The sequence below is a fragment of the Vibrio sp. 1159 genome, from assembly GCF_033340395.1.
GTDB classification, from domain to species: domain Bacteria; phylum Pseudomonadota; class Gammaproteobacteria; order Enterobacterales; family Vibrionaceae; genus Vibrio; species Vibrio alginolyticus.
The window spans coordinates 302,411-360,081 of record NZ_JAWOWL010000001.1 but is presented as its reverse complement, the minus strand read 5'-3'; the positions used below and the strand labels follow the sequence as shown (position 1 = coordinate 360,081).

The following is a 57,671-nucleotide window of genomic DNA, read 5'->3' as shown; positions in this document are numbered from 1 at the left end:
TTTCTAGGAACACTTTGGTTGCTTCAATCGCGTAAGTACATGGTTCTGGGTCACCTGGGCCGTTCGATAAGAATACGCCATCTGGATTTAGTGCCAGAACTTCTTCCGCTGACGTTTCTGCAGGTACAACCGTTAAGCGGCAGCCGCGGTCAACCAACATTCGTAAGATGTTGCGTTTTGCGCCAAAGTCGTAAGCGACAACGTGGTATGGCAGCTCGCTGTCATCTTTCGCCTCTGGAAGTCCACCTTCAAGCGTCCACGAACCTTGCTTCCATTGATACGCTTCTTTTGTTGTAACTTCTTTCGCAAGGTCCATTCCTTTTAAGCCTGGGAATTCTTTTGCTTTCGCTAGTGCCAAAGCTTCGTCTAGGTTGTTGCCCGCAACAATACAGCCGTTTTGAGCACCTTTTTCACGCAGGATACGAGTGAGCTTACGAGTATCGATATCAGCGATGCCAACGATATTTTGAGACTTAAGATAATCAGAGAGGGATTGTTCGTTACGGAAGTTAGAAGCGATTAGAGGAAGATCGCGAATCACAAGGCCTTGTGCATGAATGGAAGAGGATTCTTCATCTTCGGAAGTGGTTCCGGTATTGCCAATATGAGGATAAGTGAGAGTGACGATTTGCTGAGAATAGGAAGGATCAGTGAGGATTTCTTGATACCCCGTCATCGAGGTATTAAAAACGACTTCACCAACGGAAAGACCATCTGCCCCTATGGACACTCCGCGGAACACTGTCCCATCTTCTAGGACCAACAGTGCTAATTTACCCAAGACAACCTCCAGAATAAAAATGCAAAAAAAATAAATCAAACTGCAAACATGCCTTCCTTTACCTATAAAATCTACATAAATAGGTATTTCAGACAAATTGGCGGTATTCTAAAGTTGGACTCGAAACCTGTCAACCTACAATCAAAAATAAATGATTAATTTCTAGCGAGTAAGGTCATTTTGAATCAGTAAGGCCCAAAAAGATAACTTTTACATGCTATTACATAGAGAGGCATAGAGGTTTAATGAATTTTACAAATTTGAACTTTTTAGAGATCACAAAAAAGTATGAGTTTTTCACGCAAACGTTCACTCGACAAAAAAGACATTAGTTTTTAGACATCAAAACCCAAAACACCCACAAAACAACCAAAACAACAACAAAAGTAAGCACCAAAATACTTTCTGTTAGAATCATTTCATTTACAAATAATTCTATAGATATAAAAAAGCCGGCTACCGCCGGCGAATAATTATGTATTTAGAGTTCATTCAATCCCAAAACATCTGTCATGGTATAAAAGCCCGCTGGTTTGGCACTCAACCAAACAGCGGCCTTGACGGCGCCATTAGCAAACGTCATACGATCGGTCGCTTTGTGCGTTATCTCCACTCGTTCCCCGATATCAGCAAACATGGCTGTGTGCTCACCGACGATATCGCCAGCGCGAATTGTAGCAAAGCCGATCTCATCTTTAGTACGTTCACCTGTGATACCTTCTCGCGCATAGACAGCTACATCATTCAGCTTGTTGCCCATCGCACCAGCAATGGCTTCGCCCATCCCGATAGCGGTACCAGAAGGAGCATCAACTTTATGACGATGATGTGCTTCGACAATCTCAACATCGCAGTAGTCGCCCATCACTTTGGCTGCTTTCTCAAGAAGCTTAAATACTAGGTTCACACCAACAGAGTAGTTAGGAGCCATGACAACAGGCACTTGCTTAGCGGCTTCGTCAATCAGTTCACGCTCTGCATCACTGAAACCAGTCGTCCCAATCACAATACTCTTTCCATGCTTCTTACACAGTTCAAGATTCGCCAACGTACTTACTGGGGCAGTAAAATCGATGATTACATCAAAATTATCGACGTCTTTAGCAAGATCATCCGTTAAGAACACATCGAATTTGCCTTCACCACAAAGTTCACCGATATCGACACCGACAAGTGAGGACTCAGGTCGTTCTGATCCCGCGCTCACTGTCGCCTCTGGGTTAAGGTGTGAAGCTTTAACCAAATTACGGCCCATTCGGCCTGCTGCTCCTGCGATTGCAATACGAACCATTGCGCTTTCTCTCCTTCTCTGGATAACGAGGTTTGCTCTCGTTCTCTCGTTTCGCTTAATCTGTTTAAACTAACAACATACCGTGGTTACCACAAGCAAGTTCATCAGGCTTAAGCGAACTCTTTTACGACACGCTCCAAGATAGGCACGTTCGCTTCAGGAAAGGCATAGTTACCCAATTCTCTTATCTCAACCCAGCGACCTTCTTGACCTTCTCGGCCGTAAGGCTCATTACTGAACTTAGATACCGTAACAAAATCAAACTTAAGTGATTTGTCTGGATAGTCATATTCCAAATGCTCGAAAAGGGCTTGCTCAGTAACTTCAATTCCTACTTCTTCTTCAAGTTCTCTTGCTAGAGCATGTTCAATACTTTCTCCTGACTCGACTTTCCCGCCGGGAAACTCCCAAAACCCGCCTTTATGCTTGTCGTCTGGACGCTTTGTAATAAAAATTTTTGATTTGTCTTGGTTAAAAATAATAGCCGCGACTATGTGAATTCTTTTCATAGGGGTTCCTAACTCTCAAGCCGTTACACTTCAACGGTCTTTGAATCTCTATAACTATCCGATGCTATCAAAACTTATGAAATTCGACAGCCACAGAATTTGCTTAAAAAAAGAGCCGCCTAGGCGACTCTTTAAAAAATAATCTGACTAATACGTTAGTCGATTTTGCCGTGGCACTGTTTATACTTCTTACCACTACCACAAGGGCAAGGCTCATTGCGACCTACTTTACGTTCATCACGTACCATTGGCTGACTTGAACCTTCTTCAGATTCATCACCTTCAGAAAGAGGGTTTTGTGCTGCTGCGTGTTGCGCTTGAGCACGACGAGCGGCCTCTTCAGCTTGCGCACGACGTTGCTCTTCCATACGTTCAACTTCTTCTTGTTGCTGAACTCGAACGCGAGATAGAACAGTAATCACATCAGTTTTCAGCGCTTCTAGTAGACCTTCAAACAGTTCAAACGATTCACGCTTGTATTCCTGTTTCGGGTTCTTCTGCGCATAGCCGCGTAAGTGAATACCCTGACGCAAGTGATCCATTGCTGCCAAGTGCTCTTTCCAAAGCGTATCCAGAGTTTGAAGCATAACCGATTTCTCGAAGTTACGAAGCACTTGGGCACCCACCACTTCCTCTTTCTCTTTGTACACTTCAACGGCTAGATTGATGATCTTCTCGCGTAGCGCCTCTTCGTAAAGCTTATCGTCTTCTTCAAGCCATTGCTTCACTGGTGCATCAAGATCGAAGTCTGCTTTCAAGCGCTCTTGCAGACCTTCAACGTCCCACATATCTTCTAGTGATTGTGGCGGGATGTACTCATCAATAACCGCTGTTAGCACATCTTCACGGTTTTGCTCGATCATACCGCTGATGTCTTCAACGTTCATCAATTCGTCGCGCAGCTCGTAGACAACCTTACGCTGATCGTTCGCCACATCATCGTATTCTAGTAGCTGCTTACGGATATCAAAGTTACGACCTTCCACTTTGCGCTGTGCTTTTTCAATTGAGCGAGAAAGCATTTTCGATTCAATAGCTTCACCTTCTTCCATACCACTTTGAATAAGGCTCGCCATACGATCAGAAGTGAAAATACGTAACAAAGAGTCTTCCATAGATAGGTAGAAGCGCGATGAACCCGCATCACCTTGACGACCAGAACGACCACGTAGCTGGTTATCAATACGGCGAGATTCGTGGCGCTCAGTACCAATGATGTGTAGACCACCAGCATCTAATACTTGATCATGTACAACTTTCCACTCTGCTTTAATCGCATCGATTTGTTCTTGAGTTGGGTTCTCCAAAGCTTCCACTTTTGATTGCCAACTACCGCCAAGCACAATATCCGTACCACGACCGGCCATGTTGGTCGCGATAGTTACCGCACCAGGCATACCCGCTTCAGCGACAATTTCCGCTTCCTTCTCATGGAATTTTGCATTCAATACGTTGTGTTTGATCTTAGCCTTCTTCAATGCGTTAGAAAGAAGTTCTGATTTTTCAATCGATACGGTACCAACCAATGTTGGCTGACCTTTCGCAACGCGCTCTTTGATATCTTCAATGATTGCAGCAAACTTCTCAGCTTCGGTACGGTACACCACATCCGGCATATCGTTACGAATCATAGGTTTGTTGGTTGGGATAACCACCGTTTCCAAGCCATAAATAGATTGGAACTCAAACGCTTCAGTATCCGCAGTACCTGTCATACCAGACAGTTTTTCGTATAAGCGGAAGTAGTTCTGGAAGGTAATCGAAGCCAAAGTTTGGTTTTCGTTTTGAATCTTAACGCCTTCTTTCGCTTCTACTGCTTGGTGAAGACCTTCAGACCAACGACGACCTGGCATTGTACGACCAGTATGTTCATCAACAATTACTACTTCACCTTCGTCAGTAACGATGTAATCAACGTTGCGCTCAAACAACACATGAGCACGCAAAGCGGCATTCACGTGATGTAACATGCTGATGTTAGTCGGAGAGTAAAGTGTGTCACCCTCTTCCATAAGACCATTTTTCACCAACAGTTCTTCAACGTACTCTTGGCCCGTTTCTGTGAGGTATACTTGCTTTGATTTCTCATCAACAGTGTAGTGACCATCACCACGATATTCTTCAGAGTCTTCTTTGTCTTGCTTTTTAAGATGCGGGATCAAAAGGTTGATTCGGGTGTATAGCTCAGAGCTATCTTCAGCAGGACCAGAAATGATTAAAGGGGTACGAGCTTCATCAATTAGGATTGAGTCCACCTCATCGACAACTGCAAAGAAGCGTTCACGTTGTACGCGATCTTCGCTACGGAAAGCCATATTGTCACGAAGGTAGTCAAAACCAAATTCATTGTTCGTTCCGTACAAGATGTCAGCTTGGTACGCTTCTTTTTTCTCTTGAGGAGGCATGTTTGGCACGTTTACGCCAACAGTCATACCTAAAAATTCAAATAGAGGGCGGTTTGTCTCTGCATCACGTTTAGCTAGATAATCGTTCACTGTTACAATGTGAACGCCTTTACCAGCCAGGGCATTTAGGTAAGCAGGAAGCGTTGCCGTCAGCGTTTTACCTTCACCCGTACGCATTTCAGCGATTTGACCCGCATTTAGAACCATACCACCGATAAGCTGGACGTCGAAGTGGCGCATACCGTAGACACGCTTAGATGCTTCACGAACCGTAGCAAAAGCTTCTGGAAGTAGTTTATCAAGAGTTTCACCCTTCTCTAGGCGCTCACGGAATTCAACCGTCTTTGCTTTTAACTCTTCGTCACTTAGAGCTTCGAATGTTGGCTCAAAGTTATTAATTTCTTTTACAATTTTTCTAAGGCGGCGCAGTGTTCGGTCGTTGCGACTGCCAATCACTTTTGTCAGTAGCTTAGTTATCATTTTTCGTGAATCTCTCTTTATTCAGACCGTTCCCGATCTACTCATAATGCCTTCAGTCTCTGCCAGTTTGGAACTAAGAATACTGAGATAAATCATTTATCAAAGATATTGAGTTCAAACATCCATATTTCAAGGCTAAGTTTTGAAACAATGTGGCTTAGTGTAAGGATTTTTAATCGATACAACCATAAATAGACGTATTTGTTTGAAGCACTCTGAAGTTTTTACTTAAAGTGGTGACTGATTAGCCGATATTGCATACCGCAATATGTGTAATCCATCCAGAGCAAACTTTGCTTTTTACCTTGCTACATTGTAAAACTGAAGCTAAAGACGTTAATGTAAACTATACCTTGATAGAAAGCTGCTCTAGAATAGCTATATCTCAACAAAATTAGATTTTACCTATGCGTGATCACCGTCCAACCTCGACTGAAGATGTTATTGCTGAGTCACAGTTCAAGCAGATTCAAGAACATGCTGGAGAAATCTTACAGCTTAACCAAGCTTTGCAAGAGATCTTACCCATGGGGACGGCCGATCATTGCCGAGTAGCGAATGTTCGTAACGGCCATCTATTGATCGATGTCTCTAGTGCCGCAATCAAAATGAAGATCGATTACGATCGCCTCATGATCCTAAATAAACTTCGTACTCAAGGCTTTGCCAAGCTGATGAGCGTTGAAGTGAGGATCAATCCTTCACTATATAGAAACCGCTTTCAACAAGACGACAGACCTAAGCGTCCACCACTAACAGAATCTGCAGCAAAGTCATTAATGACGATTGCCGACATGGCGCCACCTAAAATTCAAGAGCGTTTAAAACGATTAGCCGATATGGCAGAAAAGGAAGATCGTAAGTGAACGTTATTTCAATATGCTGAAAGCTTGAATGTTATTGATAAGTAGAAGATTAAAGCCAAATAGCAAAAAACCAGGCATAAGCCTGGTTTTTTATTAATTCTAATGCCAAGTATTTACGCAAGCACCATATTTGGTTCTGCGAATGCTACTGGTGAGCCGACTTCTTCTTCGAATGTAGTCCACTCCCACGCTTCCTGATCTGCAAGAACAGCACGTAACAGTTGGTTATTTAAACCGTGGCCAGATTTAAAGGCACGGAATTCACCAATGATTGGGTGGCCACACATGTAAAGGTCACCAATCGCATCCAACACTTTGTGAGTCACAAACTCATTTTCAAAGCGTAGACCTTCTTCATTAAGAATACGGTAATCATCCAAAACGATAGCATTGTCAAAACTACCACCCAAAACTAGGTTTTGAGATTGTAGATATTCGATATCACGCATAAAGCCAAACGTACGTGCTCGAGAAATCTCACGAACAAAGCCTTTTGACGAGAAATCAAACAGCAAACGTTGCTCGTCTGATTCAATCGCTGGGTGATTAAACTCAATTTCGAAGTCCATACGGAAGCCGTTAAATGGTACAAATTCTGCCCATTTATCACCATCTTCAAAACGAACTGGCTTTTTGATACGGATGAAGCGTTTTGGCGCATTTTGCGTTTCGATACCTGCTTGTTGTAGCAAGTATACAAATGGGCTTGCACTACCATCCATGATCGGAATTTCAGGTGCGTCTACTTCGACAACAATGTTATCGATGCCCATACCAGCAAGTGCCGCATTCAAGTGCTCAACAGTTGAAATACGCACACCTTCATCGTTTACCAATGCAGTACAAAGCATGGTGTCACGAACTGAAGCTGGATCAGCTGGAAAATCTACAGGTGGATTTACATCTGTACGACGGTAAATGATACCTGTATTTGCAGCAGCCGGGCGCAGAGTAAGTGTGACTTTACGACCAGAGTGGAGACCCACACCAGTTGTTTTCACTATTTCTTTCAGAGTACGTTGTCTGATCATCTGCTTGCCTCTCAAAAATTTGCTACAAAACACGGCCGTCTGTAACGTCGACCGTGAATGCTACCATAATTTTGAGCCATGTCAAATTTATGGGTTAAAGATTAATCAGCCTGACGACGCAAAAATGCCGGTATATCTAAATAACCACTTTCCTTTTCTTGCTTTGGAGCCGCAGAACTTTGGCTCGACGAAGCTGGAGAAGAAGGAGCAGTGTTTGTCGGCTGAGGAGTTACCTGTGGCTTCTCTTGCACTTGATTATTTTGCAAGGTCTGTGCCGGTTTTTCTTCAGCTTGCGTTGCCGCTGCTTGTTGCTGTGGTTGAGCTTGCGGCGTCGGTGCCACTTTCGCTTTACCACCCGCAACTAGCGTGATATCTGGCTTTTTCTCATTACCAATACCTGTCGCTACAACTGTTACGCGGATTTCGTCAGTCATATCAGGGTCTAGAGAAGTACCGATAACAACAGTCGCATTGTCAGAAGCGAATGCCTTCACTGTATTACCAACCGTCTCAAACTCGTCAAGACGCATATCCAGACCAGCAGTAATATTGACAAGAACACCACGAGCGCCCGCTAGATCGATGTCTTCCAGAAGTGGGCTAGAAATTGCCATTTCAGCCGCTTCTTCAGCACGGTCTTCACCTTTGGCGATGCCGCTACCCATCATTGCGTGACCCATTTCAGACATTACAGTTCTTACGTCCGCAAAGTCGACATTGATCATGCCAGGGCGAGTAATTAGCTCAGCAATACCTTGAACGGCATTCTTAAGAACATCGTTAGCGCTTGCAAAAGCTTCCAGTAGTGTTACACCACGACCAAGTACTTTAAGTAGCTTTTCGTTTGGAATCGTGATCAAAGAGTCAACATGCTTAGAGAGCTCATCGATACCTTGCTCAGCAAATGCCAAACGCTTTTTACCTTCAAAACTAAACGGTTTAGTTACTACCGCTACTGTTAGAATGCCAAGCTCTTTAGCCACTTCAGCAATAACAGGCGCTGCACCAGTACCGGTACCGCCACCCATACCAGCTGCGATAAACACCATATCGGCGCCAGTCAGGGAATCTTTAATTCGATCTCTGTCTTCGAGAGCTGCGTCACGGCCAACCTGTGGATTAGCACCTGCACCCAGACCTTTAGTGATATCACCACCGATCTGAATAACATTGCCAACGCTTGTCTTACGAAGTGCTTGCGCATCAGTGTTGACGCTGATGAATTCCACACCTTCGATGGATTCACGCACCATGTGTTCAACGGCGTTACCACCGCCGCCACCAACCCCAACGACCTTGATTACTGCATCGTCAGACATTTCCATCATCGGTTCAAACATGTGTTGTCTCCGTTTATCCTGCAACTCAGGTTAAAACTCTTTTTGTATCCAGTTACGCAATTTATCGAAAAAGCCAGTTACAGATGAGCGTTTAGGTTCATTATAATCGCTATCGTCGCTAGACTGCATGTCTCTTGCGTAATGAAGTAATCCAACTGCCGTAGAATGGTACGGCTCTTTTACATAGTCAGTTAATCCGCTGACTTCGAGCGGTTTGCCGACCCTTACTTGATTGCGGAATACGCGTTCCGCACATTCTACCACTCCGTCCATTTGCGCAGCACCGCCAGTGAGTACAACTCCCGCGGCGAGATGGTGCTTGATACCCTCTTCGCGCAATTTTGCTTGTACAGAGTCGATAGTTTGGTTAACCAGTCCCATAAGCTCAGAGTAGCGTGGCTCAATCACTTCTGACAACGTTTGACGTTGCAGGCTACGTGATGGTCGTCCACCTACGCTTGGTACATTAACCGTGTCATCCTTACTGACCAGTTCACTCAAAGCACAGCCATATTTGACTTTTATTTCTTCAGCATCGCTCACTGGCGTACCAAAAGCAAAAGCAATATCACTGGTTACAGCATTTCCTGCGTACGAAAATACTTCTGTGTGACGTAACGCACCGCCAGTCCAGATGGCCACATCCATCGTGCCGGCGCCAATATCAACCACACAAACTCCAAGCTCTCTTTCATCCTCGGTGATTACTGCATTACTAGCAGCAAGCCCAGAAAATACGAGTTGTTCTACTTTAAGGCCGCAGCGTTCTACCGCCTTAATAATGTTGCGTGCCATGTCATTATGGCATGAGATAAGGTGGACACTCACTTCCATTCTTACCCCAGATAAACCAAGCGGATTTTTGATTCCCTCTTGGTAATCAATGGTGAACTCTTGCGGGATCACATGAAGAATTCGCTGTTCATCACCGATTTTAATCGATTTTGCGGTATGGATAGCGCGATCCATGTCTTCTTGAGACACCTCTTCATCAGAAATAGTGCCCATACCTTTTTCAATTCGGCTTGCGATATGCTTACCAGACAACGAAATGAAGACTCGGCTGATCTGGCACTCTGCCATTAATTCAGCTTGATCAATTGCACGTTGTACTGATTTTACAACCGACTCCAAATCATTCACGCCACCTTTATCCATTCCGCGTGAGGGGCTACTACCTGCGCCAATAATATTAATTTGACCGTCTGGTAAAACCTCACCCACTAGAGCCGATACGGTTGCAGTGCCTATATCAAGACCAACAATAATGTTGTCATCAGCGGCCTTAGTCATCTGTACTCTCTTCTAACTCTTGTTCAGGGAACCAACCAACTGCGGCCCCTGTATCGTACCTAAGATCGATATAACTGATTCTTTGCGTGTCACTGCCAAGCTTGTTATAGAGCTTAAAAAAGCGCTCTATACGCTCAAGAAGAGACTCTTTACCGAGCTCTAATCGAATACCGTTATCAAGGATGATTTGCCAAGCTCGTCGCTCGTTTAATACCAGAGACGATATCGCTAAACCCAATTGCTGAAACTTAGGACTCAAATCACGGTAAGTCTGTAAGACTTCCGGTCCGCTATCTTTGGGTCCGTACAGCTTCACTTTTTCTTCTTGCAACAGAGCAACATCTCCATCAAAAACGAACCCGTTTTTATCTAACAGTTCGTTGCCATTCCAAATGGCTTCTGGTTGATGCTCCGTCAAAAAAACTTTTACTGTATCCGGCCACTGCTTTCGGATTGCGGCATGCGCTACCCATGGCAGAGCTTCGACACTTTGCTGTAATACATCAATATCCTGGGACATAAATGTACCGATGTGATCAATTCGACTAAATGCAGCCTGCACATCGTCAGCTTGGACATACTCCAGTTTCCCCTGAAGTACTATTTTGGAGAGAGGTAACCTTTGGTCATCCCACATCCAACTGATCGCCGCGTACAAAACAGAACTAATTAAAGTCACAACCACAACGAAAAATAACGCACCCAAGATTTTTTCTTGGCGACCACGGTTGTTACCCGTGTTTGGTCGCTCGTCATTCAGTGCAATATTCAACAACGTCTTCGTTTCCTGACTTTTGTCGTGTACTTTTTACCCATATAATTACGCAGAGGTAAAAGTCTTGACTTTAACCTTGGGATTATACTGAGCTCTTGTAAACTATCAAACACTGATAGCAATAAATCACAATGATATTGACGCAAAATCGAGATCTGAGTCTTTATCTGTCCTTCGCGTCAACAATATGTGTCAGCCAAGCATCTTGTTTATATTCAATTTAAGACCTGCCAGCTGTTTCGCCACTTTACCAATATCACCCGCACCTTGCGTTAAGATTAGGTCGCCGTCTTGTATAACGTTAGCTAAAACTGAAGGTAATTGCTCGATTTCTGGAACAAAAATCGGATCTACCTTGCCTCGGCTGCGAATTGTGCGACATAAAGCGCGCCCATCAGCCCCTGCAATCGGCTTTTCACCCGCTGCGTAAACATCCAGCATGATCAATACATCTACCTGTTCAAGCACATTCGCGAAATCATCGTATAAATCACGAGTACGGCTATAACGGTGCGGTTGGAAAATCATCACCAAACGCTTGTCTTGCCAACCACTGCGTGCTGCATTAATGGTTACATCCACTTCTGTGGGATGATGGCCGTAATCATCAACAAGCATTGCATGGCCGTTGCCAGTATCAAACTCGCCAAGGTGATCAAAACGTCTTCCCGTACCTTGCGTACCAGCCATTGCCTTTAGGATCGCATCGTCTTCAATGTCATCTTCAGTAGCAACCGCAATCGCAGCAGACGCATTCAATGCATTGTGACGACCTGGAATATTCAGCGTGATATCTAAGTTAGCTCGCCCTTTACGTACTACCGTAAATTTGCCTTGCTGCCCCTCTTGACGATAATCTTCAATACGTACGTCGGCATCTTCAGAAAAACCGTAAGTTATCACTTGACGACTAATACGTGGGATTAACTCTCGAACCACAGGATCGTCAATGCAAACAATTGCTTGGCCGTAAAACGGTAGATTATGAAGGAAATCGATGAAGGTTTGCTTTAAGGTTTCAAAGTCACCACCATAGGTATCCATATGATCGGCTTCGATATTGGTAACAATGCTCACCATTGGTTGCAAGTGCAGGAATGACGCGTCACTTTCATCTGCCTCTGCAATTAGAATACGACTCGAGCCTAGACGCGCATTTGTACCTGCGCTTTTCACCAAACCGCCATTCACAAACGTTGGATCAAGACCGGCTTCAGAATAGATTTGAGTAACAAGAGCGGTCGTCGTGGTTTTACCGTGTGTACCCGCAACGGCAATACCGTGACGGAATCGCATCAATTCAGCCAACATCTCTGCGCGGCGTACAATAGGGATGCGTAATTCACGTGCCGCCATCACTTCTGGGTTTTCTTCGTTGATCGCCGTTGACACAACAACCACACTGGCTTTTTCTACATTACTGGCTTGATGACCAATAAATACCGTCGCACCTTTTGATACCAAACGCTCTGTCACAGCGTTCTCTGATAGATCAGAACCTGTGATTTGGTAGCCTTCGTTCAACAGCACTTCTGCAATGCCGCTCATGCCCGCACCACCAATACCGATGAAGTGGATGGATTTCACGCGGCGCATCTCTGGCACCATTGCGCGAATCTGAGCTAAGTCTTGTGTATGTTGGATTGTCATCAATTCTATTCTCAATAATTCGGTTAACGCTTTTCGGTCAAAGCGACAATGGCTTGTGCGACAACTCGGTCAGCATTCAATTTTGCAGCGCCACGCGCTTGCTCAGCCATTGTAAGTAAAGCTTGGCGATCCAATTGTTGGATCTGCAGAGTCAGAGACTCAACGGTTAAATCTGGTTGTTCAATCATTTTCGCCGCGCCGCAATCCACCAAGTGGTCTGCATTAAGTGCTTGCTGGCGGTCTTTGTGCATGAATGGAACAAAAATAGCGCCTACACCTGCCGCCGAGACTTCAGATACGGTTAACGCTCCAGAGCGACAAACTAAAAGGTCAGCCCATGCGTAAGCTTCTGCAACGTCATCAATGAATTCCATTACTTCTGCATTTACCACACCATTAGCTTGGTATGCTGCATTCACTTCTTCGGCGGAACCTTTACCCGCTTGATGACGAATACAGTAATCTTCGCCCAATTTCGACATCACTTCTGGCAGAGTTTGGTTAAGAATACGTGCGCCTTGGCTGCCACCCATCACCAAAATGCGAATTGGACCTTGGCGCTCTTGCATGCGCTCAGTTGGCGCTGCTAATTGAGTCACGTCTTCACGAACTGGGTTCCCAACCACTTCGGTATTTGGAAAAGCGCCTGGGAAAGCCTGAAAAACCTTCTTAGCGATTTTCGATAACCATTGGTTCGTTAAACCTGCTACTGCATTTTGTTCATGCAGAACAACAGGAATACCACTCATCCAAGCGGCAATACCACCCGGGCCGCTAACATAACCGCCCATACCAAGCACTGCGTCTGGCTGCCAGCGTTTCATGTGAGCACGAGCCTGCATAATGGCATTGATAATTTGAAATGGTGCTGCAAGAAGACGTTTAACGCCTTGACCTCGTAACCCTTTCACTTTGATAAAGTCGATTTCAATGCCATGTTTTGGCACCAAATCCGCTTCCATTCGATCCGCCGTACCTAACCAACGGATCTCCCAACCTTGTTCTTGAAGCTGTTTTGCTACCGCCAAACCTGGGAATACGTGACCGCCAGTACCACCAGCCATCACCATCAAACGTTTATTTTGTTTCATTAGCTTGTTGTTCTGATTGTTGTTGCTCGCGTTTCAAGCGGCATTCGTAATCGATACGCAGTAGTATGGACACTGCGACGGACATAATTATTAGACTAGAACCACCATAACTGATGAGTGGAAGTGTTAAACCTTTAGTTGGAACAATACCGGCGGCAGCTCCAACATTAACCAAGGTTTGAAACGCAAACCAAATACCAATTCCGAAAGCCAGATAACCTCCGAACATTTCGCCTTCTTCAAATGCACGCTTGCCGATGTAAACCGCTTTTAGCACCAAGCTAAAAATCAGCATTAAGACCAGCACTACGCCTACGAAACCAAGCTCTTCAGCAAGTACGGCAAACACAAAGTCGGTATGCGCTTCCGGTAGATATTCCAGTTTTTGAATTGAATTACCGAGACCTTGTCCGAACCATTCACCACGACCAAACGCCATCAAAGACTGAGTCAACTGATAGCCACTGCCAAATGGATCTTCCCACGGGTCAAGGAAGGAGGTTACTCGTCGCATACGGTATGGCTCGACGAGAATCAAACCTACCACAGCGCCGATACCTGCCACCATCAAGGCGAGAAACTGGGTTAGTTTTGCACCTGCGATAAAAAGCATGCCAAACAGCGTGACCAGCATCACGACGACCGTCCCCAAGTCTGGCTGACCAAGTAGTAATACTGCAAAGAAGGCAAACACCATGATTGGCTTCATAAAGCCACCAAAGAACGTTTGTCGTACTTCGTCTTGCTTTCGAACTAAGTAACCAGACATGAAGATAAACAGCGATAGCTTCGCGACCTCCGCTGGCTGAAGGTTAAACAGCCCGAGGGGAATCCAACGAGACGCACCATTAACCGACTTACCCGCCAAGAGCACGATGATCAACAGTGCGAAAGAAGCCCAAAGTAAGTAATGGCTCTTCTTAAACCACTCTTGCAAAGGCACTTGCAAAATAACAGCGGAGGTCCCTAACGCCAGCACGAGAAACGTCGCATGACGAAACATAAAGTGGAACGGCTGTTCCGTTAATCGAGAGCTGATTGGAAATGATGCAGAGGTTACCATGACCAAACCAGTCAACATCAAACCCAGTGCAATCCACACTAACTGACGATCAAACATCGCCTCTGGGGCTGGATGCTTGAGCCAATTGCCAATACTGCGTTTAACGTTACCTAAACCCACGAAGTGTGTAACCTTTAATTATGCATATTTCTGAGCAAGAGCAGCGAAAGCATCACCTCTTGCCATAAAGTTGTCGAATTGATCAAAGCTAGCACATGCAGGAGACAGCATCACCATATCACCTGGTTTTAACTGCGAAGATACTTGTTGAATCACATCTTCCATAGTGTCGAAACGTATTGCAGATTCATGCAGTGGCATAAATTCATCGCCATCAGCGCCAAAGCAACACAGTTGCAAGTTAAGCGTCGCGAAGATCGGTTTTAATGGCGAGAAGTCAGCACCTTTGCCAACACCACCAACGAGTAAGTAGAGCTTGCCTGTCGATTCCAAACCAGATAGCGCAGCCATAGTGCTGGCAATATTAGTTGCTTTAGAGTCATTCACCCATTTGACGCCTTGATTATCCGAAACCACCTGGCATCGGTGTGTCAGTCCCGTGTAATTTTTAAGTGCATTCAATGCTTTGTGATAGTTTACGTCCGCAGCTTTTAATAGCGCTAAAGCAACCAGAGCGTTAGATAAGTTGTGCTTACCAACCAACTTAAGCTCATCACTTGCGACAACTCGTTGACCGTGATCGAGCAGCCAAGTACGGTTGCCACCCACCTCGAGACCAAAGTCCTGATTGTCGCTGCCAAATGTCACCAATGGCATCTCTGCGTCTGGGAAGGTTTCTTGATCATCACGGTTCACGACTGCAAGAGCAGCATGGTTAAAAATACGCAACTTAGCTTGTCGATAGTCAGACATGCCTTGATAACGATCCATATGATCTTCAGAAAGATTCAGAAACGCAGCGGCTTTGAGCTTTAAGCTTGACGTCGTTTCTAACTGGAAGCTCGAGAGTTCGAGTACATATAGGTCTGCGTCTTGTTCTAACAAATCCAGTGCAGGCACACCGATGTTACCACCAACGCCAACATCCAAACCTGCAGCCTTAGCCATCACACCTGTGAGGTCGGTTACTGTGCTCTTACCGTTTGAGCCCGTAATCGCAATTACGGGCTTCTGCACCGCCCAAGCGAATAACTCGATATCACCAACTACTGCCGTACCTTTTGCTAAGACGGCTTGGATCTCTGGTGTCGCTAGCGCAATACCAGGGTTGGTCACGATAAGATCCGCGTCAGAAAGCCAGTCCGTATTCCAACCACCACTATGCAGTTGAACACTTTCCGGCAAGCGCTCTGCACCTGGAGGGTTTACACGAGTATCAATGACTTTGACCACAAGTTGTGGCTGATTTTTTCTTAGGTGTTTAACGACAGAGAGCCCGGTAATACCGAGCCCTACGACGACAACACTATGTATGTTTTGCCAACGTTCCATATTTGATCACACTGTAAATCTTGTTCTTGGAAAGCGCGATTAACGCACTTTCAATGTCGCAAGACCAATCAGAACAAGAACCATAGAAATAATCCAGAAGCGCACGATTACGCGAGGTTCTGGCCAACCTTTCAATTCGTAGTGGTGGTGAATTGGTGCCATACGGAAAATGCGCTGACCACGTAATTTGTAAGAACCTACCTGCAGGATGACTGATAGCGTTTCCATTACAAATACGCCACCCATGATCACCAACACCAACTCTTGACGAACTAGAACAGCAATGGTGCCCAATGCACCGCCAAGCGCTAGTGAACCTACATCGCCCATGAACACTTGTGCTGGGTAAGTGTTAAACCACAAGAAACCAAGGCCTGCACCTACGATTGCTGTACATACGACAACTAACTCAGAAGCATGTGGCAAGTATGGTATATGAAGGTATTCAGAGAAGTTAACGTTACCGGTCGCCCATGCAATAACCGCGAAGCCTGCTGCAACAAGAACCGTTGGCATGATTGCCAAACCGTCTAGACCATCAGTCAGGTTAACCGCGTTACTTGTACCTACAATGACAAAGTAAGTCAGAATGATATACATCAAACCAAGCTGCGGCATGATGTCTTTAAAGAATGGCACCACTAGCTGAGTTGCTGCTGTGTCTTTACCGTAAGCATACAATGCGAAAGCGACGACAAACGCGATCAACGACTGCCAGAAGTACTTCCAACGCGCGATCAAACCATCGGTATTTTTTCGCACCACTTTACGATAATCATCAACAAATCCGACTGCACCGTAGCCAAGCAAGACCGTCAATACCGCCCATACATATGGGTTGGATAAGTCTGTCCATAGCAAAATCGTGATTGAGATGGCCGCTAAGATCATGATACCGCCCATAGTTGGAGTACCACGCTTACTAAAGTGAGATTCAGGACCTTCGTTACGTACTACCTGACCAATTTGCAGCATTTGCAAACGCTTGATCATGATTGGTCCCATCCATAATGACAGACCTAGAGCGGTTAATACGCTTAGGATTGCTCGAAAAGACAAGTATTCAAACAATCGGAAAAAAGACAGGTATGGCTGTAGCAGCTCGGCAAGCCAAATAATCATTAATAATACTCCTTCAAAGCAGCAGCGACTTCAAACATACGTGCACCGTTCGCTCCTTTCACCAATATCGTATGGTTTTCAGGAACGGCTTGGTCTAGATGCTGCTTGATGTATTCAATCATCTCTTGGTGCGTCTCAAAATGAATGCCTTGGCAAAGATCACTGATCACCTTGGCGTCTGCACCATATGTGAGAACATGTTCAAATTTTTGTGGGGCAGCATGTTCCCCGACTTGACGATGAAGTGCAAGACTTTCCTCGCCCAATTCCGCCATATTACCTAAAATCAGCCAGCGTTGACCTGGGAAAGCGGCCAATAAATCAACTGCCGCTTTCATGGCTGGCACGCTCGCGTTGTAGCTGTCGTCAATCAATTTTATCTTTTCGCTCAGCGCTTCAACCTCGACGCGACCTTTCACTTTGTTCAAATGTTTAAGGCCAGCACGAACCTCTTCTAATGTGGCGCCCATTTGTAACGCAATAATAGAAGCAGCGATCGCATTCGCAACGTTGTGTTGACCTATAATACCCAGAGACAGTTCAATTTCTTGTGAGCTTGCTGCGATATGTAAGTCAAAGCTTGCTTCACCTGCGGCGTTCAATACGATGTTAGAAGCGAAGAAGTCTGCATCAGTATTACTTTGTGAAAAAGTAATGACTTTCTTATCTGCTAACACTTCATCCCACTTGGCTTCACCATTGCTGTCTAGGTTAACAATCGCAATACCACCAGCTGAAAGGCCTTGGTAGATTTCACCTTTGGCTTGTTTCACGCCATCGATAGAACCAAAGCCTTCAAGGTGAGCGGCTGCTACATTGTTCACTAACGCGATATCTGGTTTTACTAACTGAGTAGTGTAAGCAATTTCACCTATATGATTAGCACCAAGCTCAATCACGGCATAATCATCATCCTGCTGTGAGCGCAATAATGTCAACGGAACACCAATATCATTATTGAAGTTACCCGCCGTGAATAACACTTTGCCTTTCAATTGCAGGATACTCGCAACCATTTCTTTTACGGTCGTTTTACCGCAACTTCCGGTGATGGCAACGGTAGGTGTTTTGCATGCTTGATGCACCCAAGAAGCAAACTCACCCAATGCAAGTTTGGTATCCGACACCACAATTTGCGGCACATTCACATCTAAGCGTTTTTCTACGAGTAAAGCACCGGCACCTGCATCTACCGCTTGTTGGCAAAAGTTGTGCGCATCAAAGCGCTCCCCTACTAACGCCACAAATAGAGCCCCACGATCAATCGTTCGTGTATCAGTAGAAACCGCGTCGATAAGTAGATCGTCGCCGAATCGCTCGCCACGTGTGATGTCTGCAATTTGAGATAACGTTACTTTGATCATGAGGTCAATCCTAAAAGTTGCATTGCGGACTCGCGGTCGGAGTAATGAATCGTTTCGCCATTACGAATCTGATAATCTTCATGACCCTTCCCAGCTAACAAGATAATGTCGTTTGGCGAAGCATTTTCAATGGCATAAGACAGTGCTTTGAAGCGGTCATGCTGAACAATCGCTTCAGCAGGTTTTGACAGCCCAGCTAACATGTCTTTCACAATCTGAACCGGGTCTTCGCTGCGTGGGTTATCGTCAGTCAACACCACTCTGTCGCCTAGACGCTCTGCAATTTCCGCCATCATTGGGCGCTTACCTGCATCGCGATCGCCACCGCAGCCAAAAATAGCCCACAGCTGGCCTTCACAATGAACTCGTAAAGCTTGCAGCGCTTTTTCTAAAGCATCAGGAGTATGGGCATAATCAACCACGACTTTGGCACGATCCTCAGTTTGGAATAACTCCATTCGGCCGAGTACAGGTTGCAGTTGACCTGCGGTTTCGAGTAACGCTTGTTTCTCTTTACCTAAGCTTAATAAGGTCGCAAAAGCGAGCATTAAGTTGGTTGCATTAAACTCACCAATCAAAGGCGCGTGCAATTCACCTGAGCCAAATTTACCATCGAACTTAATAGTAATCCCTGACTCTGCGTAACTGACTTCCGTCGCCCAAATTGCGCTTTCAAATTCAGTGTTCGGCTTGAGCGAGACAGCGATCGCATTACTTAACTGCGACGCCCATTGATGACCGACTTCATCATCAACATTGATAATGGCACGTTCACATTGGTGTTGCGTGAACAACCCAAGCTTTGCATTGGCATACTCTTCCATCGTGCCATGATAATCTAAGTGGTCACGACTTAAGTTAGTAAACACGCCCGCCGCAAATGATAATGCTTTGACACGACCTTGCGTAAGGCCATGAGAAGATACTTCTAGCGCGGTGTATGTGGCTTGTTGATTTGCGAGAGAGGAGAGCGTTTTCTGAATTTCAACGGCATTCCCCGTTGTATTCGCAGCTTGTTGCAAGTTATTGAGGAAGCCATTTCCTGTTGTTCCCATTACCGCCGCTTTATGGTCAAGCAGTTCTAGCCATTGCGCTATTAACTGGGTAATGGTGGTTTTGCCGTTGGTGCCGGTGACACCAATCAAATCCATATTAGGGTAAGCATAGAGCTTTCCAGCAATTGCGGATAAACGTTGGTCCAACCTATCGATGTAAATGACGGGAACATCATCAATGATTTCCACCGTACCATGTGTTTTGACATCGCAGGCTTGCGCCAGGGCTGCATTTGCACCTTGCTCAATTGCAGAGGCAATGAATTTACGCCCATCCACAACATGGCCAATCACTGCTACAAACGTGGTTCCAGGTTGAACTCTTCGGCTGTCGAGCTCCAATTCAGAAACAAGAACGGACGATAAGCTAGGGCAATCCACCCAAGGGGAAAGCAGCACGTCCATACTGATGGCTTTAGTCATATTTGTTCTCCGAGCTTTGGCTCAGGTTTTCTTAATTTTGTTTGCTCAGTAAACCACAGAGCTTACTGTTGGAATTTGTTTTCGTCAGGTGCAACATTGAGTATTTGTAGCGCGCCTTTCATGATTTCAGAGAAAACAGGAGACGCTACCGAACCACCATAGTAGTCATCGCCTTGAGGCTCATTTACGATCACTACTAAAGCAATTCGCGGATCGCTAACCGGAGCAAGCCCAGCCGTGTAGGTGATGTACTCGTCGCTGTACCCACCAGCAGAAGCTTTACGTGATGTACCCGTTTTCGCTCCCACTCGATAACCAGGAACTGCCGCTCTGCGAGCCGAGCCCCCTTTTTGAGTTACGGTTTCCAACATGTCTAATACTTGACGCGCATACTTCGCACTCACCACTTGACGTGACATGTCATGATCATTGCTTTCGATAATATGAATAGGCTCGTATTTGCCAAGGTTTCCAAGCGTCGCATAAGCATGGGCTAGCTGGATTGGTGTAATTGATAGACCATAACCAAACGCAATCGTGGCGCGCTCAATTGGCGACCAACGAGTTCGTGTAGGAAAAATACCCGTCACTTCCCCAACTAGGTTTAGGCCAGAAAGCTCACCAAAACCCACTGAACTGTACAGCCCAAGAAGCGCCTCTACCGGCATTTGCATTGCTAGCTTCGTCACACCGATATTACTCGACTTTTTAAGGATCGTGGTCAAGCTCGCTTTGCCTACGCGAGAGACATCTCTGACTCGACTACCACCTAAGCGTAGGACACCATTACCGGTATCTACGATGGTATCTTTATCGGCTATCCCATTTTCTAAGGCGGCTAAAATAACGAAAGGCTTAATGGTCGAACCGGGCTCCATTGAGTCCGTGATCACTCGGTTACGCATTTGATAGCTTTGCCAATCGCTACGATTGTTAGGGTTGTAAGAAGGAGCATTAACCATGGCCAATACGGCGCCCGTTTTTACATCCAACATGACAACAGAACCTGAAGTGGCGCGGTGGTCCGCAACGGCTTGCTTAATCGCACGATACGCAATCGCCTGTAGGCGCTGATCGATGGTTAACTGAAGTGATTTACCTTCTTGCTTGTCTTGCCAAGCAATGTTTTCCACAACACGACCATAACGGTCTTTACGAATAGTTTTCTTACCCGCCGCGCCAGTGAGCCACTCATCGTAGCTACGCTCCACACCTTCTAGGCCATGCCCGTCAATGCCTGTCACACCGACTAAGTGAGCACTAACCTCACCTGCAGGATAATAACGACGAGATTCCGACTTAAGGCCAACACCTGGCAGCTTTAGCTCACGAATATAGTTCGCCATGGCCGGACTGACCTGGCGCTGCAAGTAGATAAAGCGGCGTTTTTCATTGCGCTTGATTTTGTCTATTAACCCTTGTCGGTCAATACCAAGAACATCCGCTAATGCATGCCAACTTTTGGTCTGGCTTAACGCGTTTTCTTTAAAAATCGTGGCAGGATCTGCCCAAACAGCCTCAACCGGTACACTGACAGCAAGCGGCTCACCATTTCGATCCGAAATAATACCGCGAGCAGAAGGAATGGATTTAACACGAACCGAACGTAGGTCACCTTGTTTAATCAGGTTATCTGGCTCAATGATTTGGATGTAGGCTACGCGTGCCACCAAAAGGGCAAATGCACAAAAAACAAAAAACAGTAATAGATGGAAGCGCCAACGAATCAAGAAAGATTCTTCGACCGCCACTTTCACTGCTTTGTTATCGTTTTTCTTATCCCCCGTAGCCGCTTTCTCTTTTGCTACAGGTTTACGCTTATTGGCTTGTTTCGTGTTGGATTTTTTTCTAATCATTTGAGCGTGACAACCACTTCTTTATCGCCATCAGGTCGTTTCATTTCAAGTTCTTTTTTGGCAAGGTCTTGAACACGACTGTGTTCCGCGAGGGCAGTTTCTTCCAACATTAAGTTACGCCATTCGCTATCTAATCGTTCTCGTTCAACCAACGTATGGTCTTTCTCGGTAATCGCTTGACGCGCATGGTGGGTAGCAAATACCACTCCCATTGCCGATGCCACGATCAATAGCAACAACAGTAATGGCCAGCGACCAACGGTGAGGAGATCCGTCGCAATCAACTTAGCAAGATTAGGAGTGGGTTTCGTCATAATAATTAAAGCTTTTCCGCAATTCTTAACACAGAGCTGCGCGAGCGAGGGTTCATTTCAATTTCTTGTTTGCTTGGCTTAATCGCTTTGCTCACCGCTTTCATATTCGCACTACCAAGAGCACGAATTTGCTCTTCCGTCATTGGAATACCGTGTGGCACTTCAGGCCCTTTGCTCTCTTTACGGATAAAACGTTTGACCATACGGTCTTCCAGAGAGTGGAAGCTAATCACAGATAAACGGCCTTCAGGAGCCAGAATGCTCGCCGCGCCTTTAAGTGCCGTATCAATTTCTTCTAACTCACTGTTGATGTAAATACGAAAAGCCTGGAAAGCACGAGTCGCAGGGTGTTTTTTCTCTTTAAAACTTTTCGGTGCGGCATCTGAAATCAATTTTGCCAGCTGACCAGTGCGAACCATTGGCTCATTTTCTTCGTCTTCACGGTAGGCAACAATCGCTTTTGCAATACGGCGCGCATGTTTATCTTCCCCAAACTCGCGAATGACCCAAGTGATATCATCGAGGTCTGCTTCCATCAACCATTGAGATACTGGAACACCTGATGTCGGGTCCATACGCATATCTAGCGGACCGTCTTTCATAAAGCTAAAGCCACGCTCTGCGTCGTCTAACTGAGGAGAAGAAACGCCTAAATCCAGCAGAACACCATCCACTTTTCCAACTAGCCCATACTCTTCAGCATACTCAGCAATACCAGAAAATGGACCATGAATAATGGTGAAGCGAGGGTCATTGATTTTGCCTGCCTCAGCGATCGCTTGAGGGTCACGGTCGATACTGTACAGTCGGCCATTTTCACCGAGTTTAGATAGAATTGTCCGGCTGTGACCGCCACGGCCAAATGTTCCATCAATATAGACGCCGTCTGGTTTGATAGCTAAGCCATCAATGGATTCATTTAATAACACGGAAATATGTTGGAAGGTTTCGGTCATAGCTTTCTCGTTGAATGATCTTGAAGCGATTCTTTAGTGTACTGATTTCCTACATCATCGCCACCACAAGTCTAAAGTTAGACGTGATTTACGCCAAGTTTATTGGTAATGACATAGTTTGCGTCAATTAAATGCAAAAAACCCATCACTACCGAAGTAGAGATGGGTCTCGAATAGGTGGAGCCGACACATAAGCCGGGTTCTGTTCCGCTTGCGCGGCGGTAGCCATTCGTCTAGGCCAGCAATCACTCACTGGCTCGAGCAACCTACCCGCCTCCTTACGCGAGCAACGCAATGTGGAGGCCTATTTGGTCTTGCTTCAGGTGGAGTTTACCCTGCTACGAACTATTGCTAGTCGTCCGGTGCGCTCTTACCGCACCCTTTCACCCTTACCTGTGCCCTAAGGCCATCGGCGGTCTTCTCTCTGCTGCACTTGTCGTAGGCTTGCGCCCCCCAGGCGTTACCTGGCACCTTGCTCTATGAAGCCCGGACTTTCCTCCCCTTTGTCAGTCTCCCGAAGGACGTCAACGTCAGTCTCCCAAAGGGACTTCGACGTCAGTCTCCCGAAGGACATCAACAAAGCAGCGACTACCCAGTCAGCTCCGAGGGCGGATTGTATAGAGTTCTCACTTCAGAGTCTAGTTAGATCACAGATATGATGAAATGAATGCACTAAGTGATGACTTTTTAGTCAAGGTGCCAAAAATAGATAATAAAAAGGCCGATGCCTAAACATCAGCCCTCATTGACCATTTATCTCGCTAGCGGCACTTAGTCTAAGTTTTCTAAGCCCCATTTATATAACGCATTCTTCTTCAAGTTATGTATTTCTGCCACCAAAGCAGCTGCTTTTTTCAAAGGCAGCTCTTTGGTCAAAATGCCTAACGTGCGTAAAGCATCTTCAGGTAGTGAGTCGTCTGTTGTTTCACGATGGCCATGTACCAACAATACCATTTCACCACGCTGTTGGTTATCGTCACTTTTCACCCATTCAATCAGCTCACCTAACGGCATGCCTTGAATGGTTTCAAAGGTTTTTGTTAGCTCTCTTGCCAACACAACTTCTCTATCTGGGCCAAGAACGTCTAACATGTCTTGTAGAGAGTCTAAAATACGGTGCGGTGACTCGTAAAAAATACACGTACGCTCTACCGAAGCAATCTCTAGGAATTTATCCTTACGACCTTTGCTTTTCGGTGGTAAAAAACCTTCGAAGCTAAAGCGATCCGATGGCAAGCCAGAGGCACTTAACGCCGTAATGACCGCACAAGCACCTGGAAGAGGCACAACTCTAACGCCCTCTTGACGACATTTTGTCACCAAATGGTATCCTGGGTCGCTGATAAGTGGCGTACCAGCGTCAGAAACTAATGCGATAGACTGACCGGAAAGCAGCTTTTCTACCAAAACTTGTGCTTTTTGCTGCTCATTGTGGTCGTGTAGAGCAAAAGTTTTGGTTTGAATATTGAAGTGAGACAGTAATTTGCCCGTATGTCGAGTATCCTCAGCGGCAATGATGTCCACAGTCGACAGAATTTCGATAGCACGTTGGGTGATATCCGCTAAATTTCCGATTGGAGTCGGTACGATATAGAGAGTTGGCCCCTCATTCGGCAACTTATTTTTATCTGTCATTTGTTTACCATCACTTCAACGATTAATATAGAGACAATTTTGTACAAAATTATAGAGAACTCACGGCAATGATTAACCATAAGAGACTCAGTGTACCACGCATACTTACTCCTGTTGCACTAGCAATTACGCTCGCCGCCTGTTCTTCAGGTCCAAGACAGCCTGATGGCGTTGATGTAACACTTGAGCCTACTCAGTCTGTTCAGAACTATATGATCCAAGCTGATAGCACGGAAGGCAGCTTACAAAATGACTGGTTGATCATGGCAACCAAAGCCGCGATTCAAGCAAACCAGTTTGATCAAGCAGAAATGTTGATCAAGCGCCTGGCTCGTCAACAGTTAACCGAAGTTCAGCAAGCAGAGTGGCAACTAGCGCGTGCGACCATACAGCAAAAACAGGGTAATTACTCTCAGTTGCTGCAATTGTTGAATTTTAAACCTTGGTGGAAGTTGCCAAATGAGCAATGGAAAGACTATTACTTGATGCGTGCCGACGCTTATCAAGGTCTTAACCAAGCGTTTGAGGCAAACCGCCAACTGGTTGCATTTGGCCAATATGCATCGTCCGCGGAGCAGAGAGAGATTTCTAGCCGTATTTGGATGAACTTTGGCAGCTATTCCGAGTACGAACTGACCTCATTAGAAACAGAGCCAAATGAAGATGTTTTGGATGGTTGGCTACAACTCGCTATTTATGCGAAAACGTTGTCGGGCAACTTATCTCAACTAAAAAATACCCTAGAACGCTGGTTAAACGAGAACCCATCGCACCCAGCCGCTATCTACACACCAGAAGAGATTCAAAACATTCTCTCTCTAGACATCGTTAAACCAAACAACACCGCTTTGTTACTGCCGCTTACTGGTAAATTCTCGCCACAAGCGCAATTAATTCGTGATGGTTTTGTGTTTGCGATGATGAATGATCGTAACCGTGATCCAAGCGCTACCCTCACGGTAATAGACACTAATGCGTATAACGCCGACCAAATTAAACAACGTTTGATCAATGAAAACATCGACTTTGTTGTTGGTCCCCTAGAAAAAGAAAACGTTGAGCTATTGCACACAACCATGGATGGCTCAGAAAATGGTCCTACGATTCCAGCCCTTGCGCTAAATATTCCCGAAGATGTGCAACCAGATAGCAATATTTGCTACTTGGCATTATCACCAGAACAAGAAGCCGCACAAGCAGCGAAACACTTGTTCAGCGAAGGCTATAACTTCCCTCTGATCCTGGCACCAAAGGGCAGCTTTGGTGAGCGCGTAACTGAAGCGTTCAACAAAGAATGGCGCAAGTACAGCTCTAATAAAGTCGCAGCAAGTTATTTTGGCGACAAGCGCCAACTTCAAAAAGACATCAATGAAGTATTTGGTCTGCAAGAAAGCAAACAACGTATTGCTCAGATGCAATCACTAATGCGTATCAAGCTTGAAACACAGCCACGTAGCCGTCGTGATGTCGATGCGGTTTATATTGTTGCTAGAAGCACGGAACTGACTTTGATCAAGCCATTTATTGAGGTAGCGATTAACCCAGACGCCAAAGCTCCTCAAATTTTCTCTAGCTCGCGTAGCAACAGTGGCGGCGCGACTTACGAAGATCTAACAGGCATCATCTACAGCGATATCCCATTACTGATTGACCCAGACCCTAGCGTGACCGCTGAAATGAACGAGCTGTGGTCAGAGCAATCTAACATGGAAAAACGTTTGAAAGCACTGGGTATGGATGCGTATAAATTGATTGGGGAGCTGCCACAAATGAAGGTCGTTCCGGGCTACTCAGTTGGCGGCCAAACCGGTATTTTAAGTATCGACAATAATTGTGTTGTACAGCGTGAGCTAAGCTGGGCTGAGCGTGGGGCTCTTTAGTAAGCGCCAAATCGGAAATCAATATGAAGCTCTGGCGAAGCAGTATTTACAACGCCAGGGCTTAAACTTTATTGAACAAAATTTTCTGACTAAGGTCGGTGAGATTGATTTAATCTTCCAACAAGGTGAAACTATTGTGTTTGTTGAAGTCAAATACCGTAAGAACAATCACTTTGGCTCGGCAGCAGAAATGGTGACGCACGCTAAAATGCGCAAGCTAGTCAAAACCGCACAAGTTTGGCTTAGCCAACAAAAGCGCTTAAAACACAATATCGATTATCGATTTGATGTCATCGCCATTCATGATAATGGGCGAGATATCAACTGGATAGAAAACGCAATCTCTGAAGGATAAGCGATGCTAGACAGCATTAAAGACAGCTTTACAGAAAGTATTCAAATTCAAATCGCAGCAGCAGAGGCGCTGCCTGATGCCATTACTCATGCAGCTCAAGCGATGGTGTCGAGCCTGCTTAATGGCAATAAAATTTTATGTTGTGGTAATGGCGGCAGTGCTTCAAACGCTCAACAATTTGTTTCTTGTCTTTTAAACCGTTTTGAAACTGAGCGCCCTAGCCTACCAGCAATGGCCTTAACCGCCGATAATACCACCCTAACCGCAGTGGCCAACGATTACCACTACCAGGAAATCTTCTCAAAACAGGTACGAGCGTTTGGTCAACCAGGCGACATTTTGCTTGCCATGTCGACTAGCGGTAACAGTAAAAATATTATCAAAGCGATGGAAGCAGCCGTAACTCGAGACATGACGATTATCGCGCTAACAGGAAAAGATGGCGGAGAGATGGCAGGACTGCTCGGTGAGAACGACGTCGAAATTCGTATTCCATCACACCGCACTGCACGTATTCACGAAGTACATATGGTAACACTCCATTGTCTTTGTGATCTTATTGACCAGGTGCTTTTCCCTGCTCACGAAGAGTAACCAAGACTGAGAGTCAGAATTATGATACGTAGCCTTGTTATCTTATTAACAGCATTGAGTTTAAGTGGTTGCGCAGGTTTGTTTATCGCAGGTGCAGCAACCACAGCGAATATTGTCACGGACACACGCACGACAAAACAAATCTGGCAGGACAATAACATTGAATTCGAAGTTGCGGCGATCGGCAATAAAGCACCGTTTAAAGGTGAAGTTCGTGTCGTTGCCAGTTCATATAATGGGACTGTAGTCCTTATGGGACAAGCTCCGACACAAGACCTTATCCTTGCTTTAGAGCGAAGGGCTCGAGAAGTTAGTGGTGTAAAAGTCATACACAATCAAATCAAACAAAAAGAGCCACTCACTGTTACCCAGATTAGCAATGACAGCTGGATCACAACCAAAGTAAAGTCAGCTTTGCTTACTGATTCTGAGCTTAATGGTGTTAAGGTTAAAGTGATCACCGAAGATGGCGACGTTTTTCTGTTTGGTTATGTCACGCCAGAGCAAGGCGATCGAGCGACAGAAATCGCACGTAATATCTCAGGCGTAAAACAAGTCATTAAAGGGTTCCAATACGGCGAAATGGAGCCTGTTGAAGTGGACTTACCGAGTGACGGTGTACAAACAATAGAAAGTGAGGCAAGCACAGAAAATGAAGAGAACGTCGAAGTCTTTACGATTAGTGAGTAATTTCCAAAGCTTGGCTTGAAATCACCTTCAACAAAAGTTAAAAAGAAAAAAGCAGCGTTACGCTGCTTTTTTATTATTTAATCACTCTTAAGCTTGGTTTGCCTTTTGGTCGAGGAGCATCGTCCTCTTCGGCATCTGAATCAGAAACTAACTCAGAAGGCTCATCGCTAACCGTTGTGAACGATGGGGATGATTCTTCCTCGGTCATCGCTTCTTCTTCGATGTGAGTGTACGCTTCTTCTGGTTCAAACATAGTACCAGCACCATTCTCACGTGCATAAATAGCTTGAACAGCATACACAGGCACAATCACTGAGTGCGGACGACCGCTAAAGCGAGCATGGAAGGTAATCGCATCATTACCTAACTCAAGATTACCCACTGCACGTGGCGCAATATTCAAAATAATTTGACCATCTTGAATAAATTCAACCGGGACACGCACCCCTGGCATTGTTGCATCCACAACCAAGTGAGGAGTCAAGTCATTGTCTACTAACCAGTCGTAAAATGCGCGAAGCATATACGGGCGGCGAGCAGTCATTTTTGCAATATCCATAACGTGTTTTAAATCGCTTAACGAACTAGGCGCATTTCACGTTCAGCTTCAGTCAAAGAAGCAAGGAACGAATCACGTTCAAATACGCGGTTCATGTATACCTTGATTTCTTTTGAACCAGGGCCAACAAGATCGATACCAAGTTGAGGCAAACGCCACAATAGTGGAGCTAGGTAACAATCGATCAAGCTGAATTCTTCGCTCATGAAGTACTCATATTCAGCAAAAATTGGCGCTAACGTCAGAAGATCATTACGCAGCTTTGTGCGTGCTTTTTCTGATTCTTCCGTATTACCTTTCATCACTTTTTCAGCGAGTGAATACCAGTTGCGTTCGATACGGTACATCATCAAGCGGCTGTTGCCACGAGCAACAGGGTAAACCGGCATTAGAGGTGGATGAGGGAAACGCTCGTCCAAGTACTCCATGATGATTTTTGAATCGTAAAGAGCTAGCTCACGGTCAACAAGAGTTGGCACTGATTTATATGGGTTTAGCTCAACAAGCTCAGCAGGAAGGTTTGCTTCGTCAACAAGCTCAACTTCAACACTTACGCCTTTTTCAGCTAGTACAATGCGAACCTGATGGCTATACAAATCTGATGCACTTGAGAAAAGAGTCATCACAGAACGTTTATTGGCAGCTACAGCCATGGAGCCCTCCAGTACACTTACAAATAAAAACAATGGAGGCTAAGCCTCCATTGTACATCAATTAAAATTGGGAATTAGCACGGCATTTTAGCACAATTAATGCACATCGCGCCAATACTCTTTCTTGAGCATCACAACAACGATGGTTAGAAGCACTAAGAAGCCCATTACCCACCAGCCTAGAGCATGACGCTCAAGCTGCACTGGGTCACCTGAATAAACTAAGAAGTTAACGAGATCGCCAACCGCTTTGTCATATTCGCCTTCACTCAGCTCACCCGTGCCATCGGTTTCAGTACCAACAACAACTTGTACTTCTTCGCCATCTACGATTTTCGTATCGTAAATCGGCGTCGGGATGCCCTGTAGCTCTTCAAGTACATGCGGCATACCAACACTCGGGAATACGATGTTGTTCACGCCGAATGGACGAGATGGATCAACATAGAAAGAGCGTAAGTAAGTGTATAACCAATCAGCACCACGAACTCGTGCAACCAACGTAAGATCTGGTGGTGGAGCACCAAACCAGTTTGCCGCTTGCTTCGGTGGCATAGCATTGACCATTAGATCACCGATTTTCGCTTCAGGATTGAAAATCAGGTTTTCTTTCATTAAGTCTGTTGGAATTTCCAAGTCTGTTGCTACACGCTCGTAACGCTGGTATTGCGTAGAGTGACAAGCAAAACAGTAGTTCATGAACAACTTCGCGCCGTTTTGTAGCGAAGCTTTATCCGTAAGGTCAACATTCGCTTTATCCAGCGGAACATTGGCCCCAGCTGCCATCGCTAGTGATGGCAACATAGCAAATAGAATTACAATCCACTTCTTCATTTGAATGTCACCCTCTCTGGTAATGGTTTGGTTGCTTCATTTTTGCTGTAGAAGAACAGCAACACAAAGAACATGAAGTAACACAAGCTAAAGATCTGAGATAGTAGTGTGTACGTTGGTGTAGCAGGTAACGCACCTAAAATACCTAGAGCGATAAAGGCGATAGTGAACTGTACAATATTCAACAGATGAAGTTTGCTACGGTAACGGTATGAACGAACTTTACAACGATCCAACCAAGGTAGAACAAACAGCACTGCAATTGACGCGCCCATTAGGATAACACCTAATAGTTTGTCTGGAACCGCACGTAAGATTGCGTAGAACGGCGTGAAGTACCATACCGGAGCAATATGCTCTGGTGTCTTCAGTGGGTTTGCAGCTTCAAAGTTAGGCGGCTCAAGGAAGTACCCACCCATTTCTGGGTTAAAGAACAGCACGTAACAGAAGAAGAACAAGAAACCAGCGACACCGACCAAGTCCTTAACCGTGCCGTACGGATGGAAAGGAATAGAATCAATGATGTCATATTTCTTCGTGTAGTAATCATGGAACTTGAATTGCGTTTTGTAATCGTCGCCCATTGAGCCTTTTGGCAGCTTAGTTTCGATACCATCCGGGTTGTTTGAGCCTACTTCGTGCAGCGCCAATACGTGCAGAACAACAAGAAGAAGCAAAACGATAGGCAGTGCAATAACGTGTAGTGCGAAGAAACGGTTTAGCGTTGCACCAGAGATGATGTAGTCACCACGAATCCAAAGCGTTAGGTCATCACCGATAACAGGAATAGCACCAAACAGGGAAATGATTACCTGCGCACCCCAGTATGACATCTGACCCCATGGAAGTAGGTAACCCATGAACGCTTCAGCCATGAGAACAAGGAAGATCAACATACCGAAGATCCACAATAGTTCACGAGGTTTTTGGTATGAACCGTAGATCAAACCACGGAACATGTGAAGATACACAACAACGAAAAACGCTGACGCGCCAGTGGAATGCATGTAACGCAGAAGCCAACCGTACTCTACATCACGCATAATGTATTCGATAGACGCAAATGCACCGTCACCTGAAGGAACATAGTTCATCGTTAGCCAAATACCCGTTAGGATTTGGTTAACAAGAACCAGCATCGCCAGAGAACCGAAAAGGTACCAAAAGTTGAAGTTCTTAGGCATTGGGTATTCAGACAAATGCTTTTTATAAGCATTCATTGCAGGAATACGCTTTTCAACCCAATCTAACATTGCTTGCATTATGCATCTCCCTCATCAACACCCACAATGAGCTTGGTATCGCTCAAATACATGTGCTTAGGAACGACAAGGTTCAACGGAGCAGGTACTCCTTGGAACACTCGACCAGCCATGTCGAACTTAGAACCATGACAAGGACAGAAGAAGCCAGATCTTACTCCCTGCACCTGCTCTGAGAAAGAGTCAGGTAGATAGGTTGGTGAACAACCTAAGTGGGTACAGAAACCAACTGCGACGAAAAACTCTTCCTTAATCGAACGAAACTCATTCTGAGCGTACTCAGGCTGCTGCTCCATTTCAGATTGTGGATCGCGAAGCTTATCACCGATCGATTTTAAGTTATCCAGAACGCTTTGAGTGCGGCGAACAATCCATACAGGTTTTCCCTGCCACTCAACACGAACCAGCTGACCTGGTTCAATTTTACTTATATCCACTTCCACCGGTGCGCCCGCCGCTTTGGCTTTAGCACTCGGATTCCATGATTTGATAAAAGGCACGGCGACGGCGACTGCCCCTAACCCACCAACAACTGCCGTTGTAGCGGTTAGAAAACGCCTGCGACCGTTATTTAAAGGCGCGTTGCTCATCCAAACATTCTCCCATTTGCTCCCTTTGGATCGTTATTATTCCGCTTATAAGAGCATGGCTAACAAATAATGAATTTAGTTCTATTTATTGGAGGGAAATGATAAAGAAAACCCTACTTTTTGACAAGATAAAGCTACCTTTTTGTAACATTTGTGAGGCAAATCGCTCGCGTCGTCACAAAAGCGGCAGAATTATAAAAAATTGATGTGATTTGTAACAAGAAAGCACCACATAGAAGCCCCGCTGAAAGCGGATAAAACCTTTTATCTTGGTAGTTTTCAGTTAATTACACAGAGAAATATTTCGTATTACGCGTTCAGCTTGCTGTGTTTATATTTTCAATTTTGTAGCACGCAGAATACTCAAAAAGGAGCGTAAGTCATTTTAAAACATGTTACAGGGAGAATAAGATACAAAGACATTCTTGCTGATGAATACATCTATGCTGCATCGCAAGAGAAAGCGTGGTGAGTCGCGATTAAATAAGGCACACATATAAAACGGCACTGGCAACCTTTCGACGAAGAGGACGAATAAGAAGGCCTACTCGGAATGTGATGATAAATGAAGACTGTTCGTTGCTTGAAGACAAGTATGATGTCTTTAAATACAAAAAAGCCCGGCATAGAGCCGAGCTTTTGGTACACAGTTTCCAGAGTAACTCTGAAAAGCATAATTCCCGATAAGAGGAAATTAACGCTTAGAGAACTGTGGACGACGACGTGCTTTACGTAGACCAACTTTCTTACGTTCAACGCAACGAGCGTCACGAGTAACGTAGCCAGCTGCGCGTAGAGCAGGACGTAGAGACTCATCGTATTCCATAAGCGCGCGAGTGATACCGTGACGGATAGCACCAGCTTGACCAGAAATACCGCCGCCTTTAACTGTTACGTAAAGGTCTAGCTTTTCAGTTAGTTCAACTAGCTCTAGAGGTTGTTGTACAACCATACGTGCTGTTGGACGACCGAAGTATTCGTCAAGGTTACGCTTGTTTACTACAATGTTACCGCTGCCTGGTTTAATGAAAACACGTGCAGCTGAGCTTTTGCGACGGCCAGTGCCGTAGTATTGATTCTCTGCCATTTTCGAAATCCCCAATTAGATGTCTAGTACTTGTGGTTGTTGAGCAACATGGTTGTGCTCAGCGCCCGCGTAAACTTTTAGCTTACGGTACATAGCACGGCCTAGAGGACCACGTGGAAGCATGCCTTTAACTGCAAGCTCAAGAGCCATCTCAGGTTTACGATCGATCAACTTTTCAAAAGTGATAGATTTTAGACCACCTGGGAATTCAGAGTGACGGTAGTACACTTTGTTCTTAGCTTTGTTACCAGTTACAGCAACTTTCTCAGCGTTGATAACGATGATGTAATCACCAGTGTCAACGTGAGGAGTGTATTCAGCTTTATGTTTGCCACGTAGGCGAGATGCAATTTCACTTGCTAGACGGCCAAGAGTTTTACCTTCAGCGTCTACAACGTACCAGTCGCGTTTTACAGTTTCTGGTTTAGCAACGAAAGTTTTCATGCTAACAATAACCCGTTAATTAAATTTTAAACTTTAAAGGAACACCCAATAGTGCTCCCACACTGTCTAAGAGCCCAGTCATCACCCCTTCGAGTCGTTGGTACTCTCGACCTTCAATTTCGAAATAACTTCGATAATCAGGTCTGCAGTAACGGTGGGTCGCAGGATTATAGAGAAGAGCGAAGAAAAAATCACCTTTTTTTGCGCCAAATCACTAATTTTTTCTTCACTTTTTTAAGAATCCTTTGGATCTAGGCCAAATGTTCACGCGCGAGATACTCATGACTTTGCATCTCAGTAAGCCGAGACAAACAGCGCTTAAATTCGAACTCTAACTGCCCATCAGTATATAAGTCGGACATTGGCACTTCAGCAGAAATAATCAACTTAACATTGCGCTCGTAAAACTCATCGACTAGCGCGATAAAGCGTCTCGCCGCATCATCTATTTTTCGGTTCATTTGTTGAACATCTGCCAGTAATACAGTGTGGTAAATACGAGACAATTCAATGTAGTCATTTTGACTGCGAGCAGTTTGACACAACTGAGCAAACGACGCATGCAGCACCCCGTCGCTTGCTTCAATCACCGCTAGTTGACGGTGGTTAACTTCGATTTGATGAGCAACAAACTGACGCTCTCCAGTCAGCTGCTGATAATATTTGTTAAGGTTTATGCTAGCCTGCTCATCAAGCGGGTAATGGTATATTTCAGCCTGTTCTAACGTTCTTAAGCGATAATCAACGCCACTATCGACATTCAACACTTCACAACGTGCCAAAATCATATCGATCGCGGGCAAAAAGCGCGCTCTTTGCAAACCGTTACGATATAAGTTCTGCGGCTCAATGTTTGAAGTCGCGACTAGGATCATCTGCCGCTTGAACATTTCTTGAAGTAGCGTTGCAAGGATCATCGCATCAGTAATGTCGGAAACAAAAAATTCATCAAAGCAAACCACATCGGCTTCTTCTTTAAATTTATCCGCCACTTTTGATAGCGGATTTTCGACATCACCTAACAGCTTCAACTCATCATGTACTCGATACATAAATCGATGGAAGTGGACGCGCATTTTTCTTTGGGTCGGTAAAGCATCAAAAAATGCATCCATAAGGTAGGTTTTACCGCGACCTACCCCACCCCAAAAGTAAAGACCTTTTGGTGGTTCAGGCTTGTCGATTTTTTTCCCCATTAGCTTTTGCCATTTGGAAAGCTGAGGAACAGGCGCAGACTGAAATTCAACGATAGCATGGTAAAGCTTGTCTAATGCAACGACCGCTTGATACTGAGCTTCATCACGCTGAAACCCGTGTTCTGCTATGTCTTTTTGATATTGTTGTAGTGGTGTCATCGTATTAAGTCGTATAGAGGTATAGAGAAAAGGGTTACCTCGGGGTCAACTTTGAGAATAGAGAGAAGTAGTTATCAGTCCCCGAAGACATACTGCTATTTTTCTTTATCGGCTGTTCAAGCCATAGTAACATGGACGAGCACCGCGTGTAACTAAGTAGTAAAAGACTTGTTAAAACAACTATAAGGAGCAGTTATGCCTTGGATTTATGCCATTGTGGGTTTGCTGGTCGGTACAATCGTAGGCGTAGTCATTAGTAGACTAACCACCCCTGAATACAAGAAACAAAAGTCTGTGCAGAAAGAACTTGAAGCGGCCAAGTTTGAATTAGAGCAACAACGTCAAGAGCTCGTCGATCACTTTGCACAAACCGCAGAAATGTTGGACACCCTAGGTAAAGATTACACCAAGCTATACCAACATATGGCCAAGACCTCTTCTGAGCTTTTGCCAAACTTACCAGAACAAGACAACCCGTTTGATAAGAAAACGGCAATGTCGTCTGAAACCATTGCAGAAGATCAACCAGAGTTTAACGAACAACCAAAAGACTACGCTAATGGCGCCACCGGTCTTTTGAAGGATCAAGAGAAAGAAATCATTAATGCTCCCGAAGCGGTAACCGCAAAAGCATCATAATCCTCTCTTACTTCTATCTAGGGCCGATACATTTGTATCGGCCCTTTTTTGAACTTTTTCCCCTCACCTTCGCTCTAACTTGGGTGTGCACTGCCTCCCCTTTTGATTGTCCGAACTAGACCCTATATTAGTTATTAACAAAGTGAACTAACCGTTCGGATATTTCTTTTTGGCAGACATGTTTCAAGAGGAGTTATTGGATGAAAAAACCACTGCTTGCGCTCACCGTTCTATCTCTGAGTTTGGGTTCGATTATTGCCCCAGTTCAAGCCACTGCCGCATTACCTTTGAATGTGGATGGCCAACAGTTACCTAGCTTGGCACCAATGCTTGAGAAGGTGACCCCAGCTGTTGTGAGTATTGCTGTAGAAGGTAAACAAGTACAAACCAGCCGCATTCCCGAGCAATTTCAATTTTTCTTTGGCCCAGATTTTCCTATGGAACAAAGGCGAGAGCGCCCGTTCAGAGGTTTAGGGTCTGGTGTCATTATTGATGCGAAGAAAGGCCATATTGTCACTAACTACCATGTGATCAAGGGCGCAGATGAGATTCGAGTTCGCCTCTTTGACGGGCGCGAGTATGACGCTACGCTCGTTGGCGGTGATGAAATGGCCGATGTTGCGTTACTTAAATTAGAGAAAGCGAAAAACTTAACGCAGATTAAAGTCGCGGATTCCGACAAACTGCGTGTCGGTGACTTTACGGTTGCGATTGGTAACCCATTTGGGCTCGGTCAAACCGTAACTTCGGGTATTGTTTCAGCCCTTGGCCGCAGTGGCTTAAACGTTGAAAACTTCGAAAACTTCATCCAAACCGATGCCGCAATTAACAGCGGTAACTCTGGTGGTGCATTGGTCAACCTTAATGGTGAGCTGATCGGTATTAATACTGCGATTTTAGGCCCTAACGGCGGTAATGTGGGTATTGGCTTTGCGATTCCATCAAACATGATGAAAAACCTCACTGATCAAATTCTAGAGTTTGGTGAAGTCAAACGCGGCATGTTGGGTGTGCAAGGTGGCGAAGTAACCTCTGAGCTAGCTGATGCATTGGGTTACGAGTCGAGTAAAGGGGCCTTTATTGGTCAAGTCGTACCGGACAGCGCAGCCGATAAAGCAGGGTTAAAAGCCGGTGACGTAATTGTATCGGTGAACGGCAAAGCGATTAATACTTTCTCAGAGCTCCGCGCAAAAGTGGCAACACTGGGCGCAGGTAAAGAAATCACATTAGGTGTGGTTCGAGATGGTAAGAATAAAACCTTTGATGTAACGCTTGGCGAATCTACGAATATGAAAGCTAAAGCGGAGACATTACATGAGGGACTCAAAGGTGCGGAGTTAAGCAATACAACACCAAGTGATGTAATTCAAGGTGTTAAAGTATCGAACGTTGCAGATAACTCTCCAGCAGCTCAATATCAATTACAACAAGGTGACATTATTATCGGTGTGAACCGTCAACGAGTGAAAAACCTTGCCGAGCTTCGTACAATCGTAGAGAAACACAAAGGTGTACTGGCTCTTAATATTCAACGTGGTGAACGTACTATTTATCTTGTCATTCGTTAACCACTTTCAAAGTGATAGAAAATAAGGTTTTCGATGCATAATGCTGAGTGATAAGGCTCGATCACTTTTCCTTATCGCTCAATAACTAATGAAAAGGGCAGCGCGATGACGTGCTGCCCTTTTGTTATTTTTCAATGTAATGCTATTCTTCATCTTCGATGCCATTTTGGCGCTCACGCATGGAGAGGATATGCTCAGCTTTTTATTACGTTCTGTCTTTTTAGGCTTGGCTACTGCCGCAGTGGTATTACTGGCGGTTCCATCTTTGCGCAACAACGTAATTCCTGCCGCGCTTGATCCTCAACCTGTTAATATCGCATCAGTCGAGTTGACGTTTAATCAAGCGGTCCGAAGAGCAGCGCCTGCAGTGGTAAACATCTACAGTCGTAAGTATGTTGAGAATGATCGCAGTAAACTCTCGACTCAAGGCCTGGGGTCAGGTGTCATTGTTAGTGAGAAAGGCTACATCATTACTAACTATCATGTGGTTGCTCAAGCTGATCAAATTGTTGTGGCATTACAAGACGGCAGAGCCGCAGCGGCTCAGCTCGTAGGGACAGACAAACGTACTGATATAGCCGTGCTGCGTGTCGAAGGTTCGAATTTGCCCGTAATCCCTCTGAACTCTAATTACAAACCACAAGTGGGCGACGTAGTACTAGCCATCGGTAACCCATACAACCTTGGACAAACCACAACGTTCGGCATTATTTCTGCCACAGGTCGTTCATCTATTAGCGACGGTCGTCAAGCATTCATTCAAACCGATGCCGCCATCAATGAAGGTAACTCTGGTGGAGCCCTAGTGAACACACAAGGCGAGCTCGTCGGCATTAACACCGCCTCTTTTCAGCAAGCGACAGACTTAGAAACTTACGGTATTTCTTTTGCGATCCCTGCGCCGCTAGCGAGTAAGATCATGCAGAAAATCATCGCTGATGGCCGCGTGATTCGTGGTTATATTGGAATCGACGGCCAAGACATTAATGCGGTCACTGCTCGCCTACTTGGAAATGAACACATAGGTGGTATTGTCGTACTTGGTATTGATCCAAATGGTCCAGCCAATGCGGCAGGCTTCCAAAAGCAGGACATCATTATCAGCATTGATGGCAATAAAGTGCAAGGGCGTCAGAGCGTTATGGATATCGTCACCGATTTACGTCCTGGCACCACCGTGGACGTCGGTATCATTCGCAAAGGAAAAGAGATGACCTTGAAAGTCACCATTGCCGAAGACAAGCAAGAAGCATAAAAAATCCCAGCCATTGGCTGGGATTTTTATTTGTGCGTTACTCGCTATCGCTCGGTGTTTCCGTCGTATCGGAATCATCTAGCTCAACTTCAATGCGAGTGACTCGCTGCAAACCTCTCGGTAATAACCCACCTCGGCGACCACGTTCGCCACGGAAGTTATCAAGATCAGACGGTTTAAGACCCAACTTTCGCTTACCCGCGTACAGCGTTAACGATGCACCTTTTGGTAAAGACATTAAGTGAGATAGTACTTCTTCTCGCTCTTTTGCTTTAGCAGCAGGAATGTTGATGATCTTATTCCCTTTACCTTTCGCCAGTTGTGGCAAGTCTTTGATTGGGAACAGCAGCATGCGACCTTGGTTAGTGATTGCTAAGATTTCATCAGAGTCTAAATCTTCAATCTCTTTTGGCGTCATTATCTCAGAGTTGGCAGGTAAAGTGACCAGCGCTTTACCACTGCGGTTTTTAGACAGCAAGTCCGCGCCTTTACATACAAAGCCGTAACCTGCATCTGAGCCCACCAGCCACAGCTGATCTTCTTCACTCATGATGACTTGGCGAATACTGCTACCAGCCGTAATATTCAAGCGCCCGGTAATCGGCTCACCTTGACTACGAGCAGAAGGCAGTGAGTGCGATTCCAGAGAGTAACTTCGACCGTCACTACCTAGGAATACCGCAGGCTGATTACTCTTACCTCGAGCATGCGCTAAATACTTATCACCCGACTTATAGTTTAAGCCTTCGGCATCCACGTCATGGCCTTTCGCGTGACGAATCCAACCTTTCTCAGAAAGCACAACCGTGATTGGCTCACTTGGTACGAGGTCACGTTCAGTCAGCGCTTTTGCTTCTGCACGCTCAACCATTGGAGAGCGACGGTCATCACCGTATTTCTCTGCGTCTGCTTTGATTTCTTTTTTCAGTAGTGTGTTCAGACGACGCTCAGAACCGAGTAGCTGTTCTAGCTTCTCACGCTCTTTCTCTAGCTCGTCTTGCTCACCACGGATCTTCATCTCTTCTAGTTTTGCTAGATGACGAAGTTTGGTATCTAAAATTGCATCCGCTTGGATATCGGTAATACCAAAGCGTTCCATCAGCACCGCTTTTGGATCGTCTTCAGTACGGATGATCTCAATCACTTCATCTAGGTTGAGGTAAGCAACCAACAAACCTTCCAAGATGTGTAGACGAGCCATTACTTTGTCTAGGCGGTGTTGTAGACGACGACGCACAGTCGTACGACGGAACTCGATCCACTCAGACAGAATTTGCACCAGACCTTTAACTTGAGGACGGTTATCCAAACCAATCATGTTCAAGTTAACGCGGTAACTGCGCTCAAGATCCGTTGATGCGAACAAGTGGTTCATCAACAAATCACAATCGACGCGGTTTGACTTAGGCACCACAACGATACGCGTTGGGTTCTCGTGATCCGATTCGTCACGAAGATCGTCAACCATTGGCAGCTTCTTCGCACGCATCTGGTTAGCGATTTGCTCAAGCAGTTTGGCACCCGATACTTGGTGAGGCAAAGAAGTGATAACAATATCAGAACCTTCTTTATGCCAAACCGCGCGCATTTTGATGCTGCCACGACCGTTGCGGTAAATCTTCTCGATATCCGCTTGCGGCGAGATAATTTCTGCTTCTGTTGGGTAATCTGGACCTTTGACATACTGCATCACGTCCGGCAGTTCTGCTTTCGGGTTGTCGATCAAATGAATAGTCGCATCTGCGATTTCACGAACGTTGTGCGGTGGGATGTCTGTTGCCATACCAACGGCAATGCCGGTTACACCGTTAAGCAGGATATGAGGCAGACGTGCTGGCAACATTTGTGGCTCTTTCATTGTGCCATCAAAGTTAGGTTGCCATTCAACCGTGCCCTGGCCAAGTTCGCCAAGCAATACTTCAGCAAACTTAGACAGTTTTGCTTCGGTATAACGCATTGCCGCAAATGATTTCGGATCATCTGGCGCACCCCAGTTACCTTGACCATCCACTAATGGATAGCGGTAAGAGAATGGCTGAGCCATCAATACCATCGCTTCGTAACACGCTGAATCACCGTGCGGATGGTATTTACCTAGCACGTCACCAACGGTACGTGCAGATTTTTTGTATTTTGCTGATGCAGAGAGACCAAGCTCTGACATCGCATAAATGATGCGTCGTTGAACCGGCTTTAAGCCATCACCAATGTATGGCAAGGCGCGGTCCATGATTACGTACATCGAGTAGTTCAGATAAGCGTCTTCAGTGAACTTGCGCATTGGCAATTGTTCGACGCCATCGTAGGTAATTTCTGTAGACATCCGTTACACCTCTGCCAAGTCGCCGTTGTTTTGTAGCCAAGAACGACGGTCATCTGCACGCTTTTTACCTAGCAGCATGTCCATCATTTCCATGGTCGCCGTAGAGTCGTCAATGGTTAACTGCACTAAGCGACGCGTGTTCGGATCCATGGTGGTTTCACGCAACTGAAGTGGGTTCATCTCACCCAGACCTTTGAATCGTTGCACGTTGATTTTGGCTTTCTTCTTCGACAAGCGCTCTAAAATGCCATCTTTTTCATCGTCATCGAGGGCGTAGAACACTTCTTTCCCGCAGTCGATTCGATACAGAGGCGGCATCGCCACATAGATATGACCCGCTTCCACTAGTGCGCGGAAGTGACGAGTAAATAGAGCACAAAGCAGCGTTGCGATGTGAAGACCATCCGAGTCCGCATCGGCAAGGATACAGATCTTACCGTAACGAAGACTCTCGAGGTTGTCGCTATCTGGGTCAATACCCAAAGCAACAGAGATATCGTGTACTTCTTGAGACGCAAGAACTTGATCGGCAGAGACTTCCCACGTGTTCAAGATCTTACCACGCAGTGGCATCACAGCTTGGAATTCACGGTCACGTGCCTGTTTTGCCGAGCCACCCGCAGAGTCACCCTCCACAAAGAAGATTTCCGTGCGACTTAAGTCCTGTGCAGAACAGTCGGTCAACTTACCTGGCAGTGCCGGGCCGGACGCTACTTTCTTACGTACGACTTTTTTCGCCGCTCTCATACGACGGTGCGCGTTAGCGATACAGACTTCTGCCAATTGCTCTGCGAGCTGAGGCTTTTCGTTCAACCAAAGACTGAACGCATCTTTTACAACGCCAGAGACAAATGCCGCGGTTTGACGAGAAGACAGACGTTCTTTGGTCTGGCCTGCAAATTGCGGGTCTTGAATCTTAACCGACAGCACGTAAGAACAGCGGTCGAAAACGTCATCACCCGTTAGCTTCACGCCACGAGGTAATAGATTACGGAACTCACAGAATTCGCGCATCGCTTCCAACAAGCCTTGGCGTAAACCATTAACGTGCGTACCACCTTGAGCGGTTGGGATCAGGTTAACGTAGCTTTCGGTGATCATCTCACCGCCTTCTGGCTGCCAAATTACCGCCCAGTTTGCCGCTTCAGTATCCGCCAAGAACTCACCAGTAAATGGTTCTTCAGGAATAACTGGGTAGCCTTTTACGCCTTCCGCAAGATAGTCTTTAAGACCGTCTTCGTAGTACCACTTATAGTCTTTGCCATTAACTTTGTCGGTTAATGTGATTTCTAAGCCCGGACACAAAACCGCTTTTGCGCGCAGGTTGTTGACTAAGCGCGTCACAGAGAAGTTAGCCGAATCGAAGTACTTCGCATCAGGCCAGAAATGCACGCTGGTACCGCGATTGCGACGACCACATGTGCCAGTTACGGTCAGATCAGACACTTTCTCGCCGTGTTCAAATGCAATTTCATACACTTGACCATCACGACGAACTGTTACTTCAACGCGTTTTGACAACGCGTTTACTACAGATATACCTACCCCGTGCAAACCACCAGAGAATTGGTAGTTTTTGTTAGAGAACTTACCACCCGCATGTAGCTTACATAGAATTAGCTCTACGCCTGATACTTTCTCTTCTGGGTGGATATCAACAGGCATGCCTCGACCATCATCGATCACTTCGAGTGATTGGTCAGCATGTAGGATGACTTGTACTTTTGAGGCATGTCCGGCTAGCGCTTCATCGACACTGTTGTCGATAACTTCTTGGCCCAAATGGTTTGGGCGCGCTGTATCCGTATACATCCCTGGTCGGCGACGTACTGGCTCTAAGCCATTCAGTACTTCAATGGCACCAGCATTATATTGTTCAGTCATAATACGGAATTATTCTCAAAGTTTACTTGTTGCCTGAGTATCACCAATGGGCGTACCCATACTCAGGAAACGAAAAAGCCACCCTGTTCACATCACTAAGAGTTTGTAAACATGATGCATAACAAAGTAGCCAGGGTCCTCGACCCTTAAGATCTTTTGGCAAAACATAGTCGGAAAGCATACCGCCCATGTCAAGAAACGGTTGGATATATCAATAAAAACTATGAGCCTTTTCCAATCGCTTTCGAATTACAGTTCTAGAAATTCGATAATCTGTGCAGGATAACGCTCAAAGCCTACAAAACTGTGATCACCGCCTTGTTCTACTGTTTGCTTAGCGTCTGCAAACTTATCTACCGCTTGTCGATAGTCTAAAACCTCATCTTCTGTTTGTTGCAATAACCAAAAAGAATGTGGCGACGCGATGCTTTGTACATCAAGAGCTTTTAACTCGTCAATATGACAAGCTTCAAGTGTATAGGTTTCATGCGTATATGGGTTAGTTTGCTTACCTAAATAATCTACTAGCAACTCATAAGGCTTGACTGCGGGGTTGACCACTACCGCTTTAAACCCAAACTTGTCATTTAGCCACGTTGACATAAAACCGCCTAATGAGCTGCCCACTAGACCAATTTTATAGTCGTCTTTATATTGCTCGATAATATCCAACAACATTTTCGCCGCTTGCTGAGGATAACAAGGTAACTGGGGAACAATCACCTTGATATCAGACCTATGTTGCTCGCAGTAGGCTCTCATCACATTCGCTTTCATGGAGAGTGGAGAGCTATTAAAGCCATGGATATAGAGAAGAAGTGAAGGTTTACTCATAGATATCTCGCACAAAAAAGCGAGCCCGAACAGAGAGCTCGGGCGCGTTAGTAGCCGTTAGAAGAGAAGTCTGGTTGGAACTGGCCATCAGGAAGCCGACCTACTTGGGTCGTAATATCGCCACAAGCGTGTAGTTGCAGCTCCCGCCAACCAGGCGAAGTGGTATCAAGGGCAAAATCATCCGAGTTAGGCTTAAACTGAACACAAGTTGATGGTGTTGCCATCACTCGAATGCCCTTGTGAAGCACATTCATATCTTGATGAACATGGCCACAGAGAATGCCTTTCACGTTATCAAAACGCTCGACAACCTGCCAAAACGCTTCGGCATCTTTTAAAGTATGTTGATCAAGCCACGCGCTTCCCACCAGTAACGGGTGATGATGCAACAAAACAAGTGTGTGTCTTTCTGGGTGTTCGGCTAGCTTTTCTTCGAGTAGCGTTAATTGCTGATCACTCAAGCGCCCATGAGGAACGCCAACCACTTGCGAGTCTAAAAGAATTAACTGCCAATACTCGCCAAGCAATACATGCTCTGCGGCTTTGATTTGTGGCGAAGGCAAAACACTGCCCATATTAGGCTTGTAATCATGATTACCAGGTAGCCAAAAACAGTCTTTCTCTAGCGGTTCAATGCCGTTGGCAAAGCGCTGATAAGATTCTGCACTATGGTCTTGGGAAATATCCCCCGTCGCCAAGATGTAATCAAACGCCACGTTGCGGCGTAAAACATCAGCAACAACAGCATTGAAGCTATCGACTGTTTTTACGCTTAGCAAACTTCCCTCATCGGCAGCAAACAGATGAGTATCCGTAATTTGTAAAAGTTTGATGCTGTCACTAGATGATTGCAAAATGAAAACCTGATTCGTCCACTATATCGTTATTTGTTATTTTCCTTTAGTGACGTGACGATCAATTGAAGGCAAGTGGTGTTCTACTGATACCACTTCGTAAACAAAACGTCAGCCATTCACCGAGGAATGTGTTTAATTGATGCTTTTCATCTTTCTGCATCAGTTGGTCATTGGGATAATCATACTTAGCTTTTATGCGAGAGAACTCTCCGCTTGAGCATACTTCGGCTACTCTCGCATCATGATAAAGCCTGACAGACATCGTCGGTAAAGGAAACACTGGCGTTTCATCACTCTGACATATCTCAACAACTGTGGTGTATTTTGTGATTTCATTCACGGTCAATTGGTAAACCATGTTCGCCGCTTGGTAGCAACGTACATCCCCAACTTCGGCAGAAGCAGGCAATAAGGCGTTCAACTTAGCGTAGTTGGTCTCATACGTTCTCATAAGACCAGCTAAATCAACATGATATTGTTGTTTTTCAGCCAATTGTGCCATTACTCACTCTCCACCGTTTGGGATAGTCCCCATTCTGACTTTAACTCTTGATGGTGTAATTGCAGCCATTGCAACGCAATAATCGACGCACCATTTTCAAATTTTCCGTCCTTCACCCATTGATACGCCGTTTCACGACTCATGACATGAACGCGGATATCTTCATTCTCATAGTCTAAACCATGAATGCCGTGCGCTTTAGACGCATCCACTTCACCAACAAAGACGTCTAGCTTTTCCGAGCAACCACCAGCCGAAGGATAATAGGAAGTAACAGGTACAACGCGCCCCACCTGAATCCCCGCTTCTTCGACAGCCTCTCGACGAATTACGGCTTCAGCAGATTCATCGCGGTCAATCATACCGGCGACAATTTCTAGCTGCCAAGGGTGTTCATGTTCCAACGCGCCAATACGAATCTGTTCAATGATTACGACCTGGTCCGTCTTTGGATCATAAGGAAGCATCGCTGCTGCGTGACCACGCTCGAACATTTCTCGTTCGACAACTCCACTCCAACCACCAGCAAATAGCCTATGCTGAAAGCGGTATTTCACCATTTTGAAAAAACCTTCAAATAAGGTTTCTTTCGAGATGACTTTTACATCTCGCGAAGTAAAATCTTGTTGTTGTTTGTCACGCTGTTGCATTCAACACCTCTCTGAGTGAATCCTGTAGTTTACTCATTGTTATTCGCTTGCTCAAAGGACTTGGCTCAACTTTTTGTATAATAGTTACAAATTAATTTAAGTCTTTGCTAAAAATTTATTGCACAAGTGGATAATTACGTGTAAAAAAGTGCAAACTTTAGAGTAAATATCGTGCAAATTGAGTTAAACTACTGAGAATTAACCAATCTATGGACCGCGGGAATAGAAAATGAAAAAATTGCTTCCACTATTTATCAGTGCAGCGCTAGGTAGCATGAGTACGTCTGCGTTCGCAGACTCTTTGGCTGAAATCTACGACTTGGCAAAACAAAATGATCCACAATTGCTCAGTGTAGCAGCACAACGTGACCAAGCTTTCGAAGCAATCACCTCAAGCCGTAGTGCTCTATTACCACAAATTAACCTTACTGCGGGTTACAATTTAACTCGTGGTGATACTGAATACGATTCAAATCTAATTAGCGACGTATCAAACGATGGCAACGCACTAACCGCTGGCGTTAGCTTTTCACAAGCACTTTACAACCGCGCATCTTGGATCTCTCTAGATACTGCTGAGAAAAGTGCTCGCCAAGCAGACGCAACTTACGCAGCGACGCAACAGGCACTGATTCTTCGCGTGTCACAAGCGTATTTTGAAGTTCTACGCGCACAAGATAATCTTGTTTTCGTACGTGCAGAAAAAGCCGCGGTTGGCCGTCAACTTGAGCAAACTAAACAGCGTTTTGAAGTAGGTTTGTCTGCAATCACTGACGTGCATGACGCACAAGCTCAGTACGACCAAGTGCTAGCGGACGAAGTGTTGGCAGAAAACGCGCTCACTAATAGCTACGAGTCACTGCGTGAAATTACAGGCCAAGAGCACAAAGATCTCAACATTTTGGACACTGGCCGCTTCACTGCTAGCCCATCGACCGTACCTGCTGAATCGCTCATTGATGAAGCAAAAACCAAAAACCTGACCTTGCTATCTTCACGTATTCTTCAAGACATTGCGCGTGACAATATTTCACTAGCAAGCTCTGGCCACCTACCAACGCTCTCTCTAGACGGTGGTTACAACTACGGTGATACTTCTCATAGCTCTCGTGACAACACGACAGACAACTTCAATATTGGTGTGAACCTTGCAGTACCGCTATACACAGGTGGTAACGTAACCTCTCAAACCAAACAAGCTGAATACGCATACGTGGCAGCAAGCGAAGATCTTGAAGCACAGTACCGTAGCGTAGTCAAAGATGTTCGCGCACAAAACAACAACATTAACGCCTCTATCGGCGCATTACGTGCGTATGAGCAAGCGGTTATTTCTGCACGCTCTGCACTAGAAGCAACAGAAGCTGGCTTTGATGTAGGTACTCGTACTATCGTTGATGTACTGGACGCGACTCGTCGTCTATACGATGCGAACAAAAACCTATCGAACGCTCGTTACGACTACATTTTAAGTGTTCTTCAGCTACGCCAAGCAGTTGGTACGCTAAGCGAACAAGACATCTTGGACGTTGATGCAGGTTTGAAAGCGGCAAAATAACCGCTAACTGAATACTTCAGGTCTTAATAAATAAAAACGCCAGTTGAGTTATCAGCTGGCGTTTTTTATTACTTGTAGTTCAGAGCCTAAAAGTGTCTCTGAGCATCAAGTATCAAAAAGGCCGCACTTAGCGACCTTTATGAGCAAATAGCATTTCAATGCTAACAAACAGCAGGCTTAGCCCTTACCGCCTTTGATTGCATTAATGATCTCACTGGTCGAGCAGCCATCTTCAAAGTTCAATACACGAACTTCACCACCCGCCGCAATGACTTCTTTACCACCAGCAATCTCTTCTGGTTTGTAGTCACCGCCTTTTACTAGCAAGCTTGGTAGAACTTCTGAGATCAAACGCTGCGGCGTATCTTCACTAAATGGTACAACCCAATCCACAGCGCCCAAACCTGCCAACACCGCCATGCGGCGATCGGTTGGGTTTACCGGACGACCAGGGCCTTTAAGGCGTTTTACTGACTCATCGGTATTTACCGCAACGATTAGGCGATCGCCCAGTTCAGCAGCATGGTTTAAGTAAGACACATGCCCAGCGTGCAGAATATCAAAGCAGCCATTTGTCATAACGACTTTCTCGCCACGAGCTCGTGCTTTTTTCACCGCTTCGATCAGTGCTTTTTCTGAAATCACACCGTAATCCGTGTCTTGGCTGCCATGTACCGCTTCTGCTAATTCAATCTCAGAAAGCGTTGACGTGCCTAGTTTACCAACCACAACACCTGCCGCTGCGTTTGCTAATGCACACGCTTCTTCAAATGATTTGCCTGCGGCAACAGACGCTGCCAATACAGAGATAACCGTGTCGCCCGCACCTGTCACGTCGTACACTTCTTTCGCTTGAGTTGGAAGGTGGAACGGTTCCTGGCCACGACGAATCAAGGTCATTCCGTTTTCGCTGCGTGTCACTAAAAGCGCTTCAAATTCAAACTCTTCAACCAAAGCCAGTGCTTTCTCTACTAGCTCTTGGTCAGATTTCACTTTACCTACAACGTCTTCGAACTCTTTCATGTTTGGCGTAAGAAGTGTTGCGCCACGGTAGCGTTCAAAATCAGCACCTTTCGGGTCAATGAAAACCGGAATATTTGCTGCGCGCGCTTTTTGAATGTATGCCTGAACATGCTCTAACGAACCTTTTGCGTAGTCAGACATAATCACGGCTTTAACGTTTGGCAGTGCAGCATCCATACGCGATAGCACAGGCGCAGAATCTGTGTTTTCAAACTTGTCTTCGAAGTCGAGACGAATAAGCTGTTGTCCACGGCTCATTACGCGAAGCTTCGTAATCGTTGGGTAATCAGGCAGTGCAACGAAATCGCACTTCACATTGAGTGAGCTCAGCGTCTCCGTCAGCACTTTTGCAGGCTCATCTTCCCCAGTTAGACCAACAATGTGAGCATGGCCACCTAGTGATGCGATGTTCATCGCAACGTTCGCAGCACCACCAGGACGCTCTTCATTGTTTTCTACTTTTACAACAGGAACCGGCGCTTCAGGAGAAATGCGTCCGGTTGGGCCATACCAGTAACGATCTAGCATGACATCACCGATGATGAGCACACCAGCGCTGTTGTAATCAGGTAGAATTGGTTTCATTGTTGGTCTCCAAAAATTAAATCGAAGTGAGTTTATCACAGCCCTTATCGAGGCTAAATATATGGTCTTAACTGAACCACTGATTCCAAGCCTGTTTTACCCACTCCCTTTCGGCAACAAACTTATCTTCCACCACATCAGCGTCTAAATTAAGTAGATTTCGGCGGTGTATTTCGTTTCGCATTGTCGTGTAAGCACGTATCAACTGCATTGCTTGGTCTTCGTCCATAACATCTTGCGCAATGAGCGTTTCAAAGATGCGCACATTATCACACCAACGCGTCAATTTCGGCTTATCGTGACTATAGTTGAGCACTAGGTACTGAGCGAGAAATTCGATATCGGTAATCCCACCTACATCTTGCTTGAGCATAAAGCGGCCTGGCTTTTTCCCCCCAAGATGACCGCGCATTTTTTCTCTCATTTCGACAACGTCTTTTTTCAGTTCAGCTTGATCGCGTGCTTTGCACAACACATCATGCCGCGTATTGTGAAATGCAATTGCCAGTGGTTCATCACCATAAATCATGCGCGCGCGGACAAGTGCTTGATGTTCCCATGTCCACGCGTCTTGATGTTGGTAGTCGTCGAACGCGTCTGTTGGGCTAACCAACAAACCCGATGCACCGGACGGACGCAATCGGGTATCGACCTCGTATAAAATACCGGAAGCGGTGCGAGTGGAGAAAATATGAATGATACGCTGTGCTAAACGAAGGTAGAACTGACGACCATCAATCTCTTTCTTGCCGTCAGTGTAGACATTGACGGGGCAGTCATGCATGAAGACAATATCCAAATCGGAGTTATAGCCGAGCTCCCACCCTCCGACTTTACCATAACCAATTACAGCAAAGCCTTTACCTTCACGATCTTTCACATGCGTTGGCTCGCCGTACTTTTCAGACACTTGCAACCAAGCCTGACTGATCACCGCATCCACGATAGCTTCCGCTAAATAAGTTAAATGGTCACTCACTTTCATCACTGGCAATGCGCCAGCAATATCTGCCGCTGCAATACGCAAAATACAAATTTGCTTAAATTGACGCAACGCTTCCATTTGCTGTTCCATATCATCTTCAGGAATACGCGCCAAATAATCACGCAGCTCTGTACGGTAACTGTCTAATGGAATGGGATTGTATAGCTGCGCAGGGTCGATTAACTCATCAAGCAAGATAGGATAACGAGACAGCTGCTCTGAAATCATTGGGCTTGCGGTACACAAACGTACGAGCTGCACCAGAGCCGCTGGATGCTCATCCAATAATTCCAAGTAAGTTGTGCGAGTGCAGATGTTGTGTAGCAAGTGAAGTACACGAGATAAACCAAACTGTGCATCAGGATGGGCAAAGACCGCATCAAACACTTTCGGCATCAAACGATTGAGCACTTCGCGTCCACGTGGGCCTAACGTTTTTTTGGCCAGATCGGTTTTAAAGTTGATGATGGTTTTCGCGCATGAAGCAAAGTCTTCAATCTGAATATCCTGCTGCAAGATATGCTCAAGAACGTCTTGTTTGTCGGCCATATCCCATAGCTCATGAAAATGACGAGCAACAGTAGTCCCCTCGTCTTCTTCATCATCACCAATTAGTGATTCAAAAACTTGGTGAACATTTGCCATATGCTGCTGGGTTTGCTCAATTAATTGCTCCCAACAGCTCATTTTCATCGCAGTGGCGATCTTTAAGCGTTCGGTTTCGCAATCAGGCAGCGTCTGGGTTTGCTTATCCGCCATTGCTTGCAACAAGTTTTCTAATTGACGCAAGTACTTGTATGCGGCTTCTAGATCGCTGACTTCTTGTGGAGTAAGCAATGCCAGCTCTTCAATGCCTTGCAGCGTTTCCAACAGCCCTCGATTACGCAAAGAAGGCTCTCGACCACCTCGAATTAATTGAAAAACTTGAGCGATAAATTCAATTTCTCGGATGCCACCCGCACCTAGCTTAATGTTGTTATTCAACCCTCGGCGGCGAACCTCGCTACTGATCATCGACTTCATTCGTCGCAAAGATTGAATCGCACTGAAATCAATATAACGACGAAAAACAAAAGGGCGCAGCATTTGGCGTAGCTCTTGATACTGCGGGTACATCTCACATCCCATCACCCGAGCTTTGATCATCGCGTAACGTTCCCAATCTCGCCCCTGTTCTTGGTAATAATCTTCAAGTGCGGCATAGCTCATTACCAAGGGGCCACTTTCTCCAAATGGGCGAAGTCGCATGTCGACGCGGTAGCAAAAACCATCGAAGGTTTGTTGGTCGAGCGCTTTGATGATGCGTTGACCAAGACGAGTAAAGAACTGGGCATTGGCAATGCTTCGGCGTGCGCCTTGGGTTTCGCCATTCTCTGGGTACGTGAAAATTAGATCAATATCGGAAGAAAAGTTTAGCTCGCCACCACCCAGTTTCCCCATGCCGATAATTAACATCGGCTGCACTTCACCGTCCTCACTTGTTGGTGTGCCCCACTCCTGGCAACACACTTGATATTGCCATTGATAGGTTTCAAAAATCATCGCTTCTGCCAACTCAGATAAGTGGCTTAAAGACGTCTCTAGCGACCATGCATGCGTGAAATCCTTCCACGCAATGTACACCATTTCTCGGTTGCGAAACTGACGCAACACGCGATGACCAGACATCTCATCAGGACATTGTTCCAACAGTTCAGCAAGGCGTGAGCGGTAAGACTCCTGACGACTTGGCTGCGCTAACATACTTGGCAACTCACGGCCTAGGACTTCATCGCGATGAATGGCTTCGGTTATAAATTGGCTTAAGCCCGCCACATAACGAAATTGCTGCGCAACCTCATCGGGCCAAAGGGGAAAATAACCTGCGTCTTGGGCGTTTTGTACGGCAGATTCAGCGATAGAAATCAGTGGCGAAGGCAGCTGCATTTTTCTTCCTTGTTTGAAAAGCACGGTAACTCATTCTTTATACCAGACTGAAAGCAAATAAAAACGCCCACAAAAGGTTTGTGGGCGTTTTATCAAAAGTTCGGGATCGAATATTAAACTTGGAAAGATTTGATCTTCTTGTCTAGCTCACCTGCATTATTTTGCATCATTTCAGAGGTTTCTAGCAGCTCGGTAACGACAACAACTGAGGCTTCCACCAACTCACGTACATTGGTGAGGTTTTGGCTCATCTCTTCTGCAACACTGCTTTGCTGACCAGACGCCGTCGCGATCTGGAAGTTCATATCATTGATTTGCGTCACTTGCCCAACAATACCATCGAGCTCAGATCCAGCATTAGAAACCAGCTCGTTTCCATCTGCCGCTTCTACAACGCTTTTTTCCATGAGTTCTACCGCAGATTCAGCACTGGTTTGCAGCTGTGCGATCATCTCTTGAATTTCTACCGTCGCTTGTTGTGTACGTTGGGCAAGGTTACGAACTTCATCTGCAACCACAGCAAAACCCCGCCCAGCCTCGCCAGCTCGCGCCGCTTCAATCGCCGCATTCAGTGCAAGCAGGTTGGTTTGTTCAGAAATGCCTTGAATCGTCCCCACAACGCTACCAATGGCTTCAACACGTTGTTCAACTTGGTTAACCGCTTGTGCCGATGAAGCGATATCCGATGAAAGTTCACTCATTTTCGCCATTGTACTTTGCAAGAACTGCTGACCAGAAATTGCTTGCGCGGAAGCTTGCTCTGTTAGAGAAGATGCCGTCTGGGCATGTTCCGCAACCGTTTGGACCGTCGACGACATTTCACTCATCGCCGTAGCAAGTTGATCAATTTCGTTAAACTCTTCTTGCGCCGATTCCTTCGTTTCCGACATGCTCAGCGTCATGACTTCGGTGAGCGTTGATAATTCATCAGACGCATTAATTTGCATTTGAATCACATCGTGCAATTGTCGACGTGTCTTTTCTAATTCACGTGCCACGTCTCCGTATTCATCTTTACAATCCATACCAAATGGAACAGAGAGGTTCTTGCTCGCCATCAGTTTGATCGCGTCGCTCAGATACTGTGTTTGACGCAACATCACTCTAGCCGCCGCTAATAAGAGCACGACAAAAACCACTATCAATAAGGCGGTTTGCCAAGCAACTTGCGTTAAGTATGCTTCATAATGCTGTTGGGCAACTTGCGCGTTTTGTGTCGCCGCTAAAAGTGAGTCGTAAAAAGTGTTTGCGTCCCACAGTTGTTTTGCCACGATCAGGACAGTACTGAAGACCATCAACATGACCATTTTAGGCACCAGTCGAATGTCGGATATGACCCTTTCCCATGGCTTAAATGCCAGCTTTTCCATTGTCAGTTCTCCACCGAGTCTTATATAGTCTTTATCTATAATCTTTATATTACTTATAGTTATGTTCGCGCTTTGCGTGGTTACGCGATTTATTTTGAGCTTCGTATGAAAAACAATGATATCAAAGACAGCACACGACCGATGGGCCTGTTGTCACTAATATTGTCTTTTATGGCACTATTTGTGATCTCTGGCTTGTTGTTTTTCCCGATCGATCACGAAACCCGTCAAGTTCTTATCGGTCTGGATTTCATAATCTGTAGTATTTTTCTACTACAGCTCACCATTGATTTGATCCGGTCCACAGATCGCTGGTTATTCCTTAAACGTCATTGGATAGATTTCGTGGCGAGCATCCCATTGATAGAGCCCCTGCGCTTTGCTCGTATTTTTCATATTATGCGAGTGGTATTAGTACTGCGTTCGTCAAAGTTCATTTTGCATCAGCTCAAAGAAAACCGCCGCGAAACCACGGTCGCCTCTATACTGCTATTGATGGTTATCCTCATAACACTCGGTTCTAGTGCAATGCTGTTTATCGAAGCGAAAAACCCAGAAGCGAATATTCGTACTGGCGCCGATGCTTTGTGGTGGGTATTTGTAACAATCTCAACGGTTGGTTACGGCGATCATTATCCAGTGACCTCCATAGGAAAGTTTTTGGCTGTCATCATCATTGTTTGCGGGGTGGGTATCTTTGGTATGATCTCGGGTCTTATCACCTCTATCCTTACTGCCCCAACGAAACAACAGACGCACAGTTCAATCAATAAAGAACGTATGCTCGAGCAGCTCCTAAGCCAACAAGCGCAAATACTAGAACGACTCGATTTCATGGAAAAAGAGCTACAACAACGTAAAACAGAGACAAAAAAATAGGACCATGCGGTCCTATTTTTTTGTTCTTATCACCAGAACGATCATTCACGCCAATAAGGCTGAACTTCCACACTGATCGCTCGGGTTTGATCCATTGCATGCAAAATTGAGCGCTCTTGACGGTGCAACCAGCGTTCTAACTGCTCTTTTTCTGCGTCTTCCAGCATATCAACCAACGGGAGTAAGTGGTTCAGCATTAGCAGATCATCGATACCATGCACTAGATCCGCCCATGGTAAACGGAAGCTGTTACGCTCATCCGAGTTATACAAACTCGCGAAACCAATACCAGTATAGAGGTTACGCAATAAGCGATAACGCTGATCAACGTACTCTTGCGCCGTCAAATCGCGCTCTGCTGGGAAAGCTTCCATTAGCTCAGCCCAAGTGCGATCGAGCTGAGTAACTGAAAACGGCATGATGTTACTTGCCATTTTTTCACGTGCTTTTTCATCAAGAAATGGCTGCCAACCGCGCGCTAAGATCCAGCGGCTTAGATCCAGCAGTAACCCTGTGTAACGCGCGGAATTGAGCAACCCTAGCACTTCTTCACGGCTTGGCAACTCTTGTAACTGCTGAGTCAACTCAGATACTAAGAACTTACGCGCATCCAACTTGCGCAGCACATTGCCTTTGTCATCTAAAAGCTCTTCAAGGTGTGCATGCTCATCCAACCAACTCAGTTCTTCTTCCAACCATTTAAGCTCTTGGCGCAGAATCGCGCTCGCGCGACGAGGGACAATCCCGCCAAAAATAGTCAATGTTTGACGAATGAAACGAATGGCATTACTGATTTCACGCAGTGCTTCCACGCTGTCACGCTCAGCATAAATTTGCTCGTGATAATGCCAATGAGACAAAGCGTGCTCTAAAGAGTTGATCAAGCAAAATTCAACGGTATCCGTCGGACTACTGTCCACAAGTGCCAATGATTTTACTTCATCACCCGCATAACCGCTTGCAAGTCGATAACCTTTCGCCGCTTTGCTCAAGTTACCCAAACGCATACCACCTTGCTCGCAAAAGCTGCGTGCCAGCGTGAATAAAGCTTCGGTTTGGCCAGACTTAAGTTCCAGTTCAACTTCGCAAATCGGCTCTTGCTTCTCTTCTTCGTCTTCACCTTTGGCTACAACTAAGCCTTGGTCAAAGGCAACTTCAATCTGACTGCCATCGGGCATGCCAATCAGCCATTGTTCACGTGTGAAGTTGGTCGAGAATAATGGCATAAGCTCGGATTGCAGCGTTTCTGCATCTTTACCTGGAGGCCAAATATCTAGAGGATGAAGCGACAGATCAGGCTCGTCGCTAGTGTGCTCAGCATTGTATTCTGGTCTTTGATGTAAGCCTGCGACGACGCGTCCTGCTGTCTTTACGGTTTGGACGAATACATCATCAAAACGGCGAATTCTTAAACCAATGTCGTGCTTTCTGAGCCATTTATCGGCAGTATCAAAATAGGTGTTACCCAAGTCACGACAACTATGCTGAAGTACTTTTGTCTCAGAAATTTTTTCTTTTAAAGTTTCTGAAAATTCAGGAGAAACAAAAAACTTCAGTTCTATTTCGGTTTCCATAGCTATACCTTTCAAAGCAGATAGAAACAGGATATTGCGTAATTTCTCACACGGCAAGAGAGAAATATCGCCGGATTGATGATCTAAAACAGTTTTAATGAGCGATTTAATGCGTTACCATGCGCGCCTTTATAGCCATCGTTCAACATTTCGCCAAGCACTCAGAAATGGTGTATGTTTTTTTAAGGTTATAGTTATTAGGTTGAATGACCATGCCAGTAAATACAATTATGGGGTTATTTGCAAAGTCCCCAATTAAGCCTTTGCAACGCCACGTTGTGTGTGTCAACGAATGTTGTTCACACTTGGTGAAATTCTTTGAAGTATCTTCAAAGGGTGATTGGGAAAAAGCAGCAGAAATCCGTGCACAAATTTCTCACTTAGAGAAAGAAGCGGATGTGCTGAAACGTGAAATCCGTCTAAAACTGCCTCGCGGTTTGTTCATGCCAGTCGACCGTACTGACATGCTTGAGCTTTTGACTCAACAGGACAAACTTGCAAACCTGGCAAAAGACATTGCTGGCCGTGTATATGGTCGTCAACTTGTCATCCCTGAGGCTCTCCAACCAAACTTCCTCGCTTACGTTCAACGTTGTCTTGATGCTGCCGATCAGGCGCAAAAGGTAATCAATGAACTTGATGAATTGCTAGAAACCGGCTTCAAAGGCCGTGAAGTGACGCTCGTCGCTGAAATGATTCATCAATTAGACGTTATCGAAGATGATACCGATGCCATGCAGATTGAACTTCGCCAACAGTTGATGGTGATTGAAGCTGACATGAACCCTATCGATGTCATGTTCCTGTACAAGATTCTTGAATGGGTAGGTGGTATTGCCGACCAAGCGCAGCGCGTAGGTGCTCGTTTGGAAGTCATGCTATCTCGATCTTAAAACATAAAGTTAACGACATAACGAAGAGCATAATTAACACGTGTCATAGGGACGATGACTATTTTCATCGTCTTATGGTTTGGCGCGCGTAAAATTTTGTTCCGCTTGTTATAAAACAACTAGGTATTACGATGGATATCCTTGCGAACTACGGCACTGTCCTGATTATTGTTGCAGCGATTTTTGGTTTCATGATGGCGATTGGTATTGGCGCGAACGACGTTGCTAATGCGATGGGTACATCTGTAGGTTCAAAAGCGCTAACTGTAAAACAAGCTATCATCATTGCGATGATCTTCGAATTTGCAGGTGCTTACCTTGCAGGCGGTGAAGTAACCGACACTATCCGTAAAGGTGTAATCGAAACTTCTTTATTTGCTAGTCAACCAGATGTTCTTGTCTACGGCATGATGTCTGCGCTTTTGGCAGCAGGTACATGGCTGCTTCTTGCCTCTTACATGGGCTGGCCAGTATCAACGACTCACTCAATTATCGGTGCAATCATTGGTTTTGCGTGCGTATCAGTAGGTACTGAAGCGGTTGACTGGGGCAGCGTTCAAGGCATTGTTGGTAGCTGGATTATTACGCCAGTGATTTCAGGTTTCTTTGCTTACGTTATCTTTGTCAGCGCACAACGCCTGATTTTTGATACAGAGAACCCTCTGTTTAATGCGAAACGTTTTGTACCTGTTTACATGTTCATCACAACAATGGTGATTGCACTTGTAACCATCAAAAAAGGTCTAAAACACGTTGGTCTTCACCTGACCAATGGTGAAGCCTGGATGTGGGCAGCTGCAGTTTCAGCACTTGTGATGATTGGCGGCTACGTATACATCCAGAAAAAATTCGCTAATCGCGAAGAAGACCGCAGCTTTTCTGGCGTGGAAGGTATCTTCAGCGTTCTGATGGTTATCACCGCTTGTGCGATGGCATTTGCACACGGTTCAAACGACGTTGCAAACGCCATTGGTCCACTGTCTGCTGTCGTATCGACTGTTGAACACATGGGCGAAATCAGCACGAAAAGCACCATCGCTTGGTGGATTCTACCTCTTGGCGGTATTGGTATCGTGGTCGGTCTTGCAACACTGGGTCACAAAGTAATGGCAACCGTTGGTACAGGCATCACTGAGCTAACGCCTAGCCGCGGTTTTGCAGCACAGCTAGCAACAGCATGTACGGTAGTTCTAGCGTCTGGTACAGGCCTGCCAATTTCAACCACTCAAACATTGGTTGGTGCGGTTCTCGGTGTTGGCTTTGCTCGTGGTATCGCAGCACTGAACCTAGGCGTAGTTCGTAACATCGTGG

At 45.6% G+C, this 57,671-nt stretch carries 49 protein-coding genes and 1 other RNA gene (2 of these 50 running past the window's edge); 12 read left to right on the top strand and 38 right to left on the bottom strand.

Features of this window, described 5'->3' with window-relative positions; all coding sequences use genetic code 11:
* The 4 genes from carA to secA all read right to left on the bottom strand — a co-directional run.
* A protein-coding gene (gene carA, locus R7127_RS01695) for a glutamine-hydrolyzing carbamoyl-phosphate synthase small subunit (protein ID WP_017821483.1) crosses the window boundary here: on the bottom strand, positions 1-781 show its 5' portion. Its footprint begins 359 nt before the window's first position; only the first 781 of its 1,140 coding nucleotides appear in the window; it begins with the start codon at positions 779-781; its stop codon lies off the left edge, out of view.
* Between the two features lie 481 nt (positions 782-1,262).
* Positions 1,263-2,072: a 4-hydroxy-tetrahydrodipicolinate reductase gene (dapB, locus tag R7127_RS01690; RefSeq protein WP_005381860.1), complete on the bottom strand. Its 810-nt coding sequence runs from the start codon at positions 2,070-2,072 to the stop codon at positions 1,263-1,265.
* Positions 2,073-2,182: 110 nt separating this feature from the next.
* Positions 2,183-2,581 (bottom strand): 8-oxo-dGTP diphosphatase MutT, encoded by a 399-nt coding sequence (mutT, locus tag R7127_RS01685; protein ID WP_318148294.1) that lies wholly within the window; start codon positions 2,579-2,581, stop codon positions 2,183-2,185.
* A 155-nt stretch (positions 2,582-2,736) separates the two neighbouring features.
* Positions 2,737-5,466, bottom strand: a complete 2,730-nt coding sequence (gene secA, locus R7127_RS01680; RefSeq protein WP_054578504.1) for a preprotein translocase subunit SecA — start codon at positions 5,464-5,466, stop codon at positions 2,737-2,739.
* A 407-nt stretch (positions 5,467-5,873) separates the two neighbouring features.
* Here secA and R7127_RS01675 point away from each other — a divergent pair, with 407 nt between their 5' ends.
* Complete coding sequence (locus tag R7127_RS01675) at positions 5,874-6,332, top strand: DUF721 domain-containing protein (RefSeq protein ID WP_054578503.1); 459 nt, start codon at positions 5,874-5,876, stop codon at positions 6,330-6,332.
* Positions 6,333-6,445: 113 nt separating this feature from the next.
* Here the strand turns inward: R7127_RS01675 and lpxC are convergent, their stop codons facing one another.
* The 16 genes from lpxC to rsmI form a co-directional block, all read right to left on the bottom strand.
* The gene (lpxC, locus tag R7127_RS01670; protein ID WP_005381871.1) at positions 6,446-7,363 is read right to left on the bottom strand and encodes a UDP-3-O-acyl-N-acetylglucosamine deacetylase; all 918 of its coding nucleotides are present in this window, start codon (positions 7,361-7,363) and stop codon (positions 6,446-6,448) included.
* A gap of 101 nt (positions 7,364-7,464) precedes the next feature.
* Positions 7,465-8,703, bottom strand: coding sequence for a cell division protein FtsZ (gene ftsZ, locus R7127_RS01665; RefSeq protein WP_017633617.1), 1,239 nt, complete (start codon positions 8,701-8,703; stop codon positions 7,465-7,467).
* Positions 8,704-8,733: 30 nt separating this feature from the next.
* On the bottom strand, positions 8,734-9,996 hold the full coding sequence (gene ftsA, locus R7127_RS01660; protein ID WP_005372946.1) for a cell division protein FtsA: 1,263 nt from the start codon (positions 9,994-9,996) through the stop codon (positions 8,734-8,736).
* Positions 9,989-10,771 (bottom strand): cell division protein FtsQ/DivIB, encoded by a 783-nt coding sequence (locus tag R7127_RS01655; protein ID WP_005387393.1) that lies wholly within the window; start codon positions 10,769-10,771, stop codon positions 9,989-9,991. The genes ftsA and R7127_RS01655 overlap by 8 nt, the downstream gene beginning before the upstream one ends.
* A gap of 192 nt (positions 10,772-10,963) precedes the next feature.
* Positions 10,964-12,421, bottom strand: coding sequence for a UDP-N-acetylmuramate--L-alanine ligase (murC, locus tag R7127_RS01650; protein WP_005387395.1), 1,458 nt, complete (start codon positions 12,419-12,421; stop codon positions 10,964-10,966).
* Positions 12,422-12,444: 23 nt separating this feature from the next.
* Positions 12,445-13,512 carry an undecaprenyldiphospho-muramoylpentapeptide beta-N-acetylglucosaminyltransferase gene (gene murG, locus R7127_RS01645; protein WP_213869782.1) on the bottom strand — a complete coding sequence of 356 codons (1,068 nt, stop codon included), beginning with the start codon at positions 13,510-13,512 and terminating at the stop codon, positions 12,445-12,447.
* Positions 13,499-14,695: a cell division protein FtsW gene (gene ftsW / locus R7127_RS01640; RefSeq protein WP_005372933.1), complete on the bottom strand. Its 1,197-nt coding sequence runs from the start codon at positions 14,693-14,695 to the stop codon at positions 13,499-13,501. The genes murG and ftsW overlap by 14 nt, the downstream gene beginning before the upstream one ends.
* Positions 14,696-14,713: 18 nt before the next feature.
* The gene (murD, locus tag R7127_RS01635) at positions 14,714-16,027 is read right to left on the bottom strand and encodes a UDP-N-acetylmuramoyl-L-alanine--D-glutamate ligase (protein WP_318141804.1); all 1,314 of its coding nucleotides are present in this window, start codon (positions 16,025-16,027) and stop codon (positions 14,714-14,716) included.
* Between the two features lie 39 nt (positions 16,028-16,066).
* The gene (gene mraY / locus R7127_RS01630) at positions 16,067-17,149 is read right to left on the bottom strand and encodes a phospho-N-acetylmuramoyl-pentapeptide-transferase (protein WP_005372931.1); all 1,083 of its coding nucleotides are present in this window, start codon (positions 17,147-17,149) and stop codon (positions 16,067-16,069) included.
* Entirely contained in the window at positions 17,149-18,513 is a 1,365-nt protein-coding gene (locus R7127_RS01625; RefSeq protein WP_005387401.1) for a UDP-N-acetylmuramoyl-tripeptide--D-alanyl-D-alanine ligase, read from the bottom strand. Before R7127_RS01625 ends, mraY begins: the two co-directional genes overlap by 1 nt.
* On the bottom strand, positions 18,510-19,991 hold the full coding sequence (gene murE / locus R7127_RS01620; protein ID WP_213967414.1) for a UDP-N-acetylmuramoyl-L-alanyl-D-glutamate--2,6-diaminopimelate ligase: 1,482 nt from the start codon (positions 19,989-19,991) through the stop codon (positions 18,510-18,512). Before murE ends, R7127_RS01625 begins: the two co-directional genes overlap by 4 nt.
* 62 nt (positions 19,992-20,053) lie before the next feature.
* Complete coding sequence (locus R7127_RS01615) at positions 20,054-21,847, bottom strand: penicillin-binding transpeptidase domain-containing protein (RefSeq protein WP_005372922.1); 1,794 nt, start codon at positions 21,845-21,847, stop codon at positions 20,054-20,056.
* Entirely contained in the window at positions 21,844-22,161 is a 318-nt protein-coding gene (gene ftsL / locus R7127_RS01610; protein WP_005387405.1) for a cell division protein FtsL, read from the bottom strand. The genes R7127_RS01615 and ftsL overlap by 4 nt, the downstream gene beginning before the upstream one ends.
* A 5-nt stretch (positions 22,162-22,166) precedes the next feature.
* Positions 22,167-23,117 carry a 16S rRNA (cytosine(1402)-N(4))-methyltransferase RsmH gene (gene rsmH / locus R7127_RS01605; protein ID WP_005372918.1) on the bottom strand — a complete coding sequence of 317 codons (951 nt, stop codon included), beginning with the start codon at positions 23,115-23,117 and terminating at the stop codon, positions 22,167-22,169.
* Between the two features lie 175 nt (positions 23,118-23,292).
* An RNA gene (gene rnpB / locus R7127_RS01600) (RNase P RNA component class A) lies at positions 23,293-23,721 on the bottom strand.
* Positions 23,722-23,888: 167 nt separating this feature from the next.
* Positions 23,889-24,752 (bottom strand): 16S rRNA (cytidine(1402)-2'-O)-methyltransferase, encoded by an 864-nt coding sequence (gene rsmI / locus R7127_RS01595; protein WP_258484111.1) that lies wholly within the window; start codon positions 24,750-24,752, stop codon positions 23,889-23,891.
* Between the two features lie 68 nt (positions 24,753-24,820).
* Here rsmI and R7127_RS01590 point away from each other — a divergent pair, with 68 nt between their 5' ends.
* Genes R7127_RS01590 through R7127_RS01575 form a run of 4 tightly spaced genes read left to right on the top strand, consistent with a single transcriptional unit; the run spans position 24,821 to position 28,271 of the window.
* Positions 24,821-26,632, top strand: a complete 1,812-nt coding sequence (locus tag R7127_RS01590; protein ID WP_005372905.1) for a penicillin-binding protein activator — start codon at positions 24,821-24,823, stop codon at positions 26,630-26,632.
* Positions 26,619-26,987 carry a YraN family protein gene (locus tag R7127_RS01585; protein ID WP_005372903.1) on the top strand — a complete coding sequence of 123 codons (369 nt, stop codon included), beginning with the start codon at positions 26,619-26,621 and terminating at the stop codon, positions 26,985-26,987. Before R7127_RS01590 ends, R7127_RS01585 begins: the two co-directional genes overlap by 14 nt.
* A 3-nt stretch (positions 26,988-26,990) precedes the next feature.
* Entirely contained in the window at positions 26,991-27,581 is a 591-nt protein-coding gene (locus R7127_RS01580) for a phosphoheptose isomerase (protein WP_005372901.1), read from the top strand.
* A gap of 21 nt (positions 27,582-27,602) precedes the next feature.
* Complete coding sequence (locus R7127_RS01575) at positions 27,603-28,271, top strand: BON domain-containing protein (RefSeq protein WP_025768401.1); 669 nt, start codon at positions 27,603-27,605, stop codon at positions 28,269-28,271.
* A gap of 73 nt (positions 28,272-28,344) precedes the next feature.
* Here the strand turns inward: R7127_RS01575 and sspB are convergent, their stop codons facing one another.
* The 8 genes from sspB to zapE all read right to left on the bottom strand — a co-directional run bounded on the left by sspB (position 28,345) and on the right by zapE (position 35,055).
* Positions 28,345-28,830 carry a ClpXP protease specificity-enhancing factor gene (gene sspB, locus R7127_RS01570; RefSeq protein ID WP_005387408.1) on the bottom strand — a complete coding sequence of 162 codons (486 nt, stop codon included), beginning with the start codon at positions 28,828-28,830 and terminating at the stop codon, positions 28,345-28,347.
* Between the two features lie 17 nt (positions 28,831-28,847).
* Entirely contained in the window at positions 28,848-29,483 is a 636-nt protein-coding gene (gene sspA / locus R7127_RS01565; RefSeq protein ID WP_213899721.1) for a stringent starvation protein SspA, read from the bottom strand.
* A 96-nt stretch (positions 29,484-29,579) separates the two neighbouring features.
* Entirely contained in the window at positions 29,580-30,317 is a 738-nt protein-coding gene (locus tag R7127_RS01560) for a cytochrome c1 (protein ID WP_005372881.1), read from the bottom strand.
* A complete protein-coding gene (locus tag R7127_RS01555; protein ID WP_005372880.1) occupies positions 30,314-31,579 on the bottom strand; it encodes a cytochrome b in 1,266 nt (421 codons plus the stop codon). The genes R7127_RS01560 and R7127_RS01555 overlap by 4 nt, the downstream gene beginning before the upstream one ends.
* Entirely contained in the window at positions 31,579-32,169 is a 591-nt protein-coding gene (gene petA / locus R7127_RS01550; protein ID WP_005372877.1) for a ubiquinol-cytochrome c reductase iron-sulfur subunit, read from the bottom strand. Before petA ends, R7127_RS01555 begins: the two co-directional genes overlap by 1 nt.
* Before the next feature lie 694 nt (positions 32,170-32,863).
* Entirely contained in the window at positions 32,864-33,256 is a 393-nt protein-coding gene (rpsI, locus tag R7127_RS01545; RefSeq protein WP_005372876.1) for a 30S ribosomal protein S9, read from the bottom strand.
* Positions 33,257-33,271: 15 nt separating this feature from the next.
* Entirely contained in the window at positions 33,272-33,700 is a 429-nt protein-coding gene (gene rplM, locus R7127_RS01540) for a 50S ribosomal protein L13 (RefSeq protein ID WP_005372872.1), read from the bottom strand.
* A 251-nt stretch (positions 33,701-33,951) separates the two neighbouring features.
* On the bottom strand, positions 33,952-35,055 hold the full coding sequence (zapE, locus tag R7127_RS01535; protein WP_054578498.1) for a cell division protein ZapE: 1,104 nt from the start codon (positions 35,053-35,055) through the stop codon (positions 33,952-33,954).
* 195 nt (positions 35,056-35,250) lie between these two features.
* Here zapE and zapG point away from each other — a divergent pair, with 195 nt between their 5' ends.
* From zapG to degS, 3 genes are all read left to right on the top strand, one after another.
* Positions 35,251-35,694, top strand: coding sequence for a Z-ring associated protein ZapG (gene zapG / locus R7127_RS01530; protein WP_005379861.1), 444 nt, complete (start codon positions 35,251-35,253; stop codon positions 35,692-35,694).
* Positions 35,695-35,894: 200 nt separating this feature from the next.
* Positions 35,895-37,262 carry a Do family serine endopeptidase gene (locus R7127_RS01525; RefSeq protein WP_033906086.1) on the top strand — a complete coding sequence of 456 codons (1,368 nt, stop codon included), beginning with the start codon at positions 35,895-35,897 and terminating at the stop codon, positions 37,260-37,262.
* A 190-nt stretch (positions 37,263-37,452) separates the two neighbouring features.
* Complete coding sequence (degS, locus tag R7127_RS01520) at positions 37,453-38,517, top strand: outer membrane-stress sensor serine endopeptidase DegS (protein ID WP_017633606.1); 1,065 nt, start codon at positions 37,453-37,455, stop codon at positions 38,515-38,517.
* Between the two features lie 37 nt (positions 38,518-38,554).
* Here the strand turns inward: degS and parC are convergent, their stop codons facing one another.
* The 6 genes from parC to nudF form a co-directional block, all read right to left on the bottom strand.
* A complete protein-coding gene (gene parC / locus R7127_RS01515) occupies positions 38,555-40,840 on the bottom strand; it encodes a DNA topoisomerase IV subunit A (protein WP_017633605.1) in 2,286 nt (761 codons plus the stop codon).
* A 3-nt stretch (positions 40,841-40,843) separates the two neighbouring features.
* A complete protein-coding gene (gene parE, locus R7127_RS01510) occupies positions 40,844-42,724 on the bottom strand; it encodes a DNA topoisomerase IV subunit B (RefSeq protein WP_005387417.1) in 1,881 nt (626 codons plus the stop codon).
* A 249-nt stretch (positions 42,725-42,973) separates the two neighbouring features.
* Positions 42,974-43,558: an esterase YqiA gene (gene yqiA / locus R7127_RS01505; RefSeq protein ID WP_005379875.1), complete on the bottom strand. Its 585-nt coding sequence runs from the start codon at positions 43,556-43,558 to the stop codon at positions 42,974-42,976.
* Between the two features lie 47 nt (positions 43,559-43,605).
* Positions 43,606-44,412 (bottom strand): 3',5'-cyclic-AMP phosphodiesterase, encoded by an 807-nt coding sequence (cpdA, locus tag R7127_RS01500; protein WP_047101984.1) that lies wholly within the window; start codon positions 44,410-44,412, stop codon positions 43,606-43,608.
* A gap of 61 nt (positions 44,413-44,473) precedes the next feature.
* Positions 44,474-44,917 carry a DUF1249 family protein gene (locus R7127_RS01495; protein ID WP_017633603.1) on the bottom strand — a complete coding sequence of 148 codons (444 nt, stop codon included), beginning with the start codon at positions 44,915-44,917 and terminating at the stop codon, positions 44,474-44,476.
* Positions 44,917-45,567, bottom strand: a complete 651-nt coding sequence (nudF, locus tag R7127_RS01490) for an ADP-ribose diphosphatase (protein ID WP_017633602.1) — start codon at positions 45,565-45,567, stop codon at positions 44,917-44,919. Before nudF ends, R7127_RS01495 begins: the two co-directional genes overlap by 1 nt.
* A gap of 229 nt (positions 45,568-45,796) precedes the next feature.
* On the opposite strand from nudF, the gene tolC reads away from it, so the two are divergent.
* Positions 45,797-47,125, top strand: a complete 1,329-nt coding sequence (tolC, locus tag R7127_RS01485; RefSeq protein WP_005379884.1) for an outer membrane channel protein TolC — start codon at positions 45,797-45,799, stop codon at positions 47,123-47,125.
* A gap of 177 nt (positions 47,126-47,302) precedes the next feature.
* Here tolC and hldE read toward each other — a convergent pair whose 3' ends face one another.
* The 3 genes from hldE to R7127_RS01470 all read right to left on the bottom strand — a co-directional run bounded on the left by hldE (position 47,303) and on the right by R7127_RS01470 (position 53,014).
* Complete coding sequence (gene hldE, locus R7127_RS01480; RefSeq protein WP_017633601.1) at positions 47,303-48,733, bottom strand: bifunctional D-glycero-beta-D-manno-heptose-7-phosphate kinase/D-glycero-beta-D-manno-heptose 1-phosphate adenylyltransferase HldE; 1,431 nt, start codon at positions 48,731-48,733, stop codon at positions 47,303-47,305.
* Between the two features lie 67 nt (positions 48,734-48,800).
* On the bottom strand, positions 48,801-51,644 hold the full coding sequence (gene glnE, locus R7127_RS01475; protein ID WP_258484113.1) for a bifunctional [glutamate--ammonia ligase]-adenylyl-L-tyrosine phosphorylase/[glutamate--ammonia-ligase] adenylyltransferase: 2,844 nt from the start codon (positions 51,642-51,644) through the stop codon (positions 48,801-48,803).
* Between the two features lie 113 nt (positions 51,645-51,757).
* Positions 51,758-53,014, bottom strand: a complete 1,257-nt coding sequence (locus R7127_RS01470) for a methyl-accepting chemotaxis protein (protein WP_258484114.1) — start codon at positions 53,012-53,014, stop codon at positions 51,758-51,760.
* A 105-nt stretch (positions 53,015-53,119) separates the two neighbouring features.
* Here R7127_RS01470 and R7127_RS01465 point away from each other — a divergent pair, with 105 nt between their 5' ends.
* Positions 53,120-53,893: a potassium channel family protein gene (locus tag R7127_RS01465; RefSeq protein ID WP_005387432.1), complete on the top strand. Its 774-nt coding sequence runs from the start codon at positions 53,120-53,122 to the stop codon at positions 53,891-53,893.
* A gap of 41 nt (positions 53,894-53,934) precedes the next feature.
* On the opposite strand, the gene R7127_RS01460 is transcribed toward R7127_RS01465, so the two are convergent.
* Positions 53,935-55,467, bottom strand: coding sequence for an inorganic triphosphatase (locus tag R7127_RS01460; protein ID WP_053304332.1), 1,533 nt, complete (start codon positions 55,465-55,467; stop codon positions 53,935-53,937).
* A 212-nt stretch (positions 55,468-55,679) separates the two neighbouring features.
* On the opposite strand from R7127_RS01460, the gene R7127_RS01455 reads away from it, so the two are divergent.
* Positions 55,680-56,360 carry a TIGR00153 family protein gene (locus tag R7127_RS01455; RefSeq protein ID WP_005379896.1) on the top strand — a complete coding sequence of 227 codons (681 nt, stop codon included), beginning with the start codon at positions 55,680-55,682 and terminating at the stop codon, positions 56,358-56,360.
* 131 nt (positions 56,361-56,491) lie between these two features.
* Positions 56,492-57,671, top strand: partial view of an inorganic phosphate transporter gene (locus R7127_RS01450; protein ID WP_005379898.1) — the 5' portion only. 80 nt of this gene lie beyond the right edge of the window; 1,180 of the gene's 1,260 nt are visible here — the first part of the coding sequence; its start codon is at positions 56,492-56,494; its stop codon lies off the right edge, out of view.

What these genes read in the sequence shown, in the direction of transcription:
- dapB (WP_005381860.1), bottom strand. Translation starts at nt 2,072, where the DNA reads ATGGTTCGTATTGCAATCGCAGGAGCAGCAGGCCGAATGGGCCGTAAT.
- mutT (WP_318148294.1), bottom strand. Translation starts at nt 2,581, where the DNA reads ATGAAAAGAATTCACATAGTCGCGGCTATTATTTTTAACCAAGACAAA.
- secA (WP_054578504.1), bottom strand. Translation starts at nt 5,466, where the DNA reads ATGATAACTAAGCTACTGACAAAAGTGATTGGCAGTCGCAACGACCGA.
- R7127_RS01675 (WP_054578503.1), top strand. Translation starts at nt 5,874, where the DNA reads ATGCGTGATCACCGTCCAACCTCGACTGAAGATGTTATTGCTGAGTCA.
- lpxC (WP_005381871.1), bottom strand. Translation starts at nt 7,363, where the DNA reads ATGATCAGACAACGTACTCTGAAAGAAATAGTGAAAACAACTGGTGTG.
- ftsZ (WP_017633617.1), bottom strand. Translation starts at nt 8,703, where the DNA reads ATGTTTGAACCGATGATGGAAATGTCTGACGATGCAGTAATCAAGGTC.
- ftsA (WP_005372946.1), bottom strand. Translation starts at nt 9,996, where the DNA reads ATGACTAAGGCCGCTGATGACAACATTATTGTTGGTCTTGATATAGGC.
- murC (WP_005387395.1), bottom strand. Translation starts at nt 12,421, where the DNA reads ATGACAATCCAACATACACAAGACTTAGCTCAGATTCGCGCAATGGTG.
- murG (WP_213869782.1), bottom strand. Translation starts at nt 13,512, where the DNA reads ATGAAACAAAATAAACGTTTGATGGTGATGGCTGGTGGTACTGGCGGT.
- murD (WP_318141804.1), bottom strand. Translation starts at nt 16,027, where the DNA reads ATGGAACGTTGGCAAAACATACATAGTGTTGTCGTCGTAGGGCTCGGT.
- mraY (WP_005372931.1), bottom strand. Translation starts at nt 17,149, where the DNA reads ATGATTATTTGGCTTGCCGAGCTGCTACAGCCATACCTGTCTTTTTTC.
- R7127_RS01625 (WP_005387401.1), bottom strand. Translation starts at nt 18,513, where the DNA reads ATGATCAAAGTAACGTTATCTCAAATTGCAGACATCACACGTGGCGAG.
- murE (WP_213967414.1), bottom strand. Translation starts at nt 19,991, where the DNA reads ATGACTAAAGCCATCAGTATGGACGTGCTGCTTTCCCCTTGGGTGGAT.
- R7127_RS01615 (WP_005372922.1), bottom strand. Translation starts at nt 21,847, where the DNA reads ATGATTAGAAAAAAATCCAACACGAAACAAGCCAATAAGCGTAAACCT.
- ftsL (WP_005387405.1), bottom strand. Translation starts at nt 22,161, where the DNA reads ATGACGAAACCCACTCCTAATCTTGCTAAGTTGATTGCGACGGATCTC.
- rsmH (WP_005372918.1), bottom strand. Translation starts at nt 23,117, where the DNA reads ATGACCGAAACCTTCCAACATATTTCCGTGTTATTAAATGAATCCATT.
- rsmI (WP_258484111.1), bottom strand. Translation starts at nt 24,752, where the DNA reads ATGACAGATAAAAATAAGTTGCCGAATGAGGGGCCAACTCTCTATATC.
- R7127_RS01590 (WP_005372905.1), top strand. Translation starts at nt 24,821, where the DNA reads ATGATTAACCATAAGAGACTCAGTGTACCACGCATACTTACTCCTGTT.
- R7127_RS01580 (WP_005372901.1), top strand. Translation starts at nt 26,991, where the DNA reads ATGCTAGACAGCATTAAAGACAGCTTTACAGAAAGTATTCAAATTCAA.
- R7127_RS01575 (WP_025768401.1), top strand. Translation starts at nt 27,603, where the DNA reads ATGATACGTAGCCTTGTTATCTTATTAACAGCATTGAGTTTAAGTGGT.
- sspB (WP_005387408.1), bottom strand. Translation starts at nt 28,830, where the DNA reads ATGGATATTGCAAAAATGACTGCTCGCCGCCCGTATATGCTTCGCGCA.
- sspA (WP_213899721.1), bottom strand. Translation starts at nt 29,483, where the DNA reads ATGGCTGTAGCTGCCAATAAACGTTCTGTGATGACTCTTTTCTCAAGT.
- R7127_RS01560 (WP_005372881.1), bottom strand. Translation starts at nt 30,317, where the DNA reads ATGAAGAAGTGGATTGTAATTCTATTTGCTATGTTGCCATCACTAGCG.
- R7127_RS01555 (WP_005372880.1), bottom strand. Translation starts at nt 31,579, where the DNA reads ATGCAAGCAATGTTAGATTGGGTTGAAAAGCGTATTCCTGCAATGAAT.
- petA (WP_005372877.1), bottom strand. Translation starts at nt 32,169, where the DNA reads ATGAGCAACGCGCCTTTAAATAACGGTCGCAGGCGTTTTCTAACCGCT.
- rpsI (WP_005372876.1), bottom strand. Translation starts at nt 33,256, where the DNA reads ATGGCAGAGAATCAATACTACGGCACTGGCCGTCGCAAAAGCTCAGCT.
- rplM (WP_005372872.1), bottom strand. Translation starts at nt 33,700, where the DNA reads ATGAAAACTTTCGTTGCTAAACCAGAAACTGTAAAACGCGACTGGTAC.
- zapE (WP_054578498.1), bottom strand. Translation starts at nt 35,055, where the DNA reads ATGACACCACTACAACAATATCAAAAAGACATAGCAGAACACGGGTTT.
- zapG (WP_005379861.1), top strand. Translation starts at nt 35,251, where the DNA reads ATGCCTTGGATTTATGCCATTGTGGGTTTGCTGGTCGGTACAATCGTA.
- R7127_RS01525 (WP_033906086.1), top strand. Translation starts at nt 35,895, where the DNA reads ATGAAAAAACCACTGCTTGCGCTCACCGTTCTATCTCTGAGTTTGGGT.
- degS (WP_017633606.1), top strand. Translation starts at nt 37,453, where the DNA reads ATGCTCAGCTTTTTATTACGTTCTGTCTTTTTAGGCTTGGCTACTGCC.
- parC (WP_017633605.1), bottom strand. Translation starts at nt 40,840, where the DNA reads ATGTCTACAGAAATTACCTACGATGGCGTCGAACAATTGCCAATGCGC.
- parE (WP_005387417.1), bottom strand. Translation starts at nt 42,724, where the DNA reads ATGACTGAACAATATAATGCTGGTGCCATTGAAGTACTGAATGGCTTA.
- yqiA (WP_005379875.1), bottom strand. Translation starts at nt 43,558, where the DNA reads ATGAGTAAACCTTCACTTCTTCTCTATATCCATGGCTTTAATAGCTCT.
- R7127_RS01495 (WP_017633603.1), bottom strand. Translation starts at nt 44,917, where the DNA reads ATGGCACAATTGGCTGAAAAACAACAATATCATGTTGATTTAGCTGGT.
- nudF (WP_017633602.1), bottom strand. Translation starts at nt 45,567, where the DNA reads ATGCAACAGCGTGACAAACAACAACAAGATTTTACTTCGCGAGATGTA.
- tolC (WP_005379884.1), top strand. Translation starts at nt 45,797, where the DNA reads ATGAAAAAATTGCTTCCACTATTTATCAGTGCAGCGCTAGGTAGCATG.
- hldE (WP_017633601.1), bottom strand. Translation starts at nt 48,733, where the DNA reads ATGAAACCAATTCTACCTGATTACAACAGCGCTGGTGTGCTCATCATC.
- glnE (WP_258484113.1), bottom strand. Translation starts at nt 51,644, where the DNA reads ATGCAGCTGCCTTCGCCACTGATTTCTATCGCTGAATCTGCCGTACAA.
- R7127_RS01470 (WP_258484114.1), bottom strand. Translation starts at nt 53,014, where the DNA reads ATGGAAAAGCTGGCATTTAAGCCATGGGAAAGGGTCATATCCGACATT.
- R7127_RS01465 (WP_005387432.1), top strand. Translation starts at nt 53,120, where the DNA reads ATGAAAAACAATGATATCAAAGACAGCACACGACCGATGGGCCTGTTG.
- R7127_RS01460 (WP_053304332.1), bottom strand. Translation starts at nt 55,467, where the DNA reads ATGGAAACCGAAATAGAACTGAAGTTTTTTGTTTCTCCTGAATTTTCA.
- R7127_RS01455 (WP_005379896.1), top strand. Translation starts at nt 55,680, where the DNA reads ATGCCAGTAAATACAATTATGGGGTTATTTGCAAAGTCCCCAATTAAG.